The organism is Halorubrum salsamenti (assembly GCF_007671685.1).
In the GTDB taxonomy this organism is placed as follows: domain Archaea; phylum Halobacteriota; class Halobacteria; order Halobacteriales; family Haloferacaceae; genus Halorubrum; species Halorubrum salsamenti.
This window is the reverse complement of sequence record NZ_VCNL01000010.1, coordinates 1-57671: the sequence shown is the minus strand read 5'-3', so window position 1 is coordinate 57671 and position 57671 is coordinate 1. Positions and strand designations below refer to the sequence as shown.

Annotated in this window: 41 protein-coding genes and 2 pseudogenes (1 of these 43 running past the window's edge); 28 read left to right on the top strand and 15 right to left on the bottom strand. The window is 56.8% G+C overall.

Going from position 1 to position 57671, the window contains the following annotated elements; translation table 11 throughout:
• The 9 genes from FGL94_RS17260 to FGL94_RS17220 form a co-directional block, all read left to right on the top strand.
• Window positions 1-675: the 3' portion of a hypothetical protein gene (locus FGL94_RS17260; RefSeq protein WP_206664961.1), read on the top strand. 201 nt of this gene lie to the left of the window's left edge; 675 of the gene's 876 nt are visible here — the last part of the coding sequence; its start codon lies beyond the left edge, outside the window; the stop codon is at window positions 673-675.
• Between the two features lie 197 nt (window positions 676-872).
• A complete protein-coding gene (locus tag FGL94_RS17255) occupies window positions 873-1565 on the top strand; it encodes a hypothetical protein (protein ID WP_206664960.1) in 693 nt (230 codons plus the stop codon).
• 361 nt (window positions 1566-1926) lie between these two features.
• Window positions 1927-4866 (top strand): DEAD/DEAH box helicase, encoded by a 2940-nt coding sequence (locus FGL94_RS17250; protein ID WP_144927896.1) that lies wholly within the window; start codon window positions 1927-1929, stop codon window positions 4864-4866.
• 379 nt (window positions 4867-5245) lie between these two features.
• Window positions 5246-6088: a ParA family protein gene (locus tag FGL94_RS17245; RefSeq protein WP_144927893.1), complete on the top strand. Its 843-nt coding sequence runs from the start codon at window positions 5246-5248 to the stop codon at window positions 6086-6088.
• Window positions 6081-6590 carry an HNH endonuclease gene (locus FGL94_RS17240; protein WP_144927890.1) on the top strand — a complete coding sequence of 170 codons (510 nt, stop codon included), beginning with the start codon at window positions 6081-6083 and terminating at the stop codon, window positions 6588-6590. The genes FGL94_RS17245 and FGL94_RS17240 overlap by 8 nt, the downstream gene beginning before the upstream one ends.
• A gap of 558 nt (window positions 6591-7148) precedes the next feature.
• The gene (locus FGL94_RS17235) at window positions 7149-8138 is read left to right on the top strand and encodes a site-specific integrase (RefSeq protein WP_206664959.1); all 990 of its coding nucleotides are present in this window, start codon (window positions 7149-7151) and stop codon (window positions 8136-8138) included.
• Window positions 8139-8897: 759 nt separating this feature from the next.
• A complete protein-coding gene (locus tag FGL94_RS17230) occupies window positions 8898-9239 on the top strand; it encodes a DUF7344 domain-containing protein (RefSeq protein ID WP_144927935.1) in 342 nt (113 codons plus the stop codon).
• Window positions 9239-9925, top strand: a complete 687-nt coding sequence (locus tag FGL94_RS18695; protein WP_241659232.1) for a hypothetical protein — start codon at window positions 9239-9241, stop codon at window positions 9923-9925. The genes FGL94_RS17230 and FGL94_RS18695 overlap by 1 nt, the downstream gene beginning before the upstream one ends.
• Window positions 9922-10968, top strand: a complete 1047-nt coding sequence (locus FGL94_RS17220) for a restriction endonuclease (protein WP_144927884.1) — start codon at window positions 9922-9924, stop codon at window positions 10966-10968. The genes FGL94_RS18695 and FGL94_RS17220 overlap by 4 nt, the downstream gene beginning before the upstream one ends.
• A gap of 196 nt (window positions 10969-11164) precedes the next feature.
• Here FGL94_RS17220 and FGL94_RS17215 read toward each other — a convergent pair whose 3' ends face one another.
• On the bottom strand, window positions 11165-12466 hold the full coding sequence (locus FGL94_RS17215; protein ID WP_144927881.1) for a site-specific recombinase: 1302 nt from the start codon (window positions 12464-12466) through the stop codon (window positions 11165-11167).
• Between the two features lie 474 nt (window positions 12467-12940).
• Here FGL94_RS17215 and FGL94_RS17210 point away from each other — a divergent pair, with 474 nt between their 5' ends.
• The 3 genes from FGL94_RS17210 (at window position 12941) to FGL94_RS18470 (ending at window position 15315) form a co-directional block, all read left to right on the top strand.
• Window positions 12941-13870 (top strand): nucleotidyltransferase family protein, encoded by a 930-nt coding sequence (locus FGL94_RS17210; RefSeq protein WP_206664958.1) that lies wholly within the window; start codon window positions 12941-12943, stop codon window positions 13868-13870.
• Complete coding sequence (locus FGL94_RS17205) at window positions 13870-14508, top strand: Cap15 family cyclic dinucleotide receptor domain-containing protein (RefSeq protein WP_144927878.1); 639 nt, start codon at window positions 13870-13872, stop codon at window positions 14506-14508. Before FGL94_RS17210 ends, FGL94_RS17205 begins: the two co-directional genes overlap by 1 nt.
• A gap of 630 nt (window positions 14509-15138) precedes the next feature.
• The gene (locus FGL94_RS18470; protein WP_186313443.1) at window positions 15139-15315 is read left to right on the top strand and encodes a hypothetical protein; all 177 of its coding nucleotides are present in this window, start codon (window positions 15139-15141) and stop codon (window positions 15313-15315) included.
• Window positions 15316-15332: 17 nt separating this feature from the next.
• Here the strand turns inward: FGL94_RS18470 and FGL94_RS17195 are convergent, their stop codons facing one another.
• A complete protein-coding gene (locus FGL94_RS17195) occupies window positions 15333-16124 on the bottom strand; it encodes a hypothetical protein (protein ID WP_144927874.1) in 792 nt (263 codons plus the stop codon).
• A 105-nt stretch (window positions 16125-16229) separates the two neighbouring features.
• Here FGL94_RS17195 and FGL94_RS17190 point away from each other — a divergent pair, with 105 nt between their 5' ends.
• The 3 genes from FGL94_RS17190 to FGL94_RS18465 are packed head-to-tail and all read left to right on the top strand — an operon-like array spanning window position 16230 to window position 17066.
• Window positions 16230-16523, top strand: a complete 294-nt coding sequence (locus FGL94_RS17190) for a hypothetical protein (protein ID WP_144927870.1) — start codon at window positions 16230-16232, stop codon at window positions 16521-16523.
• Window positions 16520-16912, top strand: coding sequence for a hypothetical protein (locus tag FGL94_RS17185; protein ID WP_144927867.1), 393 nt, complete (start codon window positions 16520-16522; stop codon window positions 16910-16912). Before FGL94_RS17190 ends, FGL94_RS17185 begins: the two co-directional genes overlap by 4 nt.
• Window positions 16913-16916: 4 nt before the next feature.
• Window positions 16917-17066, top strand: coding sequence for a hypothetical protein (locus FGL94_RS18465; protein WP_186313441.1), 150 nt, complete (start codon window positions 16917-16919; stop codon window positions 17064-17066).
• 722 nt (window positions 17067-17788) lie between these two features.
• On the opposite strand, the gene FGL94_RS17180 is transcribed toward FGL94_RS18465, so the two are convergent.
• A complete protein-coding gene (locus FGL94_RS17180; RefSeq protein WP_144927864.1) occupies window positions 17789-18520 on the bottom strand; it encodes a hypothetical protein in 732 nt (243 codons plus the stop codon).
• Between the two features lie 269 nt (window positions 18521-18789).
• Here FGL94_RS17180 and FGL94_RS17175 point away from each other — a divergent pair, with 269 nt between their 5' ends.
• A complete protein-coding gene (locus tag FGL94_RS17175) occupies window positions 18790-19302 on the top strand; it encodes a hypothetical protein (protein ID WP_144927861.1) in 513 nt (170 codons plus the stop codon).
• A gap of 11 nt (window positions 19303-19313) precedes the next feature.
• On the opposite strand, the gene FGL94_RS17170 is transcribed toward FGL94_RS17175, so the two are convergent.
• Both FGL94_RS17170 and FGL94_RS17165 read right to left on the bottom strand, forming a co-directional pair.
• On the bottom strand, window positions 19314-19595 hold the full coding sequence (locus FGL94_RS17170; protein ID WP_144927858.1) for a helix-turn-helix transcriptional regulator: 282 nt from the start codon (window positions 19593-19595) through the stop codon (window positions 19314-19316).
• A 154-nt stretch (window positions 19596-19749) separates the two neighbouring features.
• Window positions 19750-19983 carry a hypothetical protein gene (locus FGL94_RS17165; RefSeq protein ID WP_144927855.1) on the bottom strand — a complete coding sequence of 78 codons (234 nt, stop codon included), beginning with the start codon at window positions 19981-19983 and terminating at the stop codon, window positions 19750-19752.
• A 127-nt stretch (window positions 19984-20110) separates the two neighbouring features.
• Here FGL94_RS17165 and FGL94_RS17160 point away from each other — a divergent pair, with 127 nt between their 5' ends.
• The 3 genes from FGL94_RS17160 (at window position 20111) to FGL94_RS17155 (ending at window position 22213) form a co-directional block, all read left to right on the top strand.
• Window positions 20111-21283: a tubulin/FtsZ family protein gene (locus tag FGL94_RS17160; protein ID WP_144927852.1), complete on the top strand. Its 1173-nt coding sequence runs from the start codon at window positions 20111-20113 to the stop codon at window positions 21281-21283.
• 182 nt (window positions 21284-21465) lie between these two features.
• Window positions 21466-21633 (top strand): DUF7837 family putative zinc-binding protein, encoded by a 168-nt coding sequence (locus FGL94_RS19075; protein WP_449405034.1) that lies wholly within the window; start codon window positions 21466-21468, stop codon window positions 21631-21633.
• Window positions 21634-21865: 232 nt separating this feature from the next.
• The gene (locus FGL94_RS17155) at window positions 21866-22213 is read left to right on the top strand and encodes a DUF6788 family protein (protein WP_144927850.1); all 348 of its coding nucleotides are present in this window, start codon (window positions 21866-21868) and stop codon (window positions 22211-22213) included.
• 66 nt (window positions 22214-22279) lie between these two features.
• Here FGL94_RS17155 and FGL94_RS17150 read toward each other — a convergent pair.
• Together FGL94_RS17150 and FGL94_RS17145 are read right to left on the bottom strand one after the other, a co-directional pair.
• A pseudogene (locus FGL94_RS17150) lies at window positions 22280-22492 on the bottom strand (TRAM domain-containing protein); the annotation flags it as partial.
• Between the two features lie 125 nt (window positions 22493-22617).
• Window positions 22618-24183, bottom strand: coding sequence for an ATP-binding protein (locus tag FGL94_RS17145; RefSeq protein WP_144927844.1), 1566 nt, complete (start codon window positions 24181-24183; stop codon window positions 22618-22620).
• Between the two features lie 338 nt (window positions 24184-24521).
• Here FGL94_RS17145 and FGL94_RS17140 point away from each other — a divergent pair, with 338 nt between their 5' ends.
• The 4 genes from FGL94_RS17140 to FGL94_RS17125 all read left to right on the top strand — a co-directional run bounded on the left by FGL94_RS17140 (window position 24522) and on the right by FGL94_RS17125 (window position 32362).
• Window positions 24522-26615, top strand: a complete 2094-nt coding sequence (locus tag FGL94_RS17140) for a vWA domain-containing protein (protein ID WP_241659231.1) — start codon at window positions 24522-24524, stop codon at window positions 26613-26615.
• The gene (locus FGL94_RS17135) at window positions 26615-28390 is read left to right on the top strand and encodes a HEAT repeat domain-containing protein (protein WP_144927840.1); all 1776 of its coding nucleotides are present in this window, start codon (window positions 26615-26617) and stop codon (window positions 28388-28390) included. Before FGL94_RS17140 ends, FGL94_RS17135 begins: the two co-directional genes overlap by 1 nt.
• A 177-nt stretch (window positions 28391-28567) precedes the next feature.
• Entirely contained in the window at window positions 28568-31021 is a 2454-nt protein-coding gene (locus tag FGL94_RS17130) for an AAA family ATPase (protein WP_144927838.1), read from the top strand.
• Window positions 31022-31036: 15 nt separating this feature from the next.
• Window positions 31037-32362, top strand: a complete 1326-nt coding sequence (locus FGL94_RS17125) for a hypothetical protein (protein ID WP_144927837.1) — start codon at window positions 31037-31039, stop codon at window positions 32360-32362.
• Between the two features lie 125 nt (window positions 32363-32487).
• Here the strand turns inward: FGL94_RS17125 and FGL94_RS18890 are convergent.
• Window positions 32488-32670: pseudogene (locus FGL94_RS18890) on the bottom strand (DUF7342 family protein); the annotation flags it as partial.
• Window positions 32671-33167: 497 nt separating this feature from the next.
• Between FGL94_RS18890 and FGL94_RS17115 the strand changes: the two are divergent.
• Window positions 33168-34376, top strand: a complete 1209-nt coding sequence (locus FGL94_RS17115; RefSeq protein WP_144927835.1) for a DNA-methyltransferase — start codon at window positions 33168-33170, stop codon at window positions 34374-34376.
• 6 nt (window positions 34377-34382) lie between these two features.
• On the opposite strand, the gene FGL94_RS17110 is transcribed toward FGL94_RS17115, so the two are convergent.
• Together FGL94_RS17110 and FGL94_RS17105 are read right to left on the bottom strand one after the other, a co-directional pair.
• Window positions 34383-35459 (bottom strand): DNA-methyltransferase, encoded by a 1077-nt coding sequence (locus FGL94_RS17110; protein ID WP_144927833.1) that lies wholly within the window; start codon window positions 35457-35459, stop codon window positions 34383-34385.
• Between the two features lie 89 nt (window positions 35460-35548).
• Window positions 35549-37075: a restriction endonuclease gene (locus FGL94_RS17105; protein WP_144927831.1), complete on the bottom strand. Its 1527-nt coding sequence runs from the start codon at window positions 37073-37075 to the stop codon at window positions 35549-35551.
• A gap of 191 nt (window positions 37076-37266) precedes the next feature.
• Between FGL94_RS17105 and FGL94_RS17100 the strand changes: the two genes are divergently transcribed.
• Entirely contained in the window at window positions 37267-38478 is a 1212-nt protein-coding gene (locus FGL94_RS17100; RefSeq protein WP_144927829.1) for a DNA-methyltransferase, read from the top strand.
• 29 nt (window positions 38479-38507) lie between these two features.
• Here the strand turns inward: FGL94_RS17100 and pglZ are convergent, their stop codons facing one another.
• The 5 genes from pglZ to FGL94_RS17075 are packed head-to-tail and all read right to left on the bottom strand — an operon-like array spanning window position 38508 to window position 49512.
• Window positions 38508-40616, bottom strand: a complete 2109-nt coding sequence (gene pglZ / locus FGL94_RS17095) for a BREX-5 system phosphatase PglZ (RefSeq protein ID WP_144927827.1) — start codon at window positions 40614-40616, stop codon at window positions 38508-38510.
• Window positions 40613-44299 (bottom strand): hypothetical protein, encoded by a 3687-nt coding sequence (locus FGL94_RS17090; RefSeq protein WP_144927825.1) that lies wholly within the window; start codon window positions 44297-44299, stop codon window positions 40613-40615. The genes pglZ and FGL94_RS17090 overlap by 4 nt, the downstream gene beginning before the upstream one ends.
• Complete coding sequence (locus FGL94_RS17085) at window positions 44292-44930, bottom strand: BREX protein BrxB domain-containing protein (protein WP_144927823.1); 639 nt, start codon at window positions 44928-44930, stop codon at window positions 44292-44294. Before FGL94_RS17085 ends, FGL94_RS17090 begins: the two co-directional genes overlap by 8 nt.
• Window positions 44927-48679, bottom strand: coding sequence for a hypothetical protein (locus FGL94_RS17080; RefSeq protein WP_144927821.1), 3753 nt, complete (start codon window positions 48677-48679; stop codon window positions 44927-44929). The genes FGL94_RS17085 and FGL94_RS17080 overlap by 4 nt, the downstream gene beginning before the upstream one ends.
• Window positions 48676-49512 (bottom strand): DUF1819 family protein, encoded by an 837-nt coding sequence (locus tag FGL94_RS17075; RefSeq protein ID WP_144927819.1) that lies wholly within the window; start codon window positions 49510-49512, stop codon window positions 48676-48678. Before FGL94_RS17075 ends, FGL94_RS17080 begins: the two co-directional genes overlap by 4 nt.
• Window positions 49513-49637: 125 nt before the next feature.
• On the opposite strand from FGL94_RS17075, the gene pglX reads away from it, so the two are divergent.
• The 3 genes from pglX to FGL94_RS17060 all read left to right on the top strand — a co-directional run bounded on the left by pglX (window position 49638) and on the right by FGL94_RS17060 (window position 57632).
• A complete protein-coding gene (pglX, locus tag FGL94_RS17070; RefSeq protein WP_144927816.1) occupies window positions 49638-53855 on the top strand; it encodes a BREX-5 system adenine-specific DNA-methyltransferase PglX in 4218 nt (1405 codons plus the stop codon).
• A 6-nt stretch (window positions 53856-53861) separates the two neighbouring features.
• On the top strand, window positions 53862-56765 hold the full coding sequence (locus tag FGL94_RS17065) for a helicase-related protein (protein ID WP_144927814.1): 2904 nt from the start codon (window positions 53862-53864) through the stop codon (window positions 56763-56765).
• A gap of 318 nt (window positions 56766-57083) precedes the next feature.
• Window positions 57084-57632, top strand: a complete 549-nt coding sequence (locus tag FGL94_RS17060) for a restriction endonuclease (protein WP_144927810.1) — start codon at window positions 57084-57086, stop codon at window positions 57630-57632.
• Window positions 57633-57671: the final 39 nt, after the last annotated feature.

Here is a 57671-nt window from a genome sequence, read left to right as displayed (position 1 = left end):
CAAGGCGGGCGTATTCGAGTCACTGAGGCGGGTGATGTGCTCACACGGGCTGAAATGGCTGGTGCAGATGATGCGTATGAAGCGCTCTACGTTGGATCTACTGATCTGACTGGCCGGCTTGTGCCTCCGGACGATCCTACTCATTCCGTCGCGCTGAGCCCGACAGAGCTCCAACCAGGGAATCTGTGGAGTAGCGTGTACGACGGTGCCAAGTACTCGTTTACTGGTGACCGGTTCTGGTGGCATAATGCCGAGAGCAAGCTCCGTCATCCATTTGCTGACTCACTGCCGGACACGATCGTGAGCGAACTCCGACGACTCCGTCCGCAGGGGGGCTCCTTTCGTGTGACGCCGCAAGGCGATGTGCTCACACAGATCCCACCAGATCGCTCGCCGTCGGACGTGCGTGAGCAGTTTCGGGCGCTGCCCCGTCCGGTCAAGCGGGTGTTACAGCTCCGTCGTAACCGGGGTGATGTCGATATGATTCCGGTGTACGTTGGAACACTGGATGCGACGAACCGTCCGATCCACGTTGAGGAACCAACCCGACTGACTGACCCCCTCACGGATGAGGAAGAAGCCTCGCTGGAGGGGTGGGCGGCCGCGGTCGATTCTTACGAGAGCAAAGAGTTGTCACCGGATGACCACCGTGTCGATCCTAGTGACGATACATGACAGAAACACCGCCTACAGCGTCCCTGACAGCCGTGTCGACCGAGGTCCCCACCGCTGCCGATCGCCAGGTGACAGTCACGCCAACTGATCCGTGGCCCTCCGCGTATCGCGGCTCTCGTTACAGTATTATCGCCTCACAGTCACACGGCACTGCTCTCCGATGGAGTCACCGTGGTGAAATCCAGGCACTCCGGAGCGTGCCCGATGGACTCCATGAACTGCTTCGTGAGGTGGGGAAACCAGACGGCTACGGCAGTGTGCGACTCACGGCAAGCGGTGAAGTGCTTACAAAGGTCCCCGCTGGATCCTACGATCAGGTAGGCGCTGCTGAGGTAAACTCAGGATACATCCCCGTGTATCTCGGTCAGATCGGAGGCACCTTCGATTTTAGTGACTTCTCCAACGATCCCGATCTCCTTACGACCCAATCAGCAATCCGTGTGTGGACCGGGCTTCCATTCCATCACGGAGAGGCGTGGAGTGTCTGTTCTGATGGCGTCTTACGCTGGCGCTGGCAGGATTATCAGTTTGACTCTGCCTTTGATCATGACGAGCTTGTCGCCAAATACACACAGTTCAGGCCAGAAGGAGGACGACTCTATATCAACGAACACGGCCATATCTGGGGGAACCTTAATCGGCGTACTGTGCCGGCAGAGATGGACGCAGCGGTGATGGAGGCGTATCAGAACTGGCGTGAGGCTGCTGGTCCGGCTGCCCAGCGGCTAGTGACCCGGCGGCTCCAACATACTGAGAGTGAGGACGCTCCCGACGGGCTGTTGCCAGTGTATCTTGGGCATCTTAGCCAGTTCGACCAGGGGGTGGCCCCCAAACCGATCGTTTCAGATCAGCGGTATTTCGTCGCAGCGGCACGGGATGCCGATCAATAATTGGTTCGGACAAGCGGACGATATCCCTGCCTCAGACGATGTGTGATTTTTTCCTCAAATCATCCACACACGGCTCTGTTGAAATCTGTATTCAGCGGCCTCTTCAATACGACTCTAACCGCGGCCTAATAAAATAATCAAGCGCAAGATTGTTATCTCTACTTGGTTGAACGATACTACGTTATCATGTGGGCTTTGGTGTCATACGAATGATTCAGACGCGCTTCACCGACTGGAATACCGCTCACGGTAGATTACACCCGGCACCTACGTGTACGTCTCAGTATGACACAAGCAACGTCTCTTCTCTAGCCTCTATTGAAATTCCATACACAGCTCAGCTCGCCGGGGGTGAAACACATTGGTAGATGAACTATTGGTTCGACGCTTCCCACCACCGATTCCAGGGTTGCCAAACGAGCAGGGCCGTTACGAGACGATTCTCACTACTCTTGCTAAGCAGCCAACGCCCCCAACCCGAGCGGAGTTCATCCAGCCATGTCAAGTCGCGATTGAACGAGACCATGACGATACGCTCAGCGATTCGTGGACGCGTCACATTATCAGTGACCTGGCGCGCTCAGGATTCATCCGCGAAGCTGACGAAGTCGGTCCTGATGATGCCGAACGACTTGCTGTCGGGATCGACAGCCAGCGATGGTTGGCTGGTGAGCTGTCGTTTGCCAATTGCGTGTACAACGCGCTGAAACGCAGCTGGGTGCTTCGAGCCGAATACCCCGAGGGGTTCGAAGCGCTCGAACGGATCTTCCATGCGATTACCTATGAGTGTGAGCAGCCAGCAAGCTCACGCAAAATTAAAACAACGCTAGAGACAGAGTACGGCTATCAGTTTAGTCAACAGGGGCTTCGTGGCTACCCTGAACTCCTGTGTCATCTGGGATATCTCGAAGACGTCGACGGTAAATACCAAATTCCTACGGACGTTGATCCGGAGCAAGCGCTCACCCGGCTGCGGCAGCCAGACCTCTTCAGAAAATACGAGAATTATCTCAAACGGGAAGGCGCTCTCGGCGACCACCCTCCGAAACGCGCCAAACAGGCGTTGATGAAGTACTACATGTACCGCGAATCGGGTGGCTGGTCGAAACGCAAACAGTGGTACCGCCAGTTTCACCGCCACTATCTCAAGCCGAGTGCGCGTGACGGGGACAATGTCGAGCCAAATCTCCAGCGGAAAGATGAGTTCCGAGATGTTGAAACCAAACGCAGAGGCCTACGAACGAAAATCAACAGCCGATACGATATTGTTGAGAGCCGGCTTCGCGGACTTTCAGCTGATGATCTCCAGCGGATTCATGACGCCGGGGATCCGAAAACAGCCCGCCAAGAACTCGTTAAAAGTGGTAGCGGGCTTACTCGAGCAGACCTGACTCAGTTTGTAGGGGACCGTTCCTACGAGTTTTCGAATGACTTTGCGCTGTATGACTGGCAAGCGGAGGCAGCTAACACCTGGTTTACAGGGACAGATCACACTGCTCCTCAAGAGGGAATTGCAGAGGTGGTGACTGGCGCCGGCAAGACGGTGATGGCGTTGGAAGTCATCCGTCGGTGGCTCGATGAGACTGACGACGGCGTTGTGACCATCGTTGTCCCGACGAAGGTGTTGATGTATCAGTGGCTCACCGAATTAACCCAGAAGCTCAACGTCCCCATCGAGGATCTCGGCTGGGCAGGCGATGGCCACCGCGATTCGTTCGCCGATGACGACATCACGGTACTCGTAACGATCGTCAACACCGCTGTCAAAAACGACTATCTCGCCTCCTGTCTTGAAGCGGCTGGAACACCGTCACACCTGCTTGTTGCAGACGAGTGCCACAATTACACTGGTGATGTCCACTCGAACGTCTTAGGGTATCATCACACTGCGACGCTGGGGCTTTCGGCGACGCCAACGGAAAAGCCGCACAGCGAACGTGATCCCAGCGACGATGAGGCCAACCTCTTCAACCGCTTAGGCGAGCCGTTCTACACCCTCACGTACAGCGAAGCAATTGAACGCAAGCTTATCCCAAGCTTCAAAATCAACTATGTCGGGTTTGATCTCGCACCCACTGAGCGACAAAAGTACGACAGCCTCAGCCGCGAGATCACGGATGCCCTTACAGAAATCCGCACGCGGTACGCCAACCGGCTGTACCAGCTGAACGGCAACCTCCATCAGAAATTACACACCATTCTCAACTCGGATGAGTCACCCCATCCAGCAGTGGGTCAGTTCTTCACGCTCACCCGACAGCGCCGGAACCTTGTGCAAAATGCCGTCGCCCGACAGGCGATCACGCTGCGCCTCTTAGAGGAGATTGATCCCGGTGAGAAAGCGATCGTGTTCCAAGAGCGTATCGAGCAGCTCAAACAGCTGATCGCTCCGTACGAACGGCTCGGGCAAACACGAGAGCGTGAAGTGTCGCAAGAAAGCGCCAGTGGCTATCGATCACAGCTGTACGACGAATTTCCGGAGCTCAAAGAGGTCGATAAGGCAATTGAGGATCTGTTCGCACAGCCCGACTATTGGCCGGTGATGTATCACTCTGGACACCGCCGCGAGGTGTGGAATGAGTTCGCGATGGAGTGGTTCCGTGCCGATGACCACGCAAACGTGATGCTCAGTGTCAAAGCCCTGATCGAGGGTGTTGACGTCCCCGATGCCGACACCGGCATCATTCGGGTCTCAAGCGGTAGCGTTCGTCAACGTATCCAAACGCTTGGACGGATTCTTCGAACAGGAGACAACCCGGATCGGCAGTCGGAACTGTACGTCCTGTACGCACGAGACACGGTCGATGAGAACATCTTCCGCGAATACGACTGGGAAGAACAGCTTGGGAACGCGGACGTTGAGCATCTCCATTGGGAGGTTGAAGACTCAGTGTTAGAGGGCGAACTGGTCGACGGCGAGCGACCCGATGTACAGACGTATACCAAACCATCGGTCCCTGACGTAACCGATCTTGAACCAGGCGATTCGTACGAGGGGCCCACTCACGGGTACAAGATCAGTGTGGATGCAGAGGGACGCCCGTTCGAACGCATCGGATCGGGACGCTCGTTTATCACCAACGAGGAAGTTACGGCTGCCGCCGACATCGTCTATCGACTCAAAGGCGGCGGGACGATCCACATTAATGAGCACGGCCACATGACAACTCAAACTGACGAGGAAACGGTGTATCTCGGCCAAACAGAGGACCCGGAGTCATTCGATCACGAGGAACCGACAAATGGCTCAACTGACGACCCGCCCGAGTTTGATGATCTCTTTGGGGATGATACTGTATAACTTGCCTAGTCACTAATTCTCCGTTCGGTGTTGGTTCTCTCCTAGTAGCCAAACAGCAGTACAGACGAACTTGAGTCCGTGGTGGTGCGAGTAAAATCGCGGAAGACAACAGTCCAATATCGATGACCGCAGGGAGTGAAGTTGATACATTATTCGAGTTGGGGAATACTGTTGGGCGGCAGGCTCAGCTCGACAAGCCGAACCGAAACATTTCGAAAACGTCAGTACGAATTTTCGCGCCGTCGTTGTGACGCTGCTACCCTTATCACCTTCTCTTCACTGTGATTATGGCCCGCTCTGCTCATGATTATCGAGTTTACTCAGGCAATTCCCTGTCTGACATAGTATTATAACGATCGCGTTTCTCTCGTTTCACTACATGACTGAAACGGCTGAAACGGCTGAAACGATCGAAACGCCTTCGGCGATTGTGGCGATGCTCAATCAAAAAGGGGGGGTTGGAAAAACGACGCTCACAATCCACGTCGCCGGCGCACTCGCCGACCGCGGGCTTGACGTCCTCGTGGTTGACTTGGCTCCCGAGGGGGCCCTCACGTCGATCCTCGGCTACGACGAGGCGTACAGCGACCTTGACCGGGAAGTGTCGCTCCACGAGCTGCTGCTCGATCCTAGCCGCGCAGACGGCGTCGACGATATCATCATCACTGGTGAGGAGTTTGATCTCCTTCCCGCGAACGAACGGATGGTCGACCGCACTGGCGGCGAACTCAATGGCGAACCCCGCGCTCGAGAACGGCTGAAGATGGTTCTCGACGAGCTCGCAACAGGGTATGATGTCGTTCTCGTAGACAACATGCCGAGCATCAACGTGCTCACGGACAACGCGTTGGTTGCCAGCGATGGAGTGTTGATTCCTGCCTACGCAGAGGCACTCTCTGTTCAGGGTCTTGATCGACTCCAGAAGCAGATCGACAGCGTCCGGGAGTACTTTGGTACGGTACGAATTCTCGGGATCATCGCGAACCGCGTCGAGCACAACAAACAGGCCGACGCCATGCTCGAGCAGTTGCATTCCGAGTTTGAAGACGGACTTGAGATTCCGGTGTTCGACGTGTACAAGCGAGTCGATCTTCAGCGTGCGATTGCCGCCCAGGAGCGCTCCATCTTTGCGGCCGATGAACTCGACAGCGACATGGCCGAAGTACTCGCCGATGTCGCGGCACTCGTTGAGGCAGACCTCGTGAGGGAAGCGAATGAGTGACGATAACGACGACGCCAGCGAGGAGCTGGGAAAGACTGGGGAGAAGATGGGCGGTATCGCCGACCGTTTTGGGGCGACGACTGAGGCGACTGAAACAACCGACACGACTGAAACGGACAAAACGACTGACACAACAGAAACGACTGAAACGACTGAAACGATCGATGCGACTGAAGGGACCTCCACCCCATCGTCTGAAATGACTGAAACGACTGAGGCGACAAAAACGACTGAAACGGGTGAAACGATCGAAACGCCAAAAACGTCTGACACACTCGGGCCGGGCGATGAGGGTTTCGTGCTGCGCGAAGATTGGAACGGGCGTACGATCTATCTCCCTGACGACGTCGTCGACGATCTCGACATCCGGTACTCAGAGGTCAACGTTGAATGGCAGCGTGAGCATGGCGAGCAGCTTCCGAAGAATGAGCGGTTCTATCCGGCGTTGGTACGGGCGGCGATCAACGAGACGACTATCGAGGCAGAGCTCGGTCTCGACTGATACGGTCTTTCGATACGTTGTCCTTCTATTGCCCCGTTCTAGTTTCCTTTAGCTGGTTAGCACGCATGTGAGAGGAGGGTGTTTTATAAGAAAATCATAAAAACTTATTTTGTATCCTCCCACAGGGGTGAGAGGGTTTAGTAATGAATTCAGTCCATGGATATGCCGAGATCGATAGACGGCAAGGGTTGATCCGAAAGAACGCCGCGAAGATAACCACCGATCATGTCTAAGGCAGCTCGGAATCTCCGACGCCTTCGGGAGCGTATCTCCGAGAGTACGGATCTCTGTTCTGCTGATCGGGAGACTCTCAAGAAATTTGACACGCGCCTCAAAACTATTCGTGACCAGTCCGACAAAATTGGTATAACTCGCCATAACTCGGTTCTAACCGTCGTATTTTTAATCGCTTGTGGGACACAACGATTAACAGATTCACTTTCGGAGTCCACCGGCGCTGATGCAGTTGATGAAATAACTTCCTGGGTTTCCTCAAAATCCCTGGCTGGTGAGTCGAAGAATGACTACTACAGCGGGCTGCGGAAGTTCGCATCGGTGATGCTTGATGTCGACGACGCGGAGGACCTCCCGGTCCGTTTTGCATCGATCAAAACAAGTCACGGGACAAACAACCCGACGCCATCTGCCTCAGATATTCTGCGCTGGTCAGACGTGACCCGACTGATCGAGGACCGTGCAGAATACAACCATCGGGACCCAGCGATTCTTGCGATTCAGTGGTCGTCTGGTGCGCGCCCTGAGAGCGAACTCTGGAATCTCACGTGGGGAGATGTCGAAGATCGTGGTGATCATATCCTTCTCTCAATCCCGGAGGATACGAAAACAGGAGCGAGAGACGTCTACCTCTACGTTGGTGCGCCCTATCTGCGTCGCTGGAAAGAGTTCCATCCTGCTCGCGATGACGGTGGGATCACGGACAGCACGCTGATATGGACGAAGCTCACCCGGAACGAATCAATTAGTTACACGCAGTACTCGTATCCTTTCTACAAGGCGCGTGATGCTGTAGAAATCGCTAAGCCCTGTAATCCACAGAATTTTCGTCGCTCGAGAGCCAGTGTTCTGGCGTCTAGGAGGGAAATTAATCAGGTCGACTTAGAGAATCACTTCGGGTGGGAGCGTGGCTCGAACGCTGCCGCTCACTACATTTCGGCGTTCGCCGGGGAGACGGGGAAGCATATAGCTGCGGCGGACGGACATCCGGTTGACGAGGCCGAAAGTAGAGCCGAGATTGCACCGATCAAGTGCCTCGAATGCGGTGAATACACGCCCCGGCACCGCGAAACGTGCCTGTGGTGTCCAGCTCCAGTTGATGCGAGCGTCGACGAACAGGACACTCTTCGCCAAATTTCCGAGACTGGGACCGACCGTGATCTACTCGGGCTGGTGATGGACGGGGAAGTGAATGCCGACGATCTCCGCGCCATCAAGAAGCTCAAGCCTGTGCTTCAGTCAAACCCGGGGACTCTCCTCGACCGAACAGACGAGCTCATCCAGATGACTGAGGGCTACAACACACCTGATTGACTCGGTCCGTGAGTACCAGTCCTCCGCTCGGCGTGGGGTGGGACCGATACACGATGCTGTCTTTGTATGCTCTGAAGGCACCGCGGAACCAGTCCAGCGCACCGGTGTACTTTGCCCCGCAATCTTTGTGGTATAACTCTCCACACGGGGCCGGAATCGCTCTGTTTAGATCGACGCACTCCTCACAGAGGCCGCACTTCGTGATGTGTACGTGTCTCGGGTTGTTAGCGCTGAGACCCATATTATCAGAAATATAATATATAAATGACACCATGCCCGTCCAGAGGTTGCTCATCAATCATGTCCTTGGAAACCAAAGTTGGACGCCGCGTGAGAATTATTTTTAGCCACCAGATGGGATGGTGTGTAGTTTAACAGGTGCTTAAGAAACCAATCGGATACCGTAGTTAGAAGCGTTTTAAACAGTGAATTCAAGAACTATAGTTTGTGACCCTCATATAAAAGTCACAACCGGTTCTCAACAATACACGCACGATTCCTGACGGAACCCTCCGGCGGTGTGACGCCGGAGGAGTCGTGCTGCCACCTAATGACAGCAAGCAATCCAAACAGGGCCAGGAGTGATAACTCTGTGTCTCAGCGTGTCGCTCTCGACACTGGCCTTCTGACACTCCACGTTGTACAGTACACCCGTGATGGCTCACCGAGCCCTCGCTACCGAACCCCCGGCCGACATCAATCTGTGGGGCGATCTGAGTGAGCACACCAACCGACGGGCCATCCTCACTCGCCATCCCGATGGATCCAGAGCGCGCGTTCACCGCAATCGCGAACAGTCGCCGCCGGCGTGTCTTACTTTCCCTCTCACAGTCCACAAGAGGGATTTCTGCCGGTGATCTGGCTATTGAGATCGCGGCCATCGAACATGCGATAGATCCCAGCAAGGTCGGCAGTGACAAACGGACCTCGGTATACGTCTCGCTGATCCAAACCCATCTCGAGAAACTCGATCAGAGCGGTGCCGTCGCGTATGATGACCGTTCAAAAACGGTGACGCCGACGGACGCGACCGAACCGCTTGCCGAACACATCCGTCGACTCCAGACTGCGTGTTACAAGCCGGACTCGGAGGGCGCCTGATGGCTGACTACCAGCGTGAACTGGAGACGCTCAGAGAGATCGACTCCAACTTTCACCGGTTGTTCGAGGCTGTCAACGATGGTGACGACGTCGTTTCGATGCCGGGTGGCGATCCACTCGCAACTCTGCGGCGGGCACGGGCACAGATCGACGCCGTACTGTTCGCGTCTCACCGCGGTCGCGATGACGTCACGCTTGCTGACGACGGTGCCTGCCTGCTTCAGTGGAACCCACTGAGTGCGCCACCGCGTCGCCTCCTCTTCGAACCCGACAGCACAGGCGAGTCCTGGACAAGCCGTGAACTCGAGTGGACTGGCGCGGAGTGGCGCTCCTGTGGTAGCGACCATGTCGAGGATGTCGCGATCCGCGCGCCAGCAGCCGCCCGGCACCCTGACCCCGTCGACCCGACACCGCTCGAAACGATGGTTGAGTGGATCCGTGACAGCTGGGCGCGTCCAGATCCGCCTGCGCTCGTGTTCGCGAAGACGGCTACAACTAAACAAGGTGTGATCGTCTCTGTCGACGGCGAGCTCCGCTACCGCGAGCGCGATAGCCAACAGTGGTATCCTGCGACGATAGACGAGTTCTACCACCATCTTCGCACTCACGGACAGCCAACACTCCGACCGCTCTCAGAAACCGCACTGACTCGCCACCACTTCACTCCCAGCCCGCTCTCTCAATGACGGACGAACCACTCTCGCTTCCACCGGGCTTTGATCGTGGACTCACCAAGCTTATCGACGCGACTGAGGCGTTCCGGGACGCTCTCTCAGAAGAAGAGACACTCTCGACCGTCCAAACTGTCACCACACGGCGGCGGTTGTTCCTCGCGTTGTACGCGCTCAAAACGACCCGTCGACAGATTGGAGATACAGAGCATCCCCCGTCCCAAGACGATTATGAGGTGGTGACGTGGGATGGCCCTGCTCAGGCACTCTATCATATCGAATTACGTCTCAATCGGCTGCTTGAGGATCTCTCCATTCAGGGGTACGACCACACCTCACAAGAGCATTCGATCGAGCAAACACTCGAAACGATTCGAGACCACATCGTCATCCTTCAGGACGCACTTTTTGAGGAGTCGACGGACACCACCACGAAGCTTGAGAGGCTCTCTACTCACCGATCTGTTTATGCGGACGTGGCTGGGCGTGGGGTTGGCGATGGGCGATGGCTTGAGTATCAACTCCAGCGCGCGTTGATGCGGTGGGGGTATCGAGCAGAGACGCGCCAGCACCTGTTCGGTCTTGAGGTCGATGTCGTCGCCAGCCGGAAGCCAAAACAACAGAAGCCGACTGATTGGATTGTCGCTCAGTGTAAAGACTGGACAAGCGACACGATCACGCCATCGACAATCTTCCGGTTGTGTACGGTCGCGTTTGCCTGTCGGGCAATGCCGATCCTCTGTCACACAACTGAGATCACACCTCGGGCTGAAGAACTCGCCCGTCATTTCGAAGTTCGAATTCTCGATCTGCGGGATCTTGAACGGGGTGCGCTTCCTGCGCCTCAAGTGTACAAGCCGACGACTGAACTCAACGAATGGCCTCCACAGTACAACGCTCGTGTTGATCGGGGCACTCTCCCCGCGATGTTCTCCTACGGAGAACCTGGCAAACGGTTCAGCTACGTTCCTGGCTTCACTCCTGTGGGGATGGACTACGGCTACGAACCGATTGATACCGATCGAGACGACGATACGCATCCCGCAGCCGGGCACTAACTCCCTGACTTGCCCGCGTTCCGCGGGATTGAGCGCGCCCTCTCACAGCATGGCTACGAGGACGCAGTTCAACTCGTGAAGGCCTTCAACTTCATCACGTCCGTCCAAAACCGGTACCAGTTCTCTGGATGATCGCTTTCTGACGCACTGGCCGCAGAGGCTACGGACATCATTCGTCGTTGACCTCGACAGAGCTCTACTGGTCACTGACTCGCTGGTCTGTCTGTGAGAACGCCTCTGTCGCCATATCGGCGCGCTCAGCCGCCTCGATGTGCTGGTAGGCCTCTCGGACTTGTTCCTCGCTGTTGTCGAGATACCGAGCAGCTGCGGCGTAGCCGAACTGTCGAACGAGGACCTCACCAACGCCCCGCCGGCCGCCGTGGAGTTCGAGATAATCGCCATCGAGTGAGAGATCCAGTTCGTCGCGACGCTTCGTGATCGCATCGTTGTTCCAGAGCCGCTCCATGATCGAACGTGCGCCGTCCGTGGTGAGCGGCTTCGGCGCGTCGAGGTGGTGCTCGGCGGCGACGATCAGGTCGGGAGTACCTGCCCGGACGCGTTCAATCTCATCATCGTCGAGACCGGCATTGGTGAGCCCCTTGGTGACGTGTGAGGCGAGCGACGGCCGGTGGAGCGTCGTAAACACCGGCCACGAGTCCGGCACGTCCAGTACCTCGGCGTACCGGCGTAGGGGACCGATGACGGGCTTGGGGAGTGACGCCTCCTTCCACTCGCGACTCTTCCGGAACACGGTGACGCTGCTGTCCGCGAACGACAGGTCACGCCAGCGAATCCCGTTGCGACCCTCGCGGTCCTCCTTCGGCGCGGAAAGGAACTCCGAGCCACGTAGGCCGGTGTAGGCGACGACGTATACGAGCGCCTGCTCACGGCACCGTTGGTACGCCTCGAACCGTGCCTGCTGTTTGGCCTGCCACAACTTACTCTCAGGGTCACCGCAATCAGTGTGGGGAACTTCGATCGCACCGAACTCGTCGAACGCTTCAGAGACCCGCCGGTCGACGAACTGCGTGATCAGATCGCGGTGGATCGGCTCCCACGCCTGCTGGTCGCCTGGGCGTCGGCCGTCGTTCTTGGGGAGCGGGTCTTCGGCATCCGATTCGCGGGCGTGGTGCCGTGGGAGATAGCCCTGGGCGTGCGCCCAGCCGCACCATGACGCGACGTGCGCGTAGTAGGTGAGAACCGTGCCGGCGGCGTACCCGGCGGTCGAGAGATATCGTGCATAGTCCGAGAAGACCGTTGTGTCGAGGTCCTCGAATCGGACCGTGTCGCCGTCGACGACGCCAGCCCACGACTCCGGCGGCGTGGCGTTCGCCGAATCGGCCGTCTTGCCGAGACACCAGCGTCGGAATCGATGTAGCTCGCGCTCGGCGTCGGTTCGGTACGCGCCCTGCTCGCCGGCGTCACCTTTCCCTTTGTCAGTGAGGTACTTCGTGAACGTGTCGTCGATCGGCGTCTCGACGGAGCGGCGGCCCGTCATTGGGCCTCCGGAGTGTGGGGGTTGTGCCGTCGGACCGCCGCTGTAGACTCCGCGATCCGGCTGGAGCAACTGTGTGAGAAAGAGTCGGCCATAATTCTGAATCTGGCTCGTTTGAGGCCACGGGTGGGGGTCACTAAGAACTTACTCTGTCTTACTCAGCTAAGACAAAGTAAATTTTTTCGGCCGCTACGTGATTCTGTGAGAGCTTATCGGACGATATCGGCTGCGAGAGCCCATTTTAGCGGCACGGGTTCAATATTATATTGTATATCGCTATATCATTTTCCGATCCCGGCGGAACCCCACTCAACCCCCCTTCTCTTCCCGTGGGATAGCCCCGCCTTCTGGCAAATTCTAGTGGTGATTACTACTTCCACACCGGTCTGGCTACGCTTATGTCTCCGGAATCAGTTGTTTCATCCGGATGTCCATTGAACACACCACATCCCGAAACGCAGCGGAGGCGGGCGAGTGATGGCGGTTCGGAAGTCCAAGATTCCCGATACATGGGCCAAGCGAGAGACAGCCGCAAACCAGAACTCGAAGACTGCCCGAGAGAGGATAAAGCGTGACCTGAATCGTGATCGGTCAGCTCTCGTTCAACAGACCGACATCAACGCGTTCACAGTCTACGCGCAGGGGTCGTACAAGAACTACACAAACACGAGAGGATCGAGCGACCTCGATCTGATCGTACAACTCAGATCCCCGTGGAAGCGGGATCTCAGTGATCTCACCGCTGAGCAGCGGGAACGGTACCACGATGAGAACTCCCCGGCTGATTACGGCTACGACGACGGCTTTCGTGATAGTGTTGTTCAAGCCCTGCGTCAGTTCTATCGCGAAAACCGGCTGAAGGACCCTATCGAGAACTCTGGAAAGGCGATTGAGATATCGGGCCGTCATAACCCGCTCCCCATCGACGTTGACGTGGTCGCCGCTCAGGAGTACCGCATCTACCACACCTATCCCGAGGATGGAGACCCCGAATACACAGAGGGGATGATGTTCAAGCCCCTCATGGGTAACGAGTGGTGGAGTAACTTCCCGAAAGTACACTACGAAAACGGGAACGCGAAACACGACAACTTCCGCGAGACCGTGCGGATGTTCAAAAACGCGCGGGGTCACTACAACGACAACCACTGGTTCACCCTCGACACGCCCTCCTACTACATCGAGTGCCTGATCTACAACGTCCCCGATCGTATTCTGAAAACGTCCGATTTTACCGACCGGTTCGATGACGTGCTCTCGTGGTTCGAACGAGAAAGCACGGACCTCACTGACTTCGATCAGGTGTCAGAGATGGAGGCCCTATTCGGTGACGAGAACACTCAATGGAACACCGACGAGGCTGAGAAGTACATTGGGAAGATGCGGGCAATGTTCGACGACCTCTAATGCGCGGGGCACACGGATTCTCGACAGACCAGCCACGACGCCGCCGTGTCGCCCTCTTTGGGTTCGGTGCAGCGGGTGTCCTGATAGCCGATAATTTCGGTCCGGTACTCGCCTCACTCACGGGTTACGATTTCTTCGATAACGTGACAATCTCGTTCGTTCTCGCGTCGACAGTCGTGTACCTCATCGTGTCGAGGGGGCTATGGAACTACCGCCCTATATCGATGGTGATCGGTTCACCGCCGGATCTTAATGGTGAATGGACCGGCCACCTCTACACGGACACAGATGAGTACGATGACGAGGATGTAGTTGCTGTCAACGAACTCGGATACGGCCTCGTGAAAATGGAAGCGACTCTGCGAATTAAACAGTCGTGGGACCGGATTTTTGTTGAGTTGGACGGCCCAAACACGACCTCAGAGAGCACGGGTGCGACCATCCTCTTCAACGACGGATCACCCACACTGACCTACAACTACGATAACGGAGGCGATGACTTCCACGACGAGTTGGATCAGCACGCTGGGACGACCACGGTTGAGTACAACCCCGCGACAGAAACGCTCGAAGGGACGTACTATACGGGTCCAAACCGGGAGAACCACGGCCGCCTCGTGGTAGAGCGCGTATCCTGAGGTCGGAAACGGTCTCTGTTCCGAACCACTTCTTTTTTCACCGTCTGTCCGTGGTTCTCCCCTTTTAGGTCCCTATTCATCGTCGGTTCCATGAACGCACGCCGACTACCGACCGCCGATCTTCCCGATCTCGTTCCGGGCGTCGCGATCGTCGACATCGACGAAGACCTTGGTGTTACGCCAGTCCAAGCGCTGCTACTCGATCGCGTCCTCAGCGGTGACGGTCCCACGTTCTGGGTCGATGGCGCGAACCGAGCGAACACGACCCGGCTCTGCGAACTCGCGCGGCCGACCGTGTCCTCGACCGGATCGAAGTCGCTTGCGGGTTCACCGCGTACCAATACACGTCGCTACTCGACCGGCTCGCCGGGCGGCTGGAGACCCGAGATTCGCCCTCGCACCGATGTGGATGGCAATCATGATCGAGCAGGAGAAGCGGATTTCCGAGTTGGAAGATCAGGTCGAAGTAGACTGAGTACGTGTGGAGATTAGTAAGCGTGGGCTTTGTTGAAATGATTGGTAGCTGATAGTTCGCTGAGGCTGTGCTACATACAGAGCGCGAGTCGGTCACGATGGAAAATTAGTTCAACTGGAGGAACGCAGATACGTGGGAACGCATCTCACCTTTGCATGGCCCTCCAGCGCCTAGGCAAGCGTGTCTGGCTTGACAGTCCCACGCTTGCAGGAGTCAGAATGGTGCTGTTCACGATCGGCGTGTCCGCCGGCTACGCCGAATCGACGGCGCAGTGCTACCGATTGCTGACGTTCGGCCACCGAGACGACGGGGCCTTGATCACAAATCTATAGCCGGATTAGCAACCAATTCAGATCCAAGTGTCTGAGTCTTCGCTCTGCTTATGAAGCTTGTTCGAGGCTGAAAGGGCGTTTTTCCTCACAGCCTGCTTTGTCACTCCGCGGGTAGTGTGCCAGTCCGAGGCAAGGGGGCTCGTGCTATCGGAATCATGTACGTAGCGTCCTTCCTTTCGATCATATGAGAGGGGCTGTTCCTCAACGATCCAGTAATCTAATGCCTCTGCACAAGACCCCAGTTCAGCAACTAATATCGCCAATTCTGCCTGCGCTACGTACCGTCCCACCTGCAACGGCGTCAGCTCAAACTCTTCCCCTTCTATCGGATGTATAGTGTCGTTAGCTGTCTCCGCGCTGAGGTGAACCTGCCCCGTACCGTCACTCCGATAGAGGACGAAAAGACTGCAGAGCAACTCATCTTTGAAGTAGCGTTCTGCAGTGAGCGTAATCGTCGGGGGGTCTCCTTGGTGCTGATTCACCTCAACAGAACCGAATCCGGTCATAGCACTACGTAATGCTTTCAGACACGGGCCGTATCTCGAATCTTCCCTAAGATCCTGCTCTTCGTGCGCATCCGTCACTCTCGCTGGTCTGAATCCGATATCCAGTACGTTGATCACCGCCTCCCCGGCATCACGGACAGCGGCCAGTCTTCTGTCTACATGAACCATGAGTTCCTGTATGGGGTGGGTGGACAAGTATCTGTTGCTACCTATAGTTGAAAGATTACTGATTAGGTGCCTTATTTGCTTCTCTGGCGGGTATTTAGAGAGATACCTCGAACTATAGGTAGAATTAAGTTCCATCGGATCACTACCTATAGTTGGGACTCCCAGCCGATCTGTGATGCGGCCCGGGTCCAACGGGCCGCCATCTGGAAGCCCACAGAAACGGGGGACTCCCTAAATGCAATGACCTCAGATGACCTATGGGGCGGGGAGCATTTGTCTCCACCGCTCTCCCAGACGACCGAGGACCCCGGAGGCGATGCCTCCGATGATCCTACAGATGCACAGGGCAGCAATCAGCACCAATCGGAGACTCCCGCTCCGCGCAAGCTCCCGACCGACACGCGCGCGGCCATCTGGTCCGTTGGCGAGCGGCCGGACGGCTACGAGACTGCGGACTGGCGCGACGACGAGATCCCAGATCTGTATCTTCCGGCCGAGGAGAAGAGCAAGAATCAGTTGGGGGAGGACCAATGAGTACGCATCCGCGGTCCGGCGCATCAAGCGGAGACTGGCCGCGCTGGTCGCTGCACGCGGAGGAGCAGTTCACCGACAAACGCGGCGATTCGCGCTCTCATGATGAGGTCGCATCGCTCGCGGCACGGGTTCGAGTCTGGCGACCGAATGACGATGACCCGTACTCGGAGGCCGACGAGGTAAGATACTACCGCTCTGGCGAGATGGACGATGGAGTCCTACTCGTCATCAAGCGCGGCACGATTCTGACCGCTCGCCCGGTCAGTGACACGGACTTCTTCCCCCGACACTTCGATCAGTGCTCGGGGTGTGGCGGCGTTCACGAGATGGTGTTCGGCGATGAGTGCCCGTACTGTACGCCGACACTCCGCGGTCTCACGGAGGAGTAAGATCATGATTCAGGAAGCAGCAGTCATCGGCAGCATCGGAACGGTTGAAATGACCCTCGCGGGCAGCCTCGGTGCGTTCGCGGCGGGAGCGATCGTCGGCGGATGCATCGTCGGCATCGCTATCGCTGGGACGACATACGCACTCTCGGAGTAGTTACGGAGCCACTCACCACCGTTTTTCTAAACATGATCGGCGAACACTGCGAGGTTTCAGCGTCCGGCTGGCACACGCAGCACGTCCTGCTTGTGTGTGAGGCGCTGCTTGATAAGGAGTACAGCACGGATGATCCCCCACCGCGCGTGGCGCACGCCTAGGAGTTTGGACGAGTACTGTTCGACAGCTCGGACATCCCACTACGTGCCCACGAGATCAAGGACTACGATTCGCTGACCGATTCCGTCGCGGGGACGCCCCACGCATTCGAGTACTGGTTGCGATGCAGGGCGACGACGAGTGGGTCCCGGACTGGTCAGCGGTTACTCCTGACCAGTAGCGCGGGACCGCTGTGTCTCGCTCCAACTGAACTACCGCTGGAGCCGGCTGGCCTGACACCTCCGTCTAGGTCAGATAGGGCTACACGGCCGATTATCGTCGAGCCTGCTGTACGGTATAACCAACACACGGCGGCAGGACAGCCGGGTTCGACCGGCGCGCCGTGGAGTCGAGCGCTCGCTATCCGGGCAACAAATGGGAAGAAATGAGTTGGCCGGCCAGTTGTGCCGCTATTGATCAGATTTCTGATATTCTCCGGCGTGTGATCTTCGCGACGCCCCCGATCGAGTAAAGCAGTTCGAGTTCGTGATGCATTCAGCCTCTGTATCTCGCACGCAGATCATATCAGATCTTAAATATTTCAACAGAGCCTAAGCGTGTTTTTAGTCAAATTCGAGGTGCTGATGGATTCGTGCGGGTAGAGTGTTGCTACGATGAGGATCTACCTCCCATCCGTGTTTTTCGAGTTCCTCAGTGAGGGGGCAAACATGCTTGTCACCCACGAGAACGAGTACGGAATCATGACCTCGCTCGTTACACCTTTCAGTGATGGTGTTAGCCATCTTTTTGTCGCGGGCACCGGTGTTCGCATAGCTAATTAGAAGCGAGGAATATACAAAAGGAAGAAGCACTCCGAGTAACAGTGTCAGTATCCAGATTGGGATTGAAGTTGTAATTGTAAAGATTCCGGGGAAACCGATAGAAAAAGTGTTAGCCATGAAAGTGTATAGAAATTGGAACACAAATGTCGTTAGCAAAATGCCGAGAGTCAGATTCACTGTCCTGAGGCTATAGGAATCGAATATCTCCCGCGTTTCAAGATCAATGGTATCGTCGAAATACAGATCTTCACACCTCGCTTCTTTTCCGATTTCATAGCCGGAACTGACTGGTATTTTAGAATAGAGATGACCAACAAACAGGTAACATATTTTGAGAGTTAGGATTCCAATTACGTAGAGGTTGTACCGAATACGAAGAGGGTGAGGGGTGATCGTCCCACTTCGACCTTCGCAGTAGAGGGCCTGATATTGCTCGGTGTCACGGTCCATCAACGATTTACGATCCGTTGCGAAGATGTGCCATTCACCTTGTACAACAGCTTTCTTTGACATGTCGTAACGCAGGCAGGAGATGTTAATAAATACCCACCCGCGCGTTCGACCAGCCAGATGGATACACCTGCTACAACGTCGATCCCACGCGGCAACTTCGATATTGCCTCGAAACAGACACGCCGGCGGGACCGGACCGTAGTATCTGCGACCTCCAGACACACCACCTAGACGTCTAGTTGTAAAACACTCTAATTCACGACCCCCACATATACTATCAAGGAGATTCCATCGCGGATATGACCGCGAGTCCTAACCTAAGCTCTCGGATGCGTGATGAGATTGATCGAGTCTATACATTTCCAATCAAATGCGGTAAACTAGGATTCGATTGTGAGAACTCGACAGTCCTGGTAAACCATCACGATGATGGAACGGCAACGGTCATACTTAATGACCCACCAGGACGACACGGATATTATGACAATTATCCAGAAGTAACGGAAGACGAACCCAAGTATCAGGCAAAGAGTGAACTTGCGACCGATTTGGTGGACTCGGCGGAAACAATTCTTGATGAATATGACCCTCAAACAAGTAGCTGGACAGCCAATAGTGGGAACCGGTCTTTGAGAGATATTTACGTCGAGGTCGATAGTGATGAAGTCGATGAAATTCTGATCAAAATGTGGCAAATTCTTGTGGAATTCAAACCGAAATATCTCGACTATCTCAGACAGTACGAGCCCGATGAATTAGTCTCTCCAGATGCCTCTCTCAAGGAGAAAGTCGATGAGATTGCTGGTGGTCTAGATCAACCGTATAAACACGACTCAGAGTAGGATCAAGAGTGTCAGTTCGTATGATCGATATACTGTTGTTCCCATTCAGTCCGCGCCTTGATCTCTCTGGTGCCCCGACGAGTAGTAGTATACTCGTTGGTCCGTCGATCACGCTGGCTTTTCTCGACCAGCCCCTTCTCGACAAGCGTGTCGAGATTTGGATACAGTCGGCCATGGTGGATTTCTTTTTCGTAGTAGTCTTCGAGTTCGTCTTTGATCGCGAGCCCGTGGGGGTCCTCAAGCCCCGCAACAACATACAGGAGATCGCGCTGAAAGCCAGTGAGATCGTACATCGTTCATGATTCGAGTTATATTCATGAAATACTATCGATTTCTGGCATATCGGAAGTAACGATCCACCTGGCGGGCGACCGTTGTATTTGGTACAAGGGTGAACTATGCGATAGTAGAGAGAAGAGTCCGATAGAGAACAGACGTACCAACTCGTCACGAGCGTGGCGGAATCCGGATTTTGTCACCAACCTCGTATAGATAGCCCTTCAGGAGTAACTGCTCAAGGATATCGCGCGCATCAACAGGCTCGATTCCCTGACCTGCCAGGTATGTGATCGCCGTCTCATGAGTCAGCGAGTCGGTCTCGCCCAACTCCTCGAAATACGCCTCAAGGTAATCAAGGACGTCTTCCTCGGCTGGTGCGATCGGCCGCCGCGAATTCGGCATTGCCAGCACCTATGAAACGAAGGTAGTAGGGTATTGGGGTCACCATTGGAACCACCTCACGCCGCTTTCCCAGTATTCTTCGAACGTTTATCTGTTCCACCCGCGTAATAATATGTGGTGTGTTCACATGAAACTCGCACTAATCGGGGTCGGACAGGCGGGCGGGAAGGTGGTCGACGAGTTCTTGGCCTACGACGCTCGCACGGGTGCGGATATTGTTCGTGGAGCGATTGCTGTCAACACGGCGAAAGCAGACCTCCAGGGCATCGACCACCTCTCGCCGGATCGTCGGATCCTGATCGGGCAGTCGCGAGTGAAAGGCCACGGCGTGGGCGCCGATAACGAACTTGGCGCGGAGGTGGCCGAGGAAGACATCGGCGAGATCCAAGGGGCGCTTGACTCGGTACCGGTCCACGAGATCGACGCGTTTCTGGTCGTCGCCGGGCTTGGTGGGGGGACCGGATCGGGTGGAGCGCCCGTGATCGCTAAGAACCTCAAACAGATCTACACCGAACCCGTGTACGGCCTGGGCATTCTTCCTGGTAGCGATGAGGGTGGGATCTACACGCTGAATGCTGCCCGATCGCTCAAAACGTTCGTCGATGAGGTAGATAACCTCATGCTGTTCGACAACGACGCATGGCGGAGTTCGGGCGAGTCCGTTGGCGAAGGGTTCGACGCAATCAACGAGGAGCTTGTCCAACGATTCGGCGTGCTCTTCAGTGCGGGCGAAATAACCAAGGGAAGTGACATCGCCGAGAGCGTGGTCGACTCTTCGGAGATCATCAATACGCTCAAAGGCGGCGGGATCTCCTCGCTGGGCTACGCCGACGTCGCAGTCGATGAACCAGAGCGGACGGGGTTGCTCTCGCGACTCCGCGGCGAGTCGGACAATAGGATCGACAGCACGGAGGCCACCAACCGGATCACGAGTCTCGTGCGGAATGCGACCCTCGGCCGGCTCACACTACCATGTGAGGTAAACGGCACCGAACGGGCGCTGCTTGTCGTCGCCGGACCACTGGTGTATCTCAATCGGAAGGGAATCGAGCACGGTCGCAAGTGGCTCGAAGAGCAGACCGGATCGATGGAGGTCCGCGGTGGTGACTACCCGCGCCGCGGAGAGGGGACCGTCGCAGCGCTCGTGCTGCTCGGTGGGGTGACGAACGTCCCACGGGTGAAAGAGCTCCAACAGGTCGCGATCGAAGCACAGCAGAATCTCGGTGAGATAACCGACGAAAGCGAGGATAAATTCTCGGAACTGATGGATAGTGATGGAGAGTTGGAGTCACTGTTTTGAGGCGTCAAAATCGACCTGGTGACGCTGAGAAATACTTTCGCCCCGCTCGCCCGAAGTATAAGTTACAGCGTGTGTGATTTCGAGGTGAGGGAGCACGGCTGGGCAGTCTCACTGACTGAACCAGCTCTAAAACAGTGTCACACGCTCCCTCTCCCCCTGAAGTAACTCCCGAGTTCGTGAGTATGACCCCTGATGGCTCAGAGACAGTCCGTGGCGACTGCTCGTTCTGTGGCGAGGCAGTCACGGGTCGGCACGCAATCATCCACTATGAGACCGCTGGCGGCGATCCGGGCGTGTGGGCCGAATGTCCAAGCTGTGGCGAAATTGTCGACCCCAATAATGCTCAGTAAACAGTTCATTCAGCAGATCGTCAGGCTCGAGACGCTATCGACAGCGCACCACGAGTGCCGTCACTGTGGATACACCGTGGAGAAAGATGTCGACGAATGTCCACAGTGTGGCTCTCACGAGATTGTGGCCTACGATCTCGAGTGATTGCTGAAGCGCTCACAGTTAGTGGAGTAGGGTCAATTTCTTATGTATCAACCGAGCGCTCAAGAGGCTCCAATTGTTACATAAGGCATGGGTCAGCCGTTACCACCCACCTCACTCCCGAAGTATCTCGCAGAGGGGCTCCCGAAGCAAGATACGGAGACACTTCAGGAGATACAGCACTACGTTGGGGCACTCATCGAGTACCGCGACCAGCCAGTCAACACCGACGAACTTCCCGATACAGCCGAGCCTATCGATGAGCCCGACAATTCAGAAAAAGGAACGGTCGTCAAAGAGAAAGTCACCTGTGGCGACGCGAGCTGTAAATGCGTCAGCGGGAACCCCGTAGATATGCACGGGCCGTATCTCTATCGCTACTATCGTGAGAACGGGACGATGAAATCAGAGTACGTCGGCAAACCAGAAGGTGAGTAGGTGTGGATTGAGACGGTGGAGGTGTCGGTGACACCGGTCAAATAAAAAGTCGCTAGTACAAGGACGTTACAGCGCCCGCGAGTCGCGTTCGACGATGCTGGCAAACGCGACATTTTCTTGGACTTGCTCGACCTCGACTATCGGCGCATGACCTGGTTGTCCGCTGGGGACGATCACGACGTAGCCCCGTTCAACCTTCGCGATGCCATCGCCTTGATCGCCGGTCGTCTCGATCGTCACGTCGCGGACCTCACCCTCATCCACAGGAGGACCTTCCGACGTCGGAGCCGCTTCCTGGGCAGTCGAGTGGTGTTGGTCTTGCTGGGTCTTCTGTTCAACAGTCCAAGATATGGCATATTGTTGATCTGATTATGTTTTCAACTCACAATCGATTAGCCAATAATCTAGCATAGAAGCAAGTACAACCAGTACGGAAGTTGGATGACTCCCTCACCGAGAGCCTCAATTGGTTGTCTGCCGCGAACTGTGTCACCAACGAGGAGGAAGCCAAGTGGCACGTTGTACGCTTCTTTGAACTCTCGAATCGCTTTGAGCGAGTCCTCACGCTCGCGTGACTGATACGCTAGCCCAATCGGGACGGGAGTGCCATCCACCTCGAAGACAAAATCGACCTCACCCCCCCGGCCACGCCAGTACTGGACAGCTGGCGGTTGATCATTACCTTGTACAGCGTTGATCCCGTAGGCAAACCGCATCGTATGGTCGAACGCGGCGACACGAGCAAGGTCAGCCTCACGGTCGAAATTACTGCGGACGGTCGAGGCGTCGCCGTCGGCGAGCGCTGTCGTCAGCCCTGTGTCACGGAGATACAGTCGCACCGATCGGGGGCGGCTGTTGTCGTACTCGGTTACACCAGTCAACAGGTACAACTCTGCCAACGCGGGCAGGTAGCTGTCAGCGATCGTCCGCCGGTCAACGTCAAACAGTTCGACGAGGTCCTGATACCGGAACGGCTCAGCCCCGCGATTCCGAGCGGCGAGCGCACAGAGGCGTTCGAGATCCGCGATCGTTTGAATTGATTCGAAGCCGGGGACCTCTTGATACAGGGCATCGCGAACGTCCTCGCGCAGCTGTGCGTAGTCATCTTCCGTCAGATCTGCTGCGGACTCGGCGGCGCCGTCGAGGTCATAGCTGATGGTGCCACCCATCGCGAGGTAGTCGACAACCTGTGACTGGATGCGTCGTTCGACGTCTGCAACCTTTTCGTACTTCTGCCGAAGCTCTGCGACGAGTGACTCGGTCTCGCCACTCTGGAGAGCCGCTGGCAGGCTGTTCTCCCCGGTTCGAAGAGAGGTGGGGCTCACGCGAGTGTCTTCTTCCTCAAGATCTGGATACAGCGTGAAGAGGTAGTCCCGGAACTTCTCAGGGAGAATGGGCTGGATATCGTAGTCTTCGGCCGGCATCGCGATGCTTTCGAGTTCCCGTTCGACTTGAATGCCGGCGCTGGCGGTCAAGACGACGTGTCGTCCCGGGACGTCCTCGAGCAATTCTGCGACGGGGACGCCCCACCCGTCGATGGTCGGCTTGTTCGGATGCTCGATCTGGTGAACATCGTCGATTAGGATGAAGTGTGGGTGGTCTGCTTCGATGCGGCCGAGAACCCTGCTCTCGTAGTACCGAACTGCGCGTCGTAGCTGTTCGTCCGACTGGAGTTGGTAGAGCGGATCGGCGTCGAAGGGAAGATAGAGGAATCGTTCCGGATCGTCGCCAGTCTCGATGCGATGGTGAATGAACTGGTGGAGGAGCGTGGTTTTGCCGACCCCCCGCCGTCCAACGAGGCCGAGAAGCGGTTGGTCCTCGAACTGGCTGCCGGACTCGTCGGGACGGGCGAGATGATAGAAATCGCTTTTTTGCCGTGCCGGGAGTGAGAATGCTTCTGTCCCGTGTTCCCACCACGGATTATGGTCGTGAAGCGCCCGGACGAGAGCGTCACCAGCGTCGATAGGCATGGGTTTGTTGACTAACCCACGACGCCCTTCGCAATGATTGTTTCGACTTAATACTCGACAGTATAGAGGCGGTTACTTACTAATAATCCATCTTCTAGAGTATAGTATTCTACAAACACGCTACAAAGAACACTCTGATGGGTCTTTTCTCTCTAATATCTGCTCTATCTTGCTCATTGGCGAAGCATTTATCACATCTTGGAGCACACTAATGAGTGTGAAGGTGGATAAAGACGCATCGTAATGATGGTTACTCCCCCTTCGTTTCCGGGGCGAGCGCACACACTATCGGCAACCACCCGTTGGCTGTCCGGGGAATGGCAGGCCACACAGATACCATGGATACGATGTACGCGGACATAGAGGACGGGAAGCGTCACGATATCGCAGTCGAATTCATCACTCGGCGAACCATCGACTGCGACGGAGAACACGTCCACCGCTTGCTGGTCGTCGATCAATCGGGGAAGCAGTTCACGGTACTCGCCACGCCTGGCAGCGAGGCACTCCTAGGCCTGAAAACCGGGGCAACCCACCGCATCTCGGGGCTGCTGGGCGCTGCCCCTGTCACCTCAGCAGACGACATCAGGGCTGAGTGTCCTGATTGCGGGGGACAGCTTCGACCAGGACAGGTCGTCGATGCAGCTGGAGCAGCCGTCACGCAAGCCGCGTCACAGCTCTCTCTCGACGAACCGTTCGGAATCATCGATGCCAGTGCGACGGTCCGTCGCGTTCGGGAGAACCGGTCGCTCATCGACGACTGGACGCCGATGGACGACGACAGGTCGGTCACCCCACCCGACTACGTCTGTGAGTCCTGTGGGCGCCACGTCGACGCGTACGAACTTCGGGAGACCGCCGAGGCCGATCAGATGCTCGAAAATCAGGTGATGGAGAGCGCATCACCGGCGCCAGCAAGTGCGGACATGGCGAGCCCGGAGACGGTCGGTCTCGCCGCTGGCGGGGCGAAAGACGTGGCCAACTTTCGGGAAAACGTCGCAAACAGGTATACGCCACAGCCGGAGGCGATCAGCGACGAGGGGCTGTTCTACGATTATCACTTTGAGACGGGCACGCGGACCGAATCGGAGGCCCTGTTCGCGCCGCGCTACGCGGCTGCCGTGAGTGACCACCCGATCAGTGGGGAGACCGAACGCTACCTGTCGGTGGGGCTGGATTCGACTCTCTCGGCCGACGAGTTCGAGCGGCCGCGGCTGGATCTCGTCGCCGTCCTCGACGTCTCCGGGTCGATGGACAGCTCCTTCGACGCGTACTACTACGATGAACACGGCCGCAAGCGCGAGGCCGAGGACGCAGCGTCGACGAAACTCGACGCAGCGACACAGTCGCTGTGCGCGCTTACCGAGCAGCTCCACCCCGAGGACCGCTTAGGCGTTGTCCTCTACAACCACCGTGCCCACGTCGCGAAACCGCTCCGTGATGTCGGAACGACTGATATGCCGGCGATCCGTCGCCACATCCGCGAAATCGCTGCTGGCGGCAGTACGAACCTCGCGGACGGGTTCGAGGCGGCCGTCGACATGTTAGTCGAGGAGGCGCCCAACCCTGACGTCGAGCGCCGTGTCGTCTTCATGACCGACATGATGCCGAACACGGGAGCAACCGGGGACAGCGAACTGACGCAGCTGTTCGCGGACGCGGCTGCCGAGGGCGTCCACACAACGTTCGTCGGCATGGGACTGGACGCGAACGCGGAACTCGCTGACACCTTGTCGGGTATCCGCGGAGCGAACCACTACTTCATCCACTCGGCCGCAGAGTTTGAGCGTCGGCTGGGCGAGGAGTTCGATTACATGGTTACCCCGCTGGTGTACGATCTGAACCTTGACCTCGACGCGGACGGCTACGAGACCGAGGCGGTTCACGGATCGCCGTCCGCGGACGCCGCGACCGACCGTCTGATGCACGTCGGGACGCTGTTCCCCTCCGCTAAGCAGGACGGCGAGGCTCGGGGGGGCGTCGTTCTCATTCGCCTCGAGCAGACGAGCCCAGATGCCGATCTCGATCTGGTCGCCTCGTGGACGGAACGGGACGGTGGCGAGTACACCGAGCGCGTCACTGTCGACGTTCCTGACGAGTCCGGGACGTACGCGCACGAAGGCGTCCGGAAGGCGGTTGCGCTGGCCCGGTACGCTCGTGAACTCCGGACGTGGACGGCGGACATTCATGACCGCGCTGACGGCGCGACCGGTGTCGACGACTGGCTACTCCCTAACCAGCGCGGCCAGCACGAGCGTGAGTCCGTGCCGCTGGTCGTTCCTGACCGATACACTGAGCGGTTCGACCAGCTTCGCAGCTACCTTGTTGACGAGATGGCGGCTGTGGATGATGCGTCGATACAACAGGAGGTGGAACTTTTGGAGACACTGTGTCAGCAGGCGGCCGCGACGCCACAGGAGGTGCGTGACTGATGCTCCTGTTCGCGTTCGACCGGGACTGGACCGTTGACGTGAATCCACATCCCCGCCATGACGCTGTCCCGCTAGAGTGGGTACGCCATCTCGCCCACGAAATGCCACACGCGGTCTACGCCATCGGGAACCAGACGCTGGCTGCGGAAGCCGCGATTCTGGGTGTCGTCGACATCGTCGGTCGCCACCCCGACAATTGGGACGAGTGGCTTGGCGAGAAACAACCCGACGGCCGGTACGAGCAGTTCCCGCTTCGGCGCGAGCGTCTGTCACTCATCGCCGACCTCCACCCGGACGCGGACGGCTACGTCGTTGTTGACGACCTCGATCTGAGTGGTGTTGACGGGTGGGACCACTACCATGCGTGGGAGTTCGTCCCCGCAGTCAAACAGGGACAGATTCATTCCGACCTCCCGTGGGTTCGTGATATCGTGACCGACGGTGGGCTCCCTACGTCCGCCGGGATCATGCCGTCGGACGCGTCGATGCTCTCGTCGTTTCTCGACGACTACACCGATGCGGCCGGATTTGAGATCACGTACATAGATGATGGGACTGAACGAAAGCGGCTCTGTCATGACGTGTCGATGGATGCTGTGGCACTCGAACGACCCTCGATAGCGCCAGCACTCCAGTGTACCCCGCTCGCACCAGACAGTGACCAGTTCACGGTCCCCGTCGACGCGATTGAGTTGCTTTCCGTGGTTGAACCGCCCCCGGAGCTGTACACGGCTGACGCAGAGACGCCTGCCGAGGAAGCACTGGGACTTCGCCGCCTCGCCAGTACGCATCCTAAGGAAGTCCGTGTTTCATCGCTTCTCTCGATTTTAGACCGCACCGACGGTGATAGGAGACAAGATGAAAACGCACTCCGAGCCCTACGTCAAGTGGCCACGGTACGCCCAACAGAGTGTACACCAGCCATTCCAATCCTCCAGACGTTACTGGCAGAAGAAGGCCGCTCCGCACAGGTGGATGTGCTGGCTACCCTCAGAACCATCGGCGATACCGATCCAGGGGCAATTGTTCCACTCGCTGACGATATTGTTCCATATCTGGATTCAAATATACTCTCTGTCCGACGTGAAGCGACCAGATGTGTTGCTACAATTGCTAATGAATGTCCTGAGGACGCCGTGGACGCAATTCCGGCGCTCACAGCGATCATCGAAGATGAGGCTAATTCACTCCCGCACGCGGTGTATGCGCTATCGCGGATCTCACGTGAGTATCCAGAAGCAGTGAAACCAGTTGCTGAACCACTCGGCGAAGTCATCCTTGATGACTCGCTGTCGGACACTGTCCGGTTGAACGCGACTGCTGGGCTCGGTCGGGTCGTCGGTGAACACCCGAGCATTGCCGTCGAGATCGTTGACGATGTTGCAACCCTGTTTAGCGCTGAGAATCCACAGCTCCGGAATAACGCAATCGCGCTGATTGGCGATGTGGCGATTATTCACACCGACGTCGTTGAGCCGTATACTGAGGCGATCGCTCCCTTGCTAACGGTCGATGACACGTACACTCGAATTAACGCAAGTGGTGCGCTGAGCCGCGTCGCTGACGACTTCCCAGAATCGGTTGCGCACGTCACGCCGACGTTTATTGAGCTGCTGTCGGATGACGATCCACGGGTCCGTGAGAACGGCTGCTGGGCACTTGGGTATCTCTCTGCCAAAGAAGCGATCTCGGAGCTTGAAGATCGCGCTCGTGGGGATGACAACGCAGATGTCCGCAAGCGGGCATCATGGGCGCTCGCCCAGATCAACCAGTGATGCTTGTCTCAATGGTCCGATCGCTAGCCCGGTCGAAAGCGTTCACGGGTACAGAATGCTACGATCTGACAGGCACCGTAATTCTATGACAATTGAGAATAACGCATCGGGGTGTCTCCTTGGGTTGGTGTATTCTGGCGGTGCTATTTTGATGGGTCGACGCAGACTTGTTTAGATATGACTGACGACGAACGGAATCTCTCTGAACTGATGGATGATCATCTGCCGACAGGATGGAACAGTAGCGATGCGAAGACCGAGCAGATCACTCGGGTTGTCGAGGTATTCCTAACTGAAACCGATCCGAACCAGCCCACTCATGAACGGCGGAAAGAGGCACAGCAGCGAGTTGCGGCAGAGATAGACGTTGAAGACCAAACCGTACAGAGCAAGTGTGGGCGAGAGACCTGGTCAGACACGGTCGACGCGGAGGCCGATTTTCATCGTGATCACTTCGACCCAGCGCTGGAGCAGATTGAGCGAGATTGGCGCGAGAGTCGACTGAGCGATGATGTGGATGAGACCTACTGGGACCTCGTTGAACAGAAGCAAATCACCGGCAATCAGTTTCTTGACCAACCTTCCGAGGAGACGCTAGCGGAGTTTCTGGAAATGCTGTGGACGCTGCGCCCGGCGCCAAGCGTCGACTGGATTGCGTCGAACTGGATTTCACCTGACTACACGCCCGAGGAGGTCTCCAAGATCTTCGAGAGGGCAATTCGAGAGGAGCGCATCGACCCCGTCGTCGAGATCAACAGGTTCGGAGTCTCGACGGGTTCCGAAGCGCTCCGGGCCTTAGCGCCGATGAAGTTCCCAATTCTGAATGAACCAACCGCGGAGGGGATGGAGTCGCTCGGATACACACCACCGGATCCACAGGAAGCTCCTCCCGCCGAGTATGTCACGTTCGCCACGAACGTCACAGAAGCAATCGACCGATTCGACTTGGTCAAAATTGCGGAATCTTCCCAAGACGTGTTCGTGCCTGAGTGGGCAACAGACCTCCAAGTCGTGGAGCATCTCTTTTATCACCATACCTCAGAAGAGAATGATTTTGATTTCGCGCAGTGGTTGCCCTGTAGTACACGTGTCGACCAAGCGCCATACTACTGGGTCAACCAAGCGCCTCCCGAAGATGGGGAAACAGTGACACTAGAAGCTAGCTCTGGTGGCGATTTCGATACTGAAGTCGGTCGGTTGACAGTCGATGATACAGTGTTCCATCACTACGACGGGTCAATCCTTGGATACTCAACGGTGACTGAGGAACCGACGAGTGTTGAGGCCAATGGAACCCCCATTTGCCGGACTACGGCCATCTTTACGGCGTTTAATGCCCCAGTGGCGGCGTCGCAGATTCTCAAATACCTGCGCAGCGGTACCGGCGAGAATACCCAGTACGAACCAGTTGACGACGCGGATCTCCGGGATGGATATCTCTACAACCTAACGGAAACAACGGGCAAGTACATCCTCAGCCAAGTCAACGAGCGATCAGCTGATGATCAGCTAGAGCGGCTCAAGGCGCGACTGGTTGAGACGGAGTTTGACATAGATCTCCCCGCACAACTGTACTTTCATAAAGAGGAGCGACCGCGGCTTAAGCAGCAGATCGACGCAGCGCTGAACTCCGGGAAGTATCTCATTTTCACTGGACCGCCCGGGACCGGAAAGAGCAAGCTCGCAAAGCACGTAGCCGAGCAAGCAGCGGCCCAGCACGAGAGGGTAATCGATGACTACCTTTTTACAACTGCCACGGCAGAGTGGACGACATTCGATACGGTCGGTGGCTACGTCCCCGATCAGACTGGCGACAAACTCGAATTTGACCCTCGACTCTTCCTCCGGTGCTTTCGAGATGATGACGGACAGATTCAAAACAGGTGGCTTGTCGTAGACGAACTGAATCGTGCCAATATCGACAAGGCGATCGGGCCGTTGTTTTCCGTGCTGGCGGGAGACTCTGTCCAGTTGCCCTACGAGGACGACGGGCGCATCCAGATTGACTGGGTGGATAAGGAAACGGACCTCCCAGCGATTGCAACCGACGAGAATCGCTATCCAGTCACGCCGAACTGGTGGCTGATTGGAACGATGAACACTATCGACAAAACGTCACTATACGACCTCTCATTCGCATTTATGCGCCGATTCAGTTTCGTCCACGTTGGGGTGCCGGATTTGACCGTTGACGGCGACAAGACGGTGGTCTCACGAATGCTTCTTGACCCGGACCACGAGGGACAAAACTACTCGACGACGTGGACTCGAGATCGACCAGAGCTACAGGATACTCTTAAGGAGTACCACGAGGAGCTGTCAGTTATCTGGGCGATTGTCAATGACTATCGCTCAATCGGGCCAGCGATCGTCTTGGATATCCTCCTCCACCTACACGCCCATGAGGGAGGCGACGCGTCGACGCCACTCACTTCGGCACTGCTCAGTCTCGTGTTTCCACAGATGGAGGGACTCCGAGAGCGAGATCAACGGCAGCTACTGGATGATCTCGCAGACGGCCGGCCACTCCAAGCCGAGGACAGGACGGCTGAACCGATCGATGTCGAACTGCGGATCGATATGCCCTACCTCCGCCGGAAGGCCTACGATATGTTCGGCCTGGATAAGTAACAGTAGGGGTGTAAGATGACTACAACGCCCCCCGACGAGCTGGGTTCGCTCATCACTCCAGAGTTGATAAGCTACCTCGGTGCCGGAACAATGAATCCACAGCGGTTGGCTACCTCCGTTGACTATGCTGGTCTAAATATCGAGAATCTCAATCAGCTCAAACAGCTACACTTCGTGCTTTACAGTGACGTGGTCCAGTACGTCGAGCGGCTTGAGGAGCGACTTCGTCGCGTGAAGACCGAACAACAACAACACGATGAGGTCACTCATGGTGAGGTGCGCGGTCCGATCCAGTGGCAACAGACCTTCCAGCAACGTCCACAAACCGGCGACAAGACGCTGTTCGTTATCAGTAATCCGGCCATTGAGCTCGACATTCCCGAGAACCGGGTCGTCAAGAAGTTGCTTGCGACAATCGCAGCCCCACTTCGTGAGGACATTGAGAACGCCGATCGATCGTGGCGGTCTATGTGGGATGACGCCGACATCGTCGATTTTCAGCGCACTTTGGAGAGTAACGTCTACCTCAACCAACTCCCACCAGCCGATACGATCGAGATCACTGACCAAGATCTGGCTACGACGCGCCGCTCACGCCACCGGCTTTACTCAAAGGCCGCTGAGCTGTATCGACTATACGAGGATCTCTTGAACGATCGCTACGATGAGCCCGACGTACAGAAGCTGTTCCGTGAGACGATAGTTACCCCCACCAAAGACTACGTCCTGTTCGAACTATTCTGCGTGTTGTCCGAGATTCGCCGACTCCAACGCGACCACGACGAACTCGCACTCCAGCGTATCGAACCCGGTATGGATGAACTCGCACTGATGGAGAACGACCGGCGACGCGTCGCCGTGTACTACGATCAAGGCGGGCCACTGGACTTCTTCACTGCGCACTTTGACGCCGCGGAGTTACGACGGGACTGGGACGTTCCGACACCGATGATTCGCCGTGCCGAGGCGCTCGAACGACACGAGTCGCTTGTTGAGTCATTTCTCGAATCAGGCAAGCAGCACAGTTACTACAGCGGTCGACCCGACCTGCTCGTCGTCGAGTATGAAAAAACGGACGACAGCGAGCGACTTGATCGCGTTCGCCTGGGGGAAGCTAAGTACACCCGGTCACAGTCGACGTTCGCGACGGGCTTGCGGGAGCTCTTGGAGTACGTCCACTTCGCTCAGGAGGCCGGCCAAGATGGGTACGTCTTTGACGACCAACTCGACACCGCCGACATGGATGCCATCCTCTTCACCGACGGCGTTAAGACGACGCTGGACGCGGTAGACGGTGTTGAACACCGACGAGCTGCTGCCGTACGTGATCTCTTCGAGTGAGCTCGATGAACTAGCGGTTTAGACCCGCCAAGTTGGAAGCGAGGGCGTCCATTCTCCCAGTAAATCGCCTCACTGTGTATAGCGGTCGCGACCGTCGGGAAATATCATTCTGTAAGAGAGAAGGATTAGCTCGTGGCGCGGTCGGCCACGTCGGTCAGCTGTTCGCGAGCGGCTTCGACGTCGGAGTAGAGTTCGAGTACGTCCTGGATGAGTCGACGGTCCTCCTTGTTCTCGCGCCAGAACGCGATGACATCGCGACGCTCGCGGAGCTCAGCACTTGTGGGATCGCCGTCGGCGAGCGACTGTTCGCGCCTCCGTTCCGGGCACTAAGGGCTGTAATTCTATTTTGTCGCTCCCCGGGAGGGCGCGGGCGCATAGATGTCTGGCGTTATCCATAAAAATCGAAGGCGAGTATACCTGCTAGATATGCGGAGAATCATTCGAGACGAATGGCAAAACCGTGACCTATATAGGGTAAACCAGTTTTTCGCTGAAACGTTCATTTCACGTCGATCCATTTGTGAAATGGATGTTGAGAACCGGAGAAGGACCCGATACCGCTGAGGTGGAGGCGACGCTACAGGAGCTCCCACCCTCTGTGGTATCATCGGGCCGCATATCGGCGCACTCATGGCGAGGTATGCCAACGGCTGAGAGCACTATCGGGCGACTATCCTCACCCCGGCAGCATTGAGACTGAATAGTATGAGTGTCCACTGGAAATAGATGAACCAGTGTGAAGGACACTATCTGGCGAGGATAATCACTACACTTTCAAATGGGTGACTGAACTTCTTTATACTAAATGACGGATGAGCCAGCCGTTCTCGATTTGATGGACTCAGATCCCACGTACTCTTCTGATCTTGGCGGTGCGTTTACTGATGACAGCAAACAATTACTGACAGAGCTTGACGATGATTGTATAGATCTCGTCGTTACCTCTCCTCCGTTTGCCTTACAGCACAAAAAGGAGTACGGAAATGAGGATCAAGAAGGGTACAACGACTGGTTCATGGAGTTTGCCAAAGAGGTACATCGTGTTCTAGCGCCCCATGGCAGCTTCGTCATCGAGATTGGTGGCGCATTCCAGAAGGGGTGGCCGAAGCGCTCACCTTACCAGTTCCAGCTCCTCACCCGCCTCGTCGAAGAGGGTGATTTCGACCTCGCACAGGATTTCTACTGGTACAACCCGGCAAAACTCCCCAACCCGATCGAATGGGTAAATGTTCGGAAAATCCGCGTTACCGACGCTGTCACCCACATCTGGTGGCTCTCAAAGGACGTCAACAAGGACTCTGCGGTCAAGGAAGGAGAACATCCACACCCGGAGGCAAGCAACCAGCGCGTGCTCCAAGAATACAGCGAGAGTCACAAGGAACTGCTCGAAACGGGGGAGTATAACGACGGAAAGCGGGGCTCTGGGTGGGATATTGACGCAGAATCGTTCGCAAACGTGAATGATGGAGCCATCCCGGATAACTTGATTGAGGGCTTCGAAGCCGAGGATGTGCTCGACCGATACGACGAGATATCTGCGATGGAGTTCATCGAGCTCATCTCTGATGAGGACCCCGAGGACCTCTCGGCGGGAGACTTGCTTCGGATCCTCGGTATGGGTGGATCGACACCCGACAACCTTGTCGAGGCATCTAACACGGCCAGTAATACGCATTACCTCCGAATGTGTCGTGAGTTCGACTTCGACCACCACCCTGCACGATTTCCTCGGAAAATCCCCGAGTTCTTCATCAACTTCCTCACGCCAAACCCACCATACGATGAGTGGGATCGAGGCGAACTGGACCGTCCGGTCGTGTTAGACATCTTCGCTGGCAGTAACCTGACTGGCAAAGTCGCAGAAACAAATGGGCGGTATTGGCTCGGGTTCGAGAAAGAGGAGCAGTACGTTCAGACGTCGCAGTTCCGATTTATGGAGGAAGACGACATTCGTGACTCTCTAAACGATGAGTCAAACAATTTCGGTGAGTTCGCTGAGGTTGGCGACGACTAGACGAGGTTAGGAGTCGGATGCGGAGCCCGTCTCCTCGCCAAATTCATCTAAGCCGAGTTGAGTATCGTTGAACTTCCGTTCGACCTCCATGCCAGTAAGAAACCGCACTTCAGAGGCTTCGAGATACTTTGCGTCTTTCTCGAAGGAAAGCCAATATCGGCCGAAATCCTCTGCAGTCTTCCCCGTGATATTGGACCCGCCGAATATATCCAGCACAACCGGCTTATCGAGATACCCGCGTTCCCAATCATCGTACGGTGGGTTGGGGGTAAGGAACTTCACGAAGAACTCCGGAATCTCTTTTGGAAAACGTGCTGGATGCTTGTCTAACCCCGCCCGCTCACACATCTTATCGTAGTGGGTCTGGCTGCCTGTGTTCGTCGCCGAAATCATATTATCAGGAATTGCGCCCCCTGAATCGGTGAAAAACCCCTCTTCGCTAATATTGTGGCCTGACGGACGCTTTCCAGCGTTGTATTCGCCTTTCTCCATGAGATCTTGCTGGCTCTCACTATAATCCGTCAGTACTCGGCGATTATCCGCCTCTGGAATCGGTTGACTGTTTGGTTCAGTCGCACTATCAGTAGAGATGTTCAGTGCGAGCCACCAGATATGCGTCACTGCATCACTCGCCCGGATACGTCTCCGGTTGACCCACTCTGCGGGCGACGGGAGTTTCGCTGGATTGTGCCAGTAGAAATCCTGAGCGAGCTTGAAGCCCACCTCATCGTTAGTGAGTTCGGTGAGAAGCTCGAACTGGTAAGTCGATCGCGAAGGTTCTCCCTTGTTGAATGCGCCGCCAATTTCGATGACGAAGCTGCCATGGGGGGCCAGAACTCGCTTGACCTCCTCAGCGAATTCGAGAAACCACGATTGGTAATCCTGATCATCTTCGTCCCAATCGTCGCCGTACTCTTTCTGGTGAGCAAGCTCGAACGGTGGTGAAGTTACCACGATATCAATCGAATTTGACGGCAGATCTTCGAGGAGATCACGACTGTCCCCGAGATAAGCCGCTCCGTTGTCCGTCGAATAGGCCGCGGAGTGAGAGAGGAGATCCGTTACCGGCGACGGCGAAGTCATATCGAGAAATCTCTCTCGACAGTAGTAAGTGGAGCGACTTTCCGTATTACTTGTTTAATTGGGAACTGTTCTCTATCTTGCATGGCTCTTTATTCTGTGAAGTCTGTTAGATCTCCCTTCTCGGATTCTGACTCCTGAAATCGTTCGAAATCATCCTCAAACTCTTGTACCATACTTTGGGCCGCGCCTGTGTCCTTCTCGATTCCGAATGAGCGGCCGCGGAAGGGCCCGTCGTCGGGGATCTCCTTGGTTCGGCGAATGGAATGGAGCTGGGCTTCAAGCGCTTCGTTCAGTACAGCTGGATTCTCATCGTATGCCGGATCTGGCTGTCTGCTCAGCTTCAAAATCGTGTATGGCTCGTTTTGCATAATCCGGGCAGCCATCTGGGTTGCATCCTCGCGAAACCCAGACCGGGCGACATAGAGGATAGTATTAGCATTCGTGAGCCGAGCGGTTGTCGTGACGCTTGCAATCTGTGTCGGCGTTACCTTCGACCGTGAGGCAGAACAGTGGATCAACCACCGCGTTAACGTTGGGTTCGCATCATCCATGATGACATCCGTGGTTGCCTCGTTCGTCCCGTTATCGTCGGTTCGTCGCCCAACATACGTCAGCCCTAATTGTCGCCCAAGTCGGACTCCAAGCGCTGTGAGTGCGGTCTCCTCTTCGGATGAGCTTCCATCATCGAGTGCGTTTTTGAGCTCAGTGAAATTGAGTCGAAGCGCCTCTCGTGGGATTCCCGTTCGATCGGCGTACTGTTCTAGTATTGGTTCAAGAACTTCAGCACCGAATGCTTCAGTCGTCTCGATAAGGTTTGGTGAGCCACGCTGGGAGGTAACTTCGAGATATCCAACCGCTGCGAGTGGGTCAAGAATGTTCTCCGTGATTTTCGCTTGCGGGATGTCTTGATCGTGGATATTCGTTGCCAGCTTTCTGACTTCCGTATTCTCGATTGCTTCGTCAGGGTTGATCACCGCTAGTGCTCGGAGAAACGCCCGCTGTTCATCGGTGAGTTCTTCGAGCGCTTCGAGCTCCTCCGCAGTAAGCCCCAGTATCTCGTTGAGCCTGCTCGTGTTTATCTCGTAGTACGGACTTCCTGTGTCGAGAATCCCTGCTTCAGCGAGCCAGCCACGCATCTGACTCCAGTGATTCGACGTCTCTCCAACCCTGATGTCGTAATAGCGATTGAGAGCGTCCTTGATATCGTCTGCCGTCGTATCCTGCCCGGCAGATTTGAGGTCTCGAATTATGTCAACCACTTGCCGCCCGTGGAGGTTCAGCAGAATATGCCGGGCGAATTCTCGATACAGCTGGTCTTCGTCGTCCTTGAGGTCGTACAGCCGCTCGCCGAGATCGGTGAAGTAGAAATCGTCCGTAACGAGCTGATACCCCTGGCCCTTGAGTCCGAGGACGACGAGTCGTGCTCGCTCATCGGAGGTTCCAGAGTTTTCGAAGAAGCACTCAGCAACGACTGACTTGAACTTCGCTTCTTCACCCTCGTGTTCTGCGACCAGGTTGAGGACCGCAGCGAGCTTCGTGTACCCCCCAGTATCGACATCGAGCTGCGCCGGGCTAAACGCATCTCCAAAGGGGAGATCAGATTCGTTCCCCACCATATGTAATTGTAGATTGATTTGTAACCACTGTATTAGTAGTGTCGTCGGGAGGGGGCAGGAGCGAAGACGGCCCTCTGAGAAGCCGTCGTGTTCAGCTCATCCTACAGACATTTTTATATGATGAGCTGAATAGGTAGGACAGCTCAATGAGTCGATATAATGACGGCCAGGCGTCATCCCCTACGGACCTGATGGCGACGACGGAGCCGAGCCAAGTGACGGATCTCTTGGGTGCTGAAAGGCCACAGTACGTCACGACAGCTGGGAACGAGAGTGTCAAGGTTCAGCCGTCTGTCGAGGCTGTTGGTGGGAACCCGATCCAAGGGGCTGCATACGCCGGTGATAGTCGATCGCTACTGGAAGCGGTTGAGGACGAATCGATCGATCTCGTGGTTACTTCGCCACCGTTTGCGCTCCAACGGAAGAAGGAATACGGGAACAAGTCCCCTGAAGAATACGTCGACTGGTTCCTTGACTTTGCTGAGCGGGCCTACAGCGCGCTTGCTGCTGATGGCTCACTCGTGATCGATATCGGCGGCGGTTGGCAGAAGGGCCAACCGCTTCGCTCACACTATCACTTCAAACTCCTCACGGCGCTCACGGACGATGACGGGCTCCTCACCGACCGTATTGGTGAAAGCTTCAATCTCGCTCAGGACTTCTACTGGTATAATCCAGCCAAGCTCCCAACGCCCGCCCAGTGGGTAACTATCGAGCGGATTCGGGTCAAGGACGCTGTGAATCACGTCTGGTGGCTCTCGAAGGGAAATGCTCGAGAGAAGCCGGATAATCGGCGGGTACTCAAAGAGTATAGCGATGCACAGAAGCGGCTCATCGAGACGGGATACGATGCCAAGACCCGTCCGAGCGAGCACAAAATTAGTGATACCTTCGACAAACCAGCCGAAGACGGGGCAATTCGTCCCAACTTCAGAAACGCAATCGACGATGAAACGGTCGACGAGAGTCCGTCGGAGCTGCTCGAAAAACTCGATGTGCCGGAGAATCTCTTGGAGGTCATTCTCGAGGAGGGGTTGACCGAGGAGCTCGTTCAAACACTGGGGGGCGCCTATACTGAGGACAACGTACTCGAGATCGCGAACACGCGTTCACAAACTCCATATCTCCAAGCCTGCAAAGAGACGGACACCGATATTCATCCAGCTCGGTTCCCTCGTGAGCTCCCGAAATTCTTCATTCAGTTTTTGACTGAGCCTGGAGACACGGTGTTGGACATCTTTGCTGGGAGTAACACCACTGGACAGATGGCCCAACAGACCGGGAGAAAGTGGCTCGCGTTTGACGCTGAGGAGCGTTACTTGGAGGGCTCCAGGTACCGGTTCCAAGAACCCGCAGAGATTTCTTCGGCAGCGCCGTCCACGCCGGTCGCGAATACAGATTAACCCCCTGACGACTATCCTGGGTTTAACTCTTACTTCTGGATTTCGAGGAACGAGAGCATACACTCCTGGGGAAGAAGCCCTCCGTGGTAGTAACGATCGCCGCTGTACCCCTGCTTGCTGAAGTACTGGCGCGGATCAGCGAGGATCTGGATATCCGTGTCGAGATAGTCGAGTCCGGGCGTGTTCGTAGAGATGTGTACGCCGTTGGAAAGCCCACTCAGGTCATCCCCTGCGACACGGCGATACTTCACCTCACTGTCGGGGGCCTTTGAGGGAACGGCCTCGGTGGTCGTCCCTTCCGGAAGGAGAACAAATCCGTGGTCAGTAACGACGTAGATTCGGTCCCAGTTCTTGTTATCGAGCTTGTCCCGAATCATCGCCGCAAGATCGTTGACGTAGTCGTCAAAGTGATGGACCATCTCGCCGATCTCGCCTTCGCCAACTTCGTCGATCTCCTTATCGTAGTAAGCAATGTGATGATGACCCCATCCAGAATCCCGATTGTCGGGGACTTCCCAGCCTTCGTCGCTGAGGAAGTCAACCCGCCGCTGTTTGGTCGAGAGCGATCGCTCCCCCTGGAAAGGTGTAAGCGCCCCATTGTACATGTCAACAGAAAATCGGAACGCCCGCCCAGGCGTGAGTGCGGCCATCCCGAACTTCGTCTCGGAGGGAAGCGTCGAGAGGCGGGTTTCGTGGGTGACGTCGAAGGAATCGGTGAGTGCTTCGGCGAGTCGCTGACCGAGGTCGAACCGTAATGCGTCGATCAGCAAGACGGCAACGGTCCCGGCCTTCTCGAACTCGTCTTCATGATCGGTCCACCACTCATACGCTGAGTCCTTATCAGCTAGGGGGTTCTTGACCTGCATCGACGCCTCAACCTCGTTGGCAAGCGTGTCGAGATACTCCCGATACCGATCGCCGAGCAACTCGTCCCGAAGGGTCGGTAACGTTGTCTTCGCTGGGTGGGCAGCCGGGATCCCTGTCTCGGGAGTACCTGTCAGCTGGAGTCGGAGCACTTCGTCATCAATCTGCCAACTTCCGTCTTCCGAGTCCGCATACGCCGTGAACGGATCATCGTCACTGGTTCGATTCTCCCAAGCTTCGAACTGATGTTGCAATCGTGCGAGGTGCTCTGCTTGGGCCCAGATATTGCGCCAGCTGGTATGCTCAGGATAAACAGTCAGTGCGGTCTGTCTCGTCTGTGCATGATCAATACAAGTGGCGAGATCACCGGCCTCGAACCGATCGTGCCACACCTCCCAAAGAGCTTCATCGAGGGCGCGGTCGACTGGACAGTCAGCGTACTCCCAGACATCATCGAGACTCTGGATGACATCCGACCAGTACTCTACATCCAGATACTGCTCGGCCCGAGCCCTGGTCCCACCCATGTTGAGCAGCTCCGTCAGGGGGCTGTATGCAGATTCGCCATACCCCTCCTCGAACAGTGAGGCGTCGACGCCACTCTGATGGAGTGCCTGAGCGACAGCCCAGCGCCGGACCGTTTCCGTAATCTCGTCCGGGCCGGCATCGGCTGAAATTGGAACGTCGTCGTTGAGTCTGCGACGAACATCAGCGACTGTCTCTGGATCTCGACTGATTTCCGGCCAGCCATCCCGAAGGAGGTGGTCGATCAACTTCCCGCCACCCTTCGTGATAATCTCCTCGCGGAGAGCGTCGTACTGGGGGATCCCCCGCTGTTGGAACTTCTGCTTAATCAGGTCGGCGACCTCCGCCCGCGTAGTGGCGTCGTGCCGCTCGACGTCGAAGATGTCCCAGGGTTTGACCGCATAGAGATCGGCCGTGAGTTCTTCGATACTGCAGGCTACTTCACCACCAGTTTCCCGGATATCGCGGAACCAATCACGCCCCGCTTTCGCCTCGGGGACGTACCACACGACTGGTCGGTCCATCTCGCGTTCTTCCTCAACGGCGTCAGTTCGAAGGTCGAGGGGGAACTCATCGGCGGCCCGAAAGCCAATGTCCATCTTCTGTGTTGCATCCTTGACGATGTCCGCGAGATAGCCGCCGTCGTCCCACCACACAACTCTGACCGCTGCGGTGTGACTGTCTGGGAAAGCCTGTTGGAGCTGTTGTCGTGCTTCGTCAGTCAGTGAGTGAGTTGGCTGCTGTTTCATTGAGTCTCCTCCGTGTCGATGACGACGATCGTTCCATCGTCATAGCTCGAAATTTGTTGCCAGAGTTCGTGTTCAGGCGGGGTATCACCACACTCATTCTCCTCGAGGATTGCGCGTCCTTGCTTGAGCAGTTGTGTTGCGCGATCGGTGGTCGGGATCGTGGTCCCGCTGACGGCCTGGCTGATCTGCTGGGTAACGAACCCATCGTGGCATTCATCGAGGGCTTCGTTGACATCGCTGAGTTGGTCATATATCGAGGTACCGTTCTGCCCGGTATCAAGGAGTTCGCGGCCGTTAGCGAGCGTTTCAGCGTTTTTTCGTAGATCGCCGTCGGCAAAGGCTTCCTCGGGCAGGGGTTCGTCAGCGGCCGCAGCGTCGTCGATAACGGCCTGGAGTGTCTGGAATTCCACCTGCGGATACGACTCACTTACTCGCTCAATGTCCGCACTCAGGGCTCGGTTCTGTAGTGCGTCGGTGAGGTCTGCACGTAGTGTCTGAACCTCCTCAGCGGTCGCTTCCTCACCCGTTAGCTGTCTGTAGAGCTCCTGGAGCGTTTCGACTCTGAAGGCCCTAGCTTCCTCGAGATGGGACTCTAGCGTGTCAGCGCTCGGGAGCTGTGAGCCGCTCGTGCTTGTGCTGAGATGTCCCGTGATCGTCGCTGTCGGGTAGTGCTTTGTGAGCCACGCGCTAATGTCGGCTGCCCGGTCCCAGAGCGGATCCATCGTGTCGTCATCAGTCGTGAACAGGGGAGCAGCTTCGGAATACCGCTCGGCCTGCTCGACGACGGATTCGTTAGTCAGGTAATCCGCGTCCAACGCTTCACCAGCGAAGGCCGGCCTGAGAGCATCCTCGAGGGCGTCGAGCGAATGGCGGCTGTCGAATTCGAGGCTCGTCCGTGCGATGACGGTGTTGAATGCGTCTGGGTGCTCGGTGGCCCACTCTTTCAGTCCGTCCAGCAGCTCCTGGGTATCATCGGTCTCCGGTTTCTCACCGACCAGTGCCGCATAGACGTCACTCAGGTCCTCCGGCGGGGGTGATGGATCAAATACGATGATCGCGTCTTCGAACAGCGTTGTCCGGGTGATGGTGCGGGCGATCGTTCGAGTATCAGTTAGTCGCTCACCATCCGCACGGAGAGCGATTCTATTGTCGGCAACCAACACGAACAGCAGCGTTTGGAGCGCTTCGAGGGGAGTGCCGAGGAACGCCCCGCCCCGGCCGTTGATCGTCTCTAAGATCCGGTTCCCAGTGACTCGCTCGTCATCTGTGAACCGATCGAGTTCGAGAAACTCCATCGCCCAGCCGTTATTAATGGTCCGTGGGATCGGATTCACGCCCAGCTCGTCTGCATCATCCTCGCTCAGGGGCCATGAACCCCCTTCATGGAAGAATTCAATGAGGTCCTGGAGATCCTCGAGTTGAAGGCTATGGTCGATGTTTTTCCGGTTCGGGAACTTCTCGTCAACAGCAGTTACAACTGCGGTATCGATGTCTTCGAGGTAGGTACCGTAGGCGGCCTCCCGCTGCGGGAGATACACTACAGCTCCGTCGAGCCGTTCGTCTAGTTCGTCTTCGACCTCTTGCTGCATGTCCTGTTGTTGGAGTCGATGCTCCGGGCTTGGGTCAGCCATCCCGCTCAGCACCCGCTGCATCCCGATCAGTTCTCGCACCTGCCGGCGAATCGTCTCGGTGAGTTCGACCGTGACCAAGACGTCTTCACGTCCGGTCGGCCCGCTATGGGCGTCTTGCCACTGTGGTCGCTGGCTACTAATCGTCTCAGAATCATGGACCAACAGTCGGATGACGATCGTGTCGTACTCCTCAGTAACGGAGTCCGGAATCGAGCGGTCGACGACGTACCGGACGGTGTACTCGATCCCACTACGGTCGCCGAAGGTCCCTATCTGGGTCCCTTCATGATCCGGGAGTCGGGTCGGATCGGACTCTTGGATAAGCTCCTGGATGTTGTTCTGGACCTGGTGTTCAGGGAGGTCAGTGGCTTCCTGTTGGACTTCCTGCCAGAATTGGATGTCCTCTTCCGAGAGGATCGTATAGGTCGGTTCGGCAGTTTCGGTGCTCTTCCGAATCAGATTCTTCCGGGCCATCGCCTCGAGCTGAGTCTCGACCTCTCCGGAACGTGCGTCGAGATCCGTGTCGACATCACTGGCTAAAAGTCGTGTCAGGTTGTCCGCAGTGCGGGGAATAGTGTCGACCTGACTGAGCAAGAACAGCGCCTTAGCTGTTCGAGTGGCGGTTTGATTTTCAAGCGTGTTCTCAACTCGGTTGATCAGGTCTGTCGCCCAGCTGGAGATGAGTTCGGTGTCAGCGTTGATGATGTCGAACAGTTCGTCCCAGGGGACGACGACGCCCGGCGGCTGGCTTGCCCAACCGTGCTTGACGAACAGCGAACGAACTCGGGCAAGGAGGGCACGGCCCTGAATATAGTCGCGGTCAGTGTCTCGGTCGCCCTCGATCAGCCCCTGCATTGAATCTCGAAGGAGCCACAGGTCTAGATCGCGGAAGGGGTAGGCTTCGACCGAGTCGTTGTGATCCGGTGGGGTGGCTTCTTCGGCAATTTCTGGCTCGATCTCCGGGGCGCCGTCAAGGAGACCGGATTTGATGTAGTCGGCTCCGTCTGACGATTTCTGTAGCCAACGTTTCCGGACGATGGTCTCGGTGTCGGCACCCTCGAGTTTGACCTCCTGGGCGTACCACGCTTCGTCGTCGACATCGCCAATGAAGTTCTGCTGCATGTCCCGCATCGGCCATTGGCCCGTGCCGAGGATGGGCGGGTTGAGCCCGTCGATGAGGGTGGTGACGGTCTCGACGACCTCCTCGTACCGTCGCTGCTGGTCGCCGACGTAGATCGCGATTTCGTCCAGCCCGATCAGGAACTGGTGGGTCTCACCGTCGCGTTCGAGATGGCGTTTCGTCCGGTGGAGGCGGTCAACGAGGTCGTTGGGGCCGAACGATTCGGGCTTGATCGCAGCCGCCGCATCATCGATCCGTGCGTCAACGGCGGCCGCAGAGTTCAACCCGGCCGCGGCGGCGCCGTCGAGCTCAGGGATTGCCTGCTGGAGCCACGGTCGGAGGGAGGCTGGCCGGTCGACGACCTCGTCAAGTGTCAGCCCCTCATATTCATGGCTCGAGAGGGCGTCCCACAGGTCGTGTTCGATGTCGAGTTGCCAGCAAAACTCCAGGAGCCACGGGAGAGAGGTGTGGTATCCACGGCGCCGTCCGAGCTCTTCATACAGGATCAGCGGGAGTTTGGTGTCGTCCCGATCCCGGTCAAGGAGGTTCAGGAATAGCGGCTGTAGGTGATCGATGTGAGAGTCAGCAAGCGCATCTCGGAACTCCTTGAAGCCGGTTGTTTTGTGTGCGAGCTCGTGAGCGTATTCTTCCAGACCGTCCAGCTCGCCGGTGGCGACGCCGATGAGTTTCAGCAGATGGGACTTCCCAGAGCCGAAGGTCGCATGAACGTACCGGAACCGATGGTCGACATCATCGTTAGCGACGATCGCAGCGGTTTCCCGCAGCACGCGCCTGGCGCTTTTTGTCTCGTAGAACTCATCGATGTCGCGTTCGATCTGGTCGGTCTTGTCGACCTTCTGGATCGGCTCAAGTTCGCGAGTCGGTTGGCGGTCCGCCGGGAATAGGTCAGCCAGTGTATCAAATTCAGACATCGGTCAGGTACCCCGCAGTCACTTTGTTGCCGATTCGGTGCGCCGGGTAGTAGTGGCGCGCACGCTCGTCGAAGAAGCTCAAACGACCACCAGTAACCGACCCTGGGAAGGGGATTCCAACAGTGGTGTTGACGTTTTTGCGGTCGAGCTCATCGAGTAACTCCGAGGCTCGGGTGAACGGGTACAGACTCCCGAGATTCAGGAGGACAAGCACTGATGAGCGGTCGTTGGTTACCCTGCCATCCTCGATGTAGTCGGCGATGAGTCCATCGACCAACTCCGAGGCGAGGTTTCGCTTGAGTGTGTCCTCGACGGCGGCCGCCTCCACACGCTCGAGGGGGCCGAGATCAACGGTAGTCTCGAATGCTGTCGTTTCAGGCAGGAGAGCATCCAGTCGGACGGGCGTTACGCTTACAGCATTGCCGTCGGTGTCTGTGGCATCCTCCCAGTTGGCGAGGGCACCGTCAGGTGTGGTCGCCCACGCCTCAAGCCGGTTGGTAACTTGGTTCTCAATCTCCGGTTCGACGGGAACCATGACGAAGGGATTCCGGATCCCTCGTCGTTCGCCACGGGCGAAGTCGACCAACTCCGTAGCGAACTGGACGAGTGGATTAGTCGCCGGTTTGCTCATCGGACGATCACCCCACCGTCGGCGTCGATTAGGTCTAGGTCCATATCCTCCTCTTCGAGTTCCTCGATTTGTGCACGAAGCGCGTCAGCATCATCAGGCAGGAGGCCGACACCGGTCAGCTCACCGGGCACCTCACCGTCGACCAGTCGGTCGACCGTCGCGAGCTGCTCTCGGCGCTGCTCGACCGTCTCCGTCGAGAGGGCATCCCAGTCGAGACGGCCATCAAGTCGGCCCAGTGTCGTCGTCAGGGCGCTCGTGTTGTTCGTGCTTGGCTCCGGGTCGGTCAGGTCCTCGACCACAGTCATGATGTGTTCGACGGTAGTGTGGAAGGTTCGAAGCGGGTCGAGATAGGTGACTCTGAACCCGTCCCTGACTGTCGTGGGGAGCTCCATTGGCTGTTGGAGCCACGGATGCCCCTCGAGATCCGCTTGGAGTGTGTCGACTGTCGTTTTGGCTTGCTGGTCACTCCACGCCTTCTCAAGAGCCTCTAGGGTGGGTCGGCGTGCATCGAGGTCGTCAACGAACGCGGTCCATCCGTCGTCGGTCCACCAGTCCGTCTCGCTGGCCGTTTCGACCTGGTCGGCCAGGATCGTGAGTTGATCGTGGACATCGTCGCTGAACCACTCCACCTCGCGGAGTTCAGGCCGGGTGAGGCCTTCCAGTTGTAGGAGGAAAGGAAGGCGTTCGTCCCAGTGAGTCTCGGCCATCGTCAAGATGTCATCGTGTTCCTCTGCCGCCTCGATCATCTCCTCAAGCTCAGCCGTCTCGACACTGGTAACGTCCTCGCGTCGCTCTGTGGCTGCATCCTCGATCGCTTCGGCTTCGGTGGCGAGACGCTCAACGAACGTCTTGACGCCCGCCGTTTCGAACGTGGTGTCGGCTTTGACACCGACGTTGCTTGCGAGGCCGCTCGCCCGACTCTCGATGTTCTCGAGCCACTCGGCGGCGTTGATGTAGCCCTGATTTTCGCTTTCGGTCGGCTCAATGATGTTGTGTTCAACGAAAACGTCCTTCGCTCGCTTTCCAGTAGGAACCGTCGAGAGGGTAAGAGAAGTGTGTCTGCGGGGGCTGAGTAGGGCGTCAAGCTCGGCCGGGTCATCGTCGATCGTTGTGACTCTGAACACTCCTGCCCGGCAAAGGCCCCAGAGTACGGCGATCAGTGCGGGGGATGGATCATGGCCGCTGTTGGATTCAACACTAAAGAGCGGTTCCTCCTCGGTGACCCGATCCAGGATCGTGGCCACGTCGACGCCAGGCTCACTCTGTTGGATTTGGGTCCCGACCCGTTTCCGAACCTCAAATGCGATGTCGCTGAATGTTGCGAAATCACCTGTCGACTGCTCCGGAACGCCAATGGTCTCGGCCCACCCTGGAAGCGCATCATCGTCGTCGAGTTGGCGGAGTTCATCCAGGTGTGCCTCACTCACCCTGGCCAAGTCCGGGTGGAAGTAATCCGGGTAGATTTCACTAATGTACTCTGACAGCGCGTTCGGGAACGTCGAGAGGTCGTCAGCTTGGACGGTGAACTCCCCGTTGGCCAGTGCCGAACGTAGCTTGTCAACGACGCGGTTGGCAGCATCTCTCCGGTCCCGGACGACTGATTCGGGCGGGTTCGTCCGACGTGTCGCCTTCTCGAGGGCCCACCACTCGCACAGCTGGGTGCGGAGTTCACCGACACCCTCCGTCTCCAGCAGCCAGTAGAGTTTGTCCTGCGCGATTCGGTCGGTGTCGACGTCCGGCCGCAGTCCGCGGACGACGACATCGACGTCGAAGACCGGATCTTCACTGTCGCTGTAGCCGGTCTCGAGGTCGGTGCCATCGATCTGGAAGGCGTAGCCGACCGGATAAGCGGTCTCATCGTCGCCATCGGTACCCCACTCGTAGCTTACCGGCAGGTCGAGTTCGGCGATGATATCGCCCCACAGGCGGTTGTCCAGCGTGTCGATGATCTCATTCCAGTCGGGCTGAGTCTCGAGCTCGTTAGCCTCAGCGATAAGTTGCTGCTCTTCCCGATCCGTGAGCCGGAGATCGGATCCGTCGGTGCTGGTGTCCGGGCGGATATACTTCTCAAGGCTTCCCTCCAAGGAGTTCCGCACTCGGTTTTGAACGTTCGAGCGAATGTCTCCCTCGAGGTCGTCCATGACCGCGGTTGCGAGATTTGAGTCGGTCTGGGGGATCATCTCGGGGACATAGGACAACAGCAGGACGGCTTTGGCCACTTTGACGTCAAACTTGTCTGTCTCTGGATCGTCCTCGATGTCGGCGATGACGTCGGTCTTGTCTGGAATGATGTCCTGTAGCTCGTACTGGACGAGGTCGTAGAAATCGACCAAGCTAATGACCGGCATGTCACTGTCCTTGTCGGCCCACTCTGTACGCAATCCTGCCACTAGGGACAGCACAGCTCGAGCCGTCCCCGAGAAGATGGACTTCGTGGCATCGGATAGCTGGTTCCGGAGGTTCGAGAGGATCTCCATGAACAGCGCCGGCTGATACGGAAGCAGCGGGTAGTACTGGATGAACTGCTCATTATCGAGAGAATCGAGTGGTGGCGCTGTGTTCTGGGTGACCTCGCGATAGGTGAGCATGATATTGGGATCGACCGTTGCCGTGAGTGCGTTAGACTCGATCCACTCTGTGCCCTCTTCGGATTTGGCGAGCAGGCGCTGTTGGACGATTTCCCCGACGTGGCGGCTCGGGAGCTCGTACTGCTGTGGGAATCGATCTTTGAGGATTCCAAAGTTGAGCTGCTTGACAGCGAGACCGGGCTGAACGTCCTCGATGTTCGACTGGGCGGTGACGACGGAGATGATGTTGCCCTCGCCGACGTCTTTGATCCCCTCCGCGAGCGCATTCAGTTCGGACAGCCGCTGATAGTTCCCCCCGATGAAGAGGGTAACCTCGTCCATCAGGAGGGCGATCTTCACCGGACGGTCATGTTCATCCTCGAGTTCCTGTCTGTACGACTCGATTTTCTGGACGGCGAGTTCTTGGCCGATCTTCTTGTTCTGGATGTCCTCTAGGTTGTCAACCATCCCCGTCGCTCGCTCGGTGAGATCCGGGAGCAGGATGTCCGAGAGGATCTGGTACTGTCGGACGTCGTCCCAATCATACGCTGGGTCGGTGACGCCTTCGTCGCCAAGGATCTGGTTGAGGAGCTGCTCGCGCTGGTTCCAGACCGCCTGGGTGTCGAACAGCCCGCCACTACGCTGGAATTCCTCCTCAAAGAAGGCGACATCTAGTCGATCGGCGAAACCCCGCTGTTTGTAGACTTCCTGGAGGACGATCTCACTGAAGCTCTGTTCGCGAACGCCCTGGTACTGAAGCAAGTTAATCGAGATCGGGACGATGAGCGTCTCGTCATGCATCGCCTCCCATGCCTCGCCTAGCGCCGGTTCGGCATTGTTGTCGTCGAAGCGGTCCCAGACAGCTTGACTGCCGGCAGCTTCGACTTGCTCGGTGTCGACCAGTAGGTCCAGCGCAGTCAGAAGGTGGCTCTTTCCGCTACCGTAGTAGCCATAGAGCCAGTGGTTCCGCTCGTCGGCGTCGGGGGTTTCCTCGTGGAAGTGGCTGAAGAGGTCCTCCAGGAAGGTGACGGTGGCTTCCGTAAGATGATAGTCATCCAAGTAGCGACGATACTGGGCATCACGCCGCTCAGCTGCGTCCTCCATCTCGAGGTCTCGGTCGATGCGGATCGATTCTTCGAACTGCGGGTCGGGGTCGTCGAATAGATGGTCGTCGTCGATCATTCTGTCTCTCCGAGTTTAGCGTAGAAATCGTCGACCGGTTCATACCATAACCGCCCGTGGGACTCATGCGTGGACCACCGGGTGGATTCTGCGAGCCGGTTGCTTTGAGGGCTCCAGAATGATTCGGGCTGAAAGAGGTACCGCCATCCGAGCGGGTTCATGAGCCACTCGTCATCCAGCTGTTGCCAGGACCAGTACGCAGCCACCTCCAAGGGAACGTCGCCGATACTCGGCACATCGCCGTCGGTTCCCTGCTTAGACTGAATCACGCCGACCGATCGCAGGGTGCCCCGAAAGTTCGTCCCCCAGCGATCTTTCGTCGACTCTGAGAAGTCCAGCTGAGAGCCGTCGGTATGCCGGAACTCATCAAGGAATCCGATAATCTGCTCGTTTGAGAAATCAAGCGCGCTGACGCTCCGGCGTTGGAGTTGCTGGAGATACTCATGGAGAACATAGCGGACGACAGCATCCTCGGCGACGAGATAGCAGAACAACACCTGTAGCTGGTCCCGCTCTTTGCGGCATGCACCGAGGATATCTGGCAAGTGCTTGAGTGGTGGGAGGCCACCACCGCCTTCCTGTAATCGGGGTTTGATTGCGTTGTACGCCCGACGCGATCCCTCAATGGTGAGTCGGCCCGCTTCGCGGCGTTCCAGCCACTGCTCGTTCGTCGTCGTCCAATCTCCGCATTCGTTGTACAACTCGACAATCGCGCGGGTCTGCTCCAGATCCAGGCTTGCAGCGACGAGCCCGATATGCGTCTCGTCCGGACTGAACTGGCCGTTCAGGGATCGGATCTCGGAATCGTCTCCCTGCGGCCGGCCGTTTGCCATGGACAGAAATGGAGAGAGGTGCCCACTTAGATGTTCTTGTACTGATTTATTCCAACACATCGGGCACATCCGCCCTCTTGCCATGCGAAGGTTCATGTAGCCTGCGTTGAGGGTAGTATACAATTGTGTCTGGGTCCGATTCATCTCCGCGGAAAGCCCAACTCGACAAGGCAGAGCGCGAGCATCTCGAGGACGTCGTCACCGATCTCCGGGAGCTCGTCGAACGTGAGATCGAGTACGAGCTCGAACATCAGTATGATCTGAGCGCTAAGGAGGGTGGTGAGGAGCTCTCTGGGGAAGCGGAGACGGTACGAGAGCAGTTAGTCGAGGCGATCGAGTACGAAAATCCGGGCGAGAAGTCGTGGCAGTGGGCCTACGATCAGTACGTGACCGGCGTCGGCTACACGCTCGTGAATCGGCTGGCAGCGCTCCGGTGTATGGAGGTGCGTGGCTTTCTCGACCAACCAGTCACCCAGATCGGCGACTCCGGACTGACGCCGGCAGCGGAACAAGTTCTCGGCGAACGGTTCGATGTCGGGCCCGACGACGCGCTCATCGTTGCCTTCGAGGATGCGTGTGAGCGGCTCGACGACGAGATCGAGCTCCTCTTCGATACGAGCTCGCCGTACACGGTGTTGGATATCGATCCGGATCTCTTCGAAGACGCGGTTGCGGAGCTCAACGAGATTCCGGACGCGGTGTGGCGCGCCGACGACGTGCTCGGGTGGGTGTACGAGTACTACAACCGCCCGGTCGTCGAGGCGCTCGACGCCAAGAACTCGCTCGAACCCGAGGACGTGGGGCCGGCGAATCAGTTCTACACGCCGCACTGGGTCGTGCGCATGCTCGCGGACAACTCCCTCGGGAAGCTGTATCTCGAAGCGACTGAGCAGGAAGACGCCATCCCCGAGCCCGACGCCCTCCCTCCCGACGAGCGGAAGAACCGCCTCGTCACGCCGGAGGACTCTCCCAGCGTTCCGGAGCTCTGTACCTACCTCATTCCCGACGAGGAGCCCGGCGACGCCCCCGAGTTCGACCACCCGCGCGAGCTGCGCGTCATCGACCCCGCCTGCGGCAGCGGGCACTTCCTCCTCTACGCGTTCGACATTCTGGAGCGGATCTGGTGGGCCGAGACCGACCTCGATCGAGCAGAGATTCCGGCGAAGGTGTTGGAGCACAACCTCTACGGCGTCGACATCGATCTGCGCTCCTGTCAGCTCTCGGCGTTCAATCTCTACCTCAAGGCTCGCACTCGCGCCGAGGAGGAGGAGGAGGAGGACGGGACCTTCGAGATGCCCAACGTCGGCATCGTCTGTGCCGACGCCCGCGTCGCCGAAGTCGAGGAGGCCGTCGACGTGCTGGACGAGATCACCGGCGAAGGGAGCGATCTTCGGGAGGCACTCGACGACATCATCGAGACGTTCCAGCACACCGAGGCGCTCGGGAGCTTACTGGACGTGAGCGGGACGCTCGAAGAAGCGTTCGACGCCAGCAAGACACAGACCGAGCTGGGAGATTACAACGAGGGCGCACACCAGTCGCTCAATTCGTTCCTGAAGGCGCTTCGGCGGGCCGTTGCGGATCGAACGGGCGACTCGTTTGGCGAGCAGAACCTCCGGAGCTTCCTGAATCTGCTGGTGGTGCTGACCCAGGAGTACGATACGGCGTTGATGAATCCGCCGTATGGATCCCGTGGTAGAATGCCGAAACCAGTTCGTGAGTATTCTGAAGGGCACTACGAATATCTTCAGGAGTACTACATCAATTTCTTTGAAGTATGTGATCGGCTAGTCACTGCTGACGGACGAATTGGGATGCTCGTCCCTTGGTCATTCCTGTTCAATCAAACGTTTGAGTCATTCCGTTCCGATTTCATCGGTGAACGTGGTTCGTTCGATTTCCTCTCTGAATTTGGGTACGGGATTTTGGATAATGCGACGGTCGGAACTGTTGGGACTGTCGTTCGAAGCGGTGCACGAGAAGGTACCACAGGGACGTTCATCCGGTTACATGACTGTGAGAAGGGAGAGAAAGAGCCCGTCTATCTTGATACCGCATTCGGAGAACCACAAAGCTCTGTGGACAGGTACTTCAAAGTTGATCTAGACGAGTTCGATCAAATTCCGGGGACTCCGATCTGTTACTCGCTTCCATCTGAGGTTCGAAATCTTCACGATACAGACATGAAGATTGATCCCGAGGTACCAGGGATTCCTGGGGAAGGGATCGGCGACGTGAAGCAGGGACTTGCAACTGCTGATAATGATCGGTTCCTTCGGAAACAATGGGAAGCTAGAGACGATGTCTTTAGACCTTTCACTAACGCCGGAGGGGATGTCTGGACGCTACCAGAAGTTGACGAAGTCATCAATTGGACCGACGATGGTGCTGAGGTTGACCGGGCCCCAAACTCAGTCCTTCGGAATATGTCGTACCAGACACGTGAGGGTTTGACTTGGGCGTATATAAAGCGAACTGGGCGTCGATTCGGATATTACCCGTCTGGTGGACTATTCGGGCACGCAAGCAATATGTTGTTCACCGATGATGTCGACCCATGGCTCCTTCTCGGAGCATTGAATTCCGATGTTTTTCACGGCATCATGCTATGTCTAACACCAGAACGAAAGTGGGAATCTGGATATATTGGGATGTTGCCGTGGTTCAGCGAGCTAGAAAATCACGACGAACTTCGTGAGAATACGCAGAAACAGTATGACCTCTTCGTTAAGCAGAACGTTCACAACATGGGTAGCCCCTATTATATCGGACCAAAACTCCTTCCTGAGCACGCCGTATCCGGATTCTTCTACACACATCCCCACATCGAGACGCTTTCGATCAAACCAACAGAGCTGTTCGAGACTGCCGATGAGGATCAGTCTCTTTCGGCAGCTGCGCGAAAGGGGGAGGAGATTCGGCGGCGGCGGCAGCAGCGGATCGAATCCCTCGCAAACGAAATCAATGAAGTACTCGGTGATACACTCAATATAAATTCCACCTCCCTCGAAAAAATCAGGAAAGAAATCTTCCTTAGGACAGTCGAAAGTCCAGAAGATCGAGAGGTAGCAGACCCGGAGTCGATCGACGACATCCCCGAGAATTTTGACGGAATGACCAAGGATCTGCTCCTTCACTTCACTCTTCACGCCGTCCGTGAGAGCGACGATGGCATCATCCCCCTCTCTGCGGTCAAGGGCGAGGACGACCTCCTCACCCACATCGAGGCGGAGTTCGAACGCGTCTGGGGCGACCACGCTGACGCCCGCCTCGCGGAAGTCGACGACGTGCTCGGGAGTCGGAGCGCCGCCGAAGAGGCCTATCCCAACCTCCGAGCCTGGCTTGAAGAGGATCTCTTTGCGTATCACGTCACGAAGTTCGATCGGACGCCCATCCTCTGGCAGCTCACCACTGACCGACTCGTTTCTGACACCGAGGGCGAGGGCTTCCGCTGCCTCGTTGACTATCACCAGCTGGACGAGGGGGTGTTCGATCGACTACAAAACCGCTATCTCGACCCGCGGAAAGAGCTCCTGCGAGATCGTCGAAACACCGCGAATCGCCGTCGAAACAACGACTCACTATCTTCGAGCGAGCAGTCCGAGGCCGCTAAAGAGTACACCCGCTACCAGAGTGGAATCGAACAGATCCAGGCATTTGAGGAGTGCATGGCCGAGCTCGTACAGCCCGCTCCCCGGAGCTTATCCGACGACAATCGGGAGACCGCCGCTGAGGCCGCCGATCGGGTCGCCGAGTTCCGGGACCGGACCGAACGGCGGCTGGCGGCCGTCGACGACCTCGCCGCGATGGACGACGTCGACATGGGCGAGCTGTTCACCGGGAACTTCTACGGGAAGATCGAAGACAACCGTGCGGAGTGGATCGACGCGCTAGATGACCTCGAAACGGCCTTCGAGGCCTACGCCGAAGACACGAGCGAACCTGTCGAAGCCCATCTGTACGACCTGTTCGACTACTTCGCAGACGACCTCCTCGGAAGTTCACACTTCGCGAGCAATGGGATCCTCTACATGACGTACTACTTCGAAAAACTCGAGGGGGCTGATCAGACCAGCCTCGATGAAGGAAGCATTTCGGAGGAACAACGGCTGATCTCCCAGCTCGCGAGCGACGTGGATGAGTACATTAGCCTCGGGGAGAATATCTCACACTCCTGTGGAGCGCTCTCTAGCGAGATCTCTGATGAATGGGCGGATCGAGCGCTCTCGGAGATCACGACCGCTGGCTACCAGCCGAACCACAAACACGGCGTTGCGATCAACATCACACCCCTCGCAGAACAGCAGATCGTCCCGAAGACCGTCGACGACAACGTCCTCTAACAAGCGATGTACGAACCTGGAGATCGCGTTCGGATCAACGACCAGCCCGCGGAGGTCATCCGCACCGACAGAGTCGGCGACATTGAGTATCTCCGCGCCTATATCGAAGGCGTCGGGCCGAAGACTGTCTCCATCGCTGATGTCGATATCACGCCGATCGACAGTCAGGTAGAGGCCCTCCCGGAGAACGTCGATCAGTTCCACCCCGACCACGAGGCCGTCGACGCCGACCGCTTCGACCTCCGGATGGAGGCACTGAACCTGACGATCGCCCACGAGCAGGGCCAACTCCTCTCTATCTCGAACTCGCTGGTCCGGCTGGAACCGTACCAACTGGCCTGCGTGAATCAGGTAATGGAGTCACTCCGGCAGCGGGCACTCATCGCTGACGACGTTGGCCTAGGCAAGACCATCGAGGCAGGACTCATCCTCAAAGAGCTCCAAGCCCGAAACCGTGCTGACAGCGTCCTGTTTGTCGTCCCCGCTCACCTGCAGAAGAAGTGGGTCCGGGATATGAACCGCTTTTTCGACATCGATCTGACCCTCGCCGACCGAGCCTGGGTGGAGGGCGAGCGACGCCGACTGGGCGACGCGGCTAACATCTGGGACCAAGACGATGTCCAACTCATCACGAGCATGGCGTTCCTCCGCCAAGATGAGTTTCAACCCGCTCTGGAGGACGCCTTCCGAGATGTCGTCATCATCGACGAGGCTCACAAGGCCGCCAAGCGAGGAGAGAGCCCCTCTGTAACCTCTCAAATGGCCGAACGCGTCACTCGAAACTCCGAGTCGGCGCTGCTGTTGAGTGCGACGCCGCATGATGGCAAGGGCGACGGCTTTCGCTCACTCATCAGTTATCTCGATCCGCTGCTTGTCGCAGAAGATCAGGAGCTGAGTCGCGAGACCGTTGAGCAGGTGATGATCCGGCGTGGGAAACAGACCATCTACGATGACAACGGCGAACGGATCTTTCCCAACCGAGAAGTGAAGACGATGCAGGTGTCGATGACGCCTGCCGAGGAACAGCTGTACGATGGCGTCACGGAGTACGTCCAAGAGGTGTACAACCGATCTGAGCAGCTCAACGAGCCCGCTGTGGGCTTCGCGATGGCGTTGATGCAAAAGCGGCTGGTCTCCAGTGTGGGCGCGATTCGAGAGACACTGCGCCGACGGCTCCAAGGGTTGTTGGAGGAAGGCGGCGCTAACCGGGAGCTCTCGGAGGAGGCAGAGGCCTATCTCGACGGCCAAGACTTAGAGGAGGCTGACCAACAGGCGGCCGAGCAAGATCTGGAGACCCTGACCGTCGTCAAGGGCGATGACGCACTCCGGACGGAGATAGAGATGTTACAGGACCTGGTGAGTCAGGCAGAATCCATCCCCGTCGACACGAAGGCCCAGCAGGTCAAACGTTACATCCAGCAACTACTGGAGGAGAATCCCGAAGAGAAGCTACTGCTGTTTACAGAGTATCGTGATACACTCGATTATCTGTTAGCGGAGGTTTCCGACCAGCCTTGGGCCGACGAGATTCTCACGATCCACGGCGATGTCGACAAGGACGAGCGGCAGCAGATCGAAGACCAATTCAACCACGGCGAACCGCGGCTGCTGTTCGCGACGGATGCAGCGAGTGAGGGGATCGACCTCCAGCACAGTTGCCACATCATGGTGAACTACGAACTCCCGTGGAACCCGAATCGTTTGGAGCAGCGGATTGGGCGGATCCACCGCTATGGACAGGACAAGGAGGTGAAGGTCTGGAATTTCCAGTTCGCTGGCACTCGGGAAGGAGAGATTTTCGAGCTGTTACAAGAGAAAGTCGAGAATATCCGTTCGAAGGTCGGTTCGACGGCAGACGTGCTGGGGATGCTCGACGATATCGACATCGACAACTTGATCATGCGATCAGTTCAGGACGAAGAGCCACCTGAAGCCACCGCCGCAGAGTTAGAGTCGCTCATGGAGGAGCGCGAACAAACCCTGCTGGAGTGGTACGATCGAAGTCTAATCGACCCAAGCACCTTCGACGCAGAGAGCCGGCAGCGCATTCAGGACGTAATCGATGAGTCCGCAGATGTCTTCGGGACAGAGGCAGATATCCGGGCCTTCGTCGATCGAGGCCTGGAGACCTTCGGCGGGCGCCTCGAGAAGCGCGGGACCCAGCTGTACGACGCCCATGTACCGGCCGTGCTGTCGGACTCCGGTGGTGAGTCGACGCGTGGGCCAGTAACCTTCTCCCGAGACTTCGCGATGGAGCATAAGGATATCGAGTATCTTTCTCCCGATGACTCTCTCGTCCGACGGCTGCGCGAACAGTTGTTGACTGCCGAGGATGGGTTAGTCGGGTTGAAGCTGCTGCCGTTTGTCGATCAGCCTGGGATCACCTTCGTCTATAGAGTTGGGTTCGAGGACGGGACAGGTGAGACCATCCAAGAGGAGATCGTCCCGGTCTTCGTCGATCTGGGGAGTCACAGTCCTCGCCGGCCCGTCGGCGAGCAGGTGTTAGAAGCCGACACGATTCGGGCCAAGCCCGATAGTGGAACAATTCGGGAGTTGCTCAGCGATCGGGAGATCCTTGAGAACGCTGCGGAAGAGTACGTGGCCAACGTGTTGTCGACGACGAAGCAGGAGATCAAGACCGACCGGGAGACCGAGGTCGAACAGGAGCGGGAGACCCTAGAGGCCTATGCGGCGGCCGAGCGCGAACGAATTGAGGCGTTCATCTCGGAGTACCAACAGCAGGCTGCGGCCGGTCAGGACATGGAGATCTCGATTCGAGGACAACGGCGTCGGCTGGAGCAACTCGATGAACGAGTTTCAGAACGGAGAACCGAGCTCAAACGGCGCCGGCAGGTGATCTCACTTGAGCCCGAAGTGGAGGGGTACTGTCTGACGTTGCCGATCGAGTGAGGGTAGATCAGACGGAGATTTTCTGTTTGTTGGCTCTGTTGGAATCCTCAGCAGGAGATATGTTCTGACCCGGCTGTAGTGGCTCTGTTGAAATCCTCTTTTTCAGACATATTCTCGCCTGAATTATCCGGTCAATGAGAGCTGCGTATTGACCACCGAGGATTCTACCAGTTCAGAGAGGTGTTCCGATAGCCGTGCGAGATACAGCGCATATTTAACAGAACCAATTCCTAAGACAACATATGACTGATGTATTAACTGAGTATTCTTCAGTTCCACCAACAACAATTTGTCGTAGCAATTCTCTGTCCTACTAAGATGGATTTTGAACAGGAGGAGGTTCTATCCAACCTCCGGCAGATCGACGAATACGATTTTGAGGAATTTATCGCCAAGTTGTGGAATCTATATGGGTGGGAAACAGAGGTTACATCCGGCTCAAATGACCGTGGAATTGATGTTATTGCTGAGAAAGATAGTCCATTCGAGCAGAAGCATCTGATACAAGTGAAGCGATGGGGAAGCAAAAACAAAGTCGGAGGGCCCGAAATCCAACAGTACAGCAGCCTTCTCCGTAGAGGGGATGGTATTGACGCCGTCGTAGTTGTGACAACCAGTTCATTTTCACGTCAAGCAAAAGAATTAGCTGATGAACTAAACGTGAAACTTGTTGATGGCTTCGATCTTTATGAAGTTCTCTCTGAGGTAGGTGCAGATAATCTTGTGAAGCAATACACTGGACTCGGTCACGTGCGTACTGATTCAAAAGGTGGTGGGAATTCTAACAGGAAACAATCAAACACCCATTTAGAACAGGACGTACTCAGTGTCAGTCGATCACATCGACAGCCGCGTAATCTCGTCTGATGGCGATGAATCAGATGGAACTGGTCGTGGCGCGTCTTC

What these genes read in the sequence shown, in the direction of transcription:
- FGL94_RS17090 (WP_144927825.1), bottom strand. Translation starts at nt 44,299, where the DNA reads ATGTCTGAATTTGATACACTGGCTGACCTATTCCCGGCGGACCGCCAA.
- FGL94_RS17080 (WP_144927821.1), bottom strand. Translation starts at nt 48,679, where the DNA reads ATGATCGACGACGACCATCTATTCGACGACCCCGACCCGCAGTTCGAA.
- FGL94_RS17165 (WP_144927855.1), bottom strand. Translation starts at nt 19,983, where the DNA reads ATGCCGAATTCGCGGCGGCCGATCGCACCAGCCGAGGAAGACGTCCTT.
- FGL94_RS17245 (WP_144927893.1), top strand. Translation starts at nt 5,246, where the DNA reads ATGACTGAAACGGCTGAAACGGCTGAAACGATCGAAACGCCTTCGGCG.
- FGL94_RS17115 (WP_144927835.1), top strand. Translation starts at nt 33,168, where the DNA reads ATGACGGATGAGCCAGCCGTTCTCGATTTGATGGACTCAGATCCCACG.
- pglZ (WP_144927827.1), bottom strand. Translation starts at nt 40,616, where the DNA reads ATGAAACAGCAGCCAACTCACTCACTGACTGACGAAGCACGACAACAG.
- FGL94_RS17060 (WP_144927810.1), top strand. Translation starts at nt 57,084, where the DNA reads ATGGATTTTGAACAGGAGGAGGTTCTATCCAACCTCCGGCAGATCGAC.
- FGL94_RS18465 (WP_186313441.1), top strand. Translation starts at nt 16,917, where the DNA reads ATGATTCAGGAAGCAGCAGTCATCGGCAGCATCGGAACGGTTGAAATG.
- FGL94_RS17085 (WP_144927823.1), bottom strand. Translation starts at nt 44,930, where the DNA reads ATGAGCAAACCGGCGACTAATCCACTCGTCCAGTTCGCTACGGAGTTG.
- FGL94_RS17180 (WP_144927864.1), bottom strand. Translation starts at nt 18,520, where the DNA reads ATGTCAAAGAAAGCTGTTGTACAAGGTGAATGGCACATCTTCGCAACG.
- FGL94_RS17185 (WP_144927867.1), top strand. Translation starts at nt 16,520, where the DNA reads ATGAGTACGCATCCGCGGTCCGGCGCATCAAGCGGAGACTGGCCGCGC.
- FGL94_RS17110 (WP_144927833.1), bottom strand. Translation starts at nt 35,459, where the DNA reads ATGACTTCGCCGTCGCCGGTAACGGATCTCCTCTCTCACTCCGCGGCC.
- FGL94_RS18470 (WP_186313443.1), top strand. Translation starts at nt 15,139, where the DNA reads ATGGCCCTCCAGCGCCTAGGCAAGCGTGTCTGGCTTGACAGTCCCACG.
- FGL94_RS17175 (WP_144927861.1), top strand. Translation starts at nt 18,790, where the DNA reads ATGCGTGATGAGATTGATCGAGTCTATACATTTCCAATCAAATGCGGT.
- FGL94_RS17155 (WP_144927850.1), top strand. Translation starts at nt 21,866, where the DNA reads ATGGGTCAGCCGTTACCACCCACCTCACTCCCGAAGTATCTCGCAGAG.
- FGL94_RS17205 (WP_144927878.1), top strand. Translation starts at nt 13,870, where the DNA reads ATGCGCGGGGCACACGGATTCTCGACAGACCAGCCACGACGCCGCCGT.
- FGL94_RS19075 (WP_449405034.1), top strand. Translation starts at nt 21,466, where the DNA reads ATGACCCCTGATGGCTCAGAGACAGTCCGTGGCGACTGCTCGTTCTGT.
- FGL94_RS17125 (WP_144927837.1), top strand. Translation starts at nt 31,037, where the DNA reads ATGACTACAACGCCCCCCGACGAGCTGGGTTCGCTCATCACTCCAGAG.
- FGL94_RS17135 (WP_144927840.1), top strand. Translation starts at nt 26,615, where the DNA reads ATGCTCCTGTTCGCGTTCGACCGGGACTGGACCGTTGACGTGAATCCA.
- FGL94_RS17130 (WP_144927838.1), top strand. Translation starts at nt 28,568, where the DNA reads ATGACTGACGACGAACGGAATCTCTCTGAACTGATGGATGATCATCTG.
- FGL94_RS17215 (WP_144927881.1), bottom strand. Translation starts at nt 12,466, where the DNA reads ATGACGGGCCGCCGCTCCGTCGAGACGCCGATCGACGACACGTTCACG.
- FGL94_RS17195 (WP_144927874.1), bottom strand. Translation starts at nt 16,124, where the DNA reads ATGGAACTTAATTCTACCTATAGTTCGAGGTATCTCTCTAAATACCCG.
- FGL94_RS17075 (WP_144927819.1), bottom strand. Translation starts at nt 49,512, where the DNA reads ATGGCAAACGGCCGGCCGCAGGGAGACGATTCCGAGATCCGATCCCTG.
- FGL94_RS17190 (WP_144927870.1), top strand. Translation starts at nt 16,230, where the DNA reads ATGACCTCAGATGACCTATGGGGCGGGGAGCATTTGTCTCCACCGCTC.
- FGL94_RS17065 (WP_144927814.1), top strand. Translation starts at nt 53,862, where the DNA reads ATGTACGAACCTGGAGATCGCGTTCGGATCAACGACCAGCCCGCGGAG.
- FGL94_RS17210 (WP_206664958.1), top strand. Translation starts at nt 12,941, where the DNA reads ATGGCGGTTCGGAAGTCCAAGATTCCCGATACATGGGCCAAGCGAGAG.
- FGL94_RS17240 (WP_144927890.1), top strand. Translation starts at nt 6,081, where the DNA reads ATGAGTGACGATAACGACGACGCCAGCGAGGAGCTGGGAAAGACTGGG.
- FGL94_RS17230 (WP_144927935.1), top strand. Translation starts at nt 8,898, where the DNA reads ATGGATCCAGAGCGCGCGTTCACCGCAATCGCGAACAGTCGCCGCCGG.
- FGL94_RS17235 (WP_206664959.1), top strand. Translation starts at nt 7,149, where the DNA reads ATGCTTGATGTCGACGACGCGGAGGACCTCCCGGTCCGTTTTGCATCG.
- FGL94_RS17140 (WP_241659231.1), top strand. Translation starts at nt 24,522, where the DNA reads ATGGATACGATGTACGCGGACATAGAGGACGGGAAGCGTCACGATATC.
- FGL94_RS17220 (WP_144927884.1), top strand. Translation starts at nt 9,922, where the DNA reads ATGACGGACGAACCACTCTCGCTTCCACCGGGCTTTGATCGTGGACTC.
- FGL94_RS17145 (WP_144927844.1), bottom strand. Translation starts at nt 24,183, where the DNA reads ATGCCTATCGACGCTGGTGACGCTCTCGTCCGGGCGCTTCACGACCAT.
- FGL94_RS17160 (WP_144927852.1), top strand. Translation starts at nt 20,111, where the DNA reads ATGAAACTCGCACTAATCGGGGTCGGACAGGCGGGCGGGAAGGTGGTC.
- FGL94_RS17170 (WP_144927858.1), bottom strand. Translation starts at nt 19,595, where the DNA reads ATGTACGATCTCACTGGCTTTCAGCGCGATCTCCTGTATGTTGTTGCG.
- FGL94_RS17105 (WP_144927831.1), bottom strand. Translation starts at nt 37,075, where the DNA reads ATGGTGGGGAACGAATCTGATCTCCCCTTTGGAGATGCGTTTAGCCCG.
- FGL94_RS17100 (WP_144927829.1), top strand. Translation starts at nt 37,267, where the DNA reads ATGGCGACGACGGAGCCGAGCCAAGTGACGGATCTCTTGGGTGCTGAA.
- FGL94_RS18695 (WP_241659232.1), top strand. Translation starts at nt 9,239, where the DNA reads ATGGCTGACTACCAGCGTGAACTGGAGACGCTCAGAGAGATCGACTCC.